Genomic DNA, 54808 nt, shown 5'->3' on the forward strand with positions numbered 1-54808 from the left:
GCCCTGCGACGGCACGCGCCCGACGACGCGGCCGTGTCCTGGCAGGAGGCGCTGGCGGCCGCCGAGCCGGCCGGCGCGAGCGCGGCCGAGCGGTTCGAGCTGGCCGTCGGGCTGGCGGAGAGCCGTTACGCCGCCGGCCGGTTCGACGAGGGCTACGAGGCGGTCGAGCAGGCGCTCGCCATGGCCGGCGACGACCTGGACAAAGCCGTCAGAGCCGCCGACATCGCGATGGGACACGGCATCTGGGTGCCCTTCCGGTACGGCGTCGAGGTGGCGGCCGTCCGCGACGCGGCGGACCGGGCCGCGCGTGAGCTGCCGCCGTCCACGCCCGCCTGGGCGACGGCGCAGGCCGTCAGGTCCGTCGTGCTCGCCCAGACCGGCCGCGAGGACGAGGTCGGCGCGGTCTCGTCGCGGGCCGTGGCGGCGGCCGAGCGCCTGGACGACCCCGCCCTGCTGCGGCGCGTGCTGCACCTGCGGCTCATCGCGCTGCAGGGACAGGACTTCGTCGAGCAGCGCGCCGGGACCGCCCGCCGCCTGCTGGCCGAGCCGGACCTGTCGCCCCAGCTCAGGGTGATCGCACAGCTCCACCTCGTTTCCCACCACGTGGAGCACGGCAGGGTGCGGCAGGCTCGCGACCTGCTGGCGGAGATCGGCACGCTGCTGCGCGACCTGCACAATCCCACGCTGGCGCTGCAGGCGGCGGTGGCGCACGTGGGGCTCGACCTGTTCCAGGGCGTCCCCGACCCGGCCCGGCACTTCGAGCCCGTCAGGGCGCTGTTGTCGTTCGCCGACCTGGCCTACTTCGAGCTCAGCGTGCTCGCCGGACGGGCCGAGACGATCATCCAGGAGGACCGCCTGGGCGAGGAGGCGGCCTGGATCGGGGAGATGGCCCGGCACACCGGCCTGGCGGGGCCCGCCTACGCCCTGGCGTACGCGCTGGCGGAGCTGGGCGAGCCCGAGCGCGCCCGGCGGATCCTGCGCGAGACGCCCATGCCGCCGCGCGACTACCACTGGGCGATGGCCGCCATGTGCCGGCTGCACGCGGCGATCCGGCTCGGCGAGGCGGACGTCGTCCGGGAGGTCTACGACGCGTTCCGTCCGTTCGCCGGGCTGCTGCACGTGAACGGCGCGTGCACCACCGTCGACGGCGCGTACGACGGCCACCTGGGCGAGGCGCTGCTGGCGCTCGGTGACCGCGAGGGGGCCAGGGCCCACCTGACCGAGGCGGTGCGCCAGCTGGAGCGGGCCGGCGCCGCCTACTGGCTGACAAGGGCCCGCCAAGCCCTCGCCAAGTGCACGTAGAGACGCGGCGCGCACGCTGTTCCCGACACGTGAGGGAACAGACTGATGATCACACCAGAACACCTGACCGGCTTCCTGATGATGCACGCCGGTTTCCGCGCCGAGTTCGGCCGCCTGGCCGAGGCGTGCGGCGACCCGCGTGACGACGCGCACGAGGAACTGCTGGAGGAGCAGCTCGCGCTCGTGCTGGACATGCTGCACGCCCACCACTCGCACGAGGACGCCACCCTGTGGCCCAAGCTCACCGGCCGCGCCCCGCAGGCGGCCGACGCGCTGGCCGAGCTGGAGTCCGAGCACTCCCTGCTGGACCCGCTGATCGAGGCCGCCGCCGACCGCGGGGTGCCCCTGGCCGGGCGCGCGGCGACCCTGCGGCGGCTGCACGAGCTCGTCAACGAGCACCTCGACCACGAGGAGCGGGTCGCCGTGCCGCTCATGCTCGCCCACCTCACCCCCGCCGACGTCGAGGCCGACCGGCGCCGGGCGATGGACGACTTCGGCCGCCGCCGGGTCCCCGTCATCCTCGGCTGGCTGGCCTCCGGCGCCGACGCCCGCCTGCTCGCGGCGTCGTACGCGGACCTGCCGGTCGTGGCCCGGCTGATGTTCCGCCTGTTCTGGTGGCCGGCCTACCGGCGGCGTTTCACCCGCCTGTACGGCACCACCCCCGCCGACATGATCCTGGAGCCGTGATGACCGCATCCGCACCGACCTTCTCGCCGCGCCGGGCGGCCGAGGTCTTCGGCCGCGCCCTGGTCTGCGAGTACGCCTCGCTCACCCGCGACGGCCGTCCCGTCACCTGGCCCGTCACGCCGTACGCCGGCGCGGGCGGCACGATCGACGTCAGCACCGGGCTCACCTACCCGGACAAGGCCGAGCGCGCCCGCCGGGACCCGCGCGTCGCGCTGCTGTGCTCCGGCGCGGAGGGCGGCGGGCCGGACCGGGCGCCCGTCGTCCTGGTGCAGGGCCGGGCGACCGTGCGCGACGCGGACCTGCAGGCCGGCACCGATCGGTACGTCCGCGAGTCGCTGGCCAAGACCGGCGCCGGGTTCGCCGGGATGCCGTGGTTCCTGGTGAAGCGGCTGGGCTGGTACTTCGCCCGCATCTGGGTGGAGGTCACCCCCGAGCGGATCGTCTGGTGGCCCGAGGGCGACCTGTCCAGGACGCCCGGGATCTGGACGGGCCCCCCGGACGTCGCCGCGCCCGCCTCCGATCCCGCACCCACCGGCGCCCGGCTGCCGGGCCGGTCGGCCCCGCCGGCGGACTGGCGGCCGTTCGCCGGCCGCGCCGCCCACCTGGGCGAGCCCGTCGTCACCATGGTGGCCGACGGCATGCCGCTGGCCGTGCGCACCCGCTCGGCCGTACGGACCGAGGCGGGCTTCGACCTGCGGCTGCCCGCGGGCGTCCAGGCGGCCGACGGGCCGGTGTGCCTGACCTTCCACCGGCACGGCCCGGCCATGGAGTGGCAGGAGAACGTCGTGCTGGTCGGGCGGGCCACCGGCGCGGGCGATCGGCTGAGCGTGCGGGTCGAACGGGCGCTCAACGACTGGAGCCTCGCCGGCAGCCGCCGCGAGCGCAGCCGCTCGTTCCTCGGCCAGGGCAGGCTGCTGAGGAAGCGCCTGGAGGCCGAGGCCGCCCGCCGCGGCCAGCCCGTGCCCCGCGTCCGCCGCCCGCGCGACTGACGCAGCCCGCCGGACCAGGTCCGGCGCGGCGCCGCTACGGGGTGAGGATGCTGATGCCCAGCATGCGGGCGCCCGTCTCGGTGCGCGGGCGATGCGTGCTGCCCGGCGCGAACACGACGTAACTGCCCGGCCCGAGCCGCTGCCCCCGGTCGATGAACTCGCCCGAGATCACGTAGTAGCGTTCCTCGCCGTCGTGCACGTCCACCTCGGGCCATTCGGTGCCCGGGGCGAAGTCGTACATCCAGCCGCGGGCCCGGTCGGTGGCGGGCAGCCGCCGCCGGACGATCCCGGGGACGACCTCGACGGGTTCGACCTCGTCAACATGCAGGATCTGGACGTCGTTCGCATCTTGCGTCATGACCCCATCGTCGCGGCGGACGTCGACCCCGCCCAGTGTCTGGATTGACGTCTGCGGGTATTTTCCTGCCATGAGTGTTCAGCGAGTGGTGGCGCTGGTCCTGCCGCCGCAGTCCACGTTCGAGCTGGCGTGCGCGGCGGAGGTCTTCGGCGTGCGCCGGCCGGGTCTGCCCGCCCGCTACTCGTTCCAGGTGTGCGCCGAACGTCCGGGCACCGTGCCGACCCTGGCCGGGTACGACATGGCGGTCGGGGCGGGCCTGTCGGCGCTGGAGGCCGCCGACACGGTGGTGATCCCCGGATGGCACCGCCGCGACGATCCGGCGCCGCCCGCCGTGATCGACGCGATCCGGCGGGCCCACCGGCGGGGCGCGCGGATCGTCACGATCTGCTCGGGAACCTTCCTGCTCGCCGAGACCGGGCTGCTCGATCAGCGCAGGGCCACCACCCACTGGCGGCTCGCCGCCGAGCTCGCGGACCGCTTTCCCGGCGTACAGGTCGAACCCGACACGCTGTACATCGACCTGGGCGACCTCGCCACCAGCGCCGGCACCGCCGCCGGCATCGACCTGTGCCTGCACCTGGCCCGCGCCGACCACGGCGCGGCCTACGCCGCGCACATCGCCCGCCACATGGTCATGCCCCCGCACCGCGAGGGCGGTCAGCTGCAGTACGGCACCGCGCCCTCCGGCGACCGCCGGCCGGAGTCGCTGGCGCCGCTCCTCGACTGGGCCGCCGAACGGCTGGACGAGCCCCTCACCCTCGACGATCTCGCCGCGCGGGCCGGGGTCTCCCCGCGGACCCTCGCCCGCAGGTTCGCCGGCCAGCTCGGCGTCAGCCCCGGCCGATGGCTGCTCCAGCAGCGCGTCACGGCGGCGCGGGCCCTGCTGGAGGAGACCGACCTCCCCGTGGAGACGATCGCGGCCAGGGTCGGCCTGTCCTCGGCCGCCAACCTCCGCAGACGTTTCCACTCCCTGGTGCACACCTCGCCCGCCGCCTACCGCCGCTCGTTCGGCCATCACGACGGCGACCTCTCCTCGCGACCGTCCCCTGTCAGGGGCGGGGTTCGCCCTCCCACGCCACCGGCGTGACCTCGCCGGTCGGGAAGGGGACCAGGTCGTCGACCTCGTCAGGGACGAACCGGAGGAACGCTGCTGTCATGATCCGGCCTTCCGACCTATCCCCGCGATCGGCCGGATCACCGTCCCTGCGCCTGCCCGGTGACACGCTCGACGGCCTGGACGGCGACGCCGGGCTGGTCGACGTAGATGTAGTGCCCGCTGTCCGCGGCCGTGCTCAGCCTGCTGCGGCCGGACAACGCGAGCCACCTGCGCTGGCCCGCCGCCCACGCCCGCTCCAGGCGCGGCCCGTACTCGGGCAGGGCCTCCAGGTACGGCTTGCCGTGTCTGACGACCTCGACCGGGATGTCACCGGCGGAGCGGACCGCGCCGTCGGCGATGACCAGCTTCTCCGGGTTCTGCCCCTGGAAGATCGCCAGGTTCTGCGCGCGCAGCTCGGCCGCCGGGCCCTTGGCGGACTCGGGGATCGCCTTCTCGATGTCGTTCATCATGGTGGGCGGGGTGGCGTCCAGCAGGACCAGCCCCTTGACCCTGTCCTGGTGGTCGGGGGCGTACCGGGCGGCGATCAGCCCGCCCAGCGAGTGACCGGCCAGGACGACCGGGGCCTTCCCGGCGACGCGGTCGAGCACACCGGTCAGGATCCTGCCGCTGCCGGCCAGGTCCTGCGGGCCCTCCGGCTGGTCGCTCGCGCCCGCGCCGAGCCGGTCGTAGGAGCAGACCCGGTGCTTGCCGCTCAACGTCTTCTGCAGGGACGCCATCTTGTCCAGCCCGTCGCCGCCGCCGTGCATCAGGACGACGACCGGCCCGCCCTCGACCGGCTCGCCCGAGCAGGACACGTTCACCGACCGGCCGGCCACGGTGATCTTCTCGGTGCCGGAGATCGGCGCGGCCCCGGACGTCGGCGTGGAGGCGGCGAAGGGGTCCCACTTCTCCATCGCGTCACCGTCGCAGCCGGCCACCCCCGCGCCGAGACCGATGCAGCACAGCGCGGCCGCGACGGGTGTCCTGATCCTGGCGAGCATGAGGTCCTCCAGTGAGCCGGCCGCCGCGAGGGCGACGCGCACGGCGGGGGTGCGAACGGGAAAGGCCGACGGAACGCCGTGGCCGCCCGGCAACGCTACGGACCGGACGGTGCCGGGATCGTCACCGCGGAGTGGACATTTCCCGGTAGCTCGCACGGGGGACAAAGCGGGCTTCTCGCCGCCCGCACGACCGTGGTCCCGCTACGCTCGCCCGGTGATCGATCTGGGGCGGGCCACGAAGGTGTGGCGGCGGTGCGACGTCGTGGTCCGGGACTTGCCGTTCGGGCTGCTGGTGGCCGTCGCGTCGCTCCTGCCGGGCCTGCACGACAAGGGCACGCAGGTGGGCGACCTGCCCGCCCGCCCCTTCGACGCGGTCGCCCTGGTGGCGATCGCCCTGGAGTGCCTGCCGCTCGCCGTCCGGCGGCGGTGGCCGGCGGTGTGCCTCGCGCTGGTGTCGGCCGGCTTCGTCCTCGACCAGCTGCGGGGCTACCACCTGTTCGCGAGCAACGTGCTGCCCGTCGCGCTCATCAGCGCGGGCGCCCATCTGGAGCGGTTCCGGCGCGCCGCCGTGATCCTCCTCTCCCTGGCGTACGTGCCGCTGGCCCTCGCGCTCGACCGGCTCGGCGCGGACGAGCGGGTGGAGGGATACGTGGTGTTCTACCTGGCGCTGGCCCTCACCTGGGGCATCGGGGCCTGGCTGCGTTCCACCCGCGCCGCCGAGGAGGAACGCCGCCGCCACGTGGCCGAGGCCACCCGCGCCGCCGAACGCACCCGGATCGCCCGCGAGCTGCACGACGTCGTGACGCATCACGTGACGGCGATGGTGGTGCAGGCCGAGGCCGCCCGCTACCTGACCGCCGTCCCCGAACGTCTCGACGCGACGCTGAACGCCGTCACCGACACCGGCCGGCGGGCCATCGCCGACCTCCGGCACATGCTCGACCTGCTCAAGGCCGATCACGACCCCGACGGCCTGCCGTCCGCCGCCGACCTGCACACCCTCGTGGAGCGGACCCGCCGGGCGGGACAGCCGGTGGAGTTCGCCGAGGAGGGCAGCCGGGCGGAATCGGCGGGCAGCGCCGAGTTCGTCACCTATAGGGTCGTCCAGGAGGCGCTGACGAACGCCCTGAAACACGCCCACGGCAGCCCGACCGCGGTCCAGGTGCGCTACGGCGAGAAGGAGATCAGCGTGGTGGTCAGCACCCACGGCACCGGCTCCCGGGCCGCCGCCCCCGGCGGGAGCGGGCGGGGTCTGGCCGGGCTCCGCGAGCGGGTGGACGCCCTGGGCGGCGAGTTCAGCGCCGGCCGGCAGGCGGGCGGCGCCTTCGTGGTGCGGGCCAGCGTCCCCGCGGGCGGCCCGGCGTGAGCGCGCCGATCCGGGTGCTGGTCTGCGACGACCAGGCGCTGATCCGCACCGGCTTCGCGACGATCATCGACGCCCAGCCCGACCTGGAGGTCGTGGGGGAGTGCGGCGACGGCCGCGCCGCCGTGGACCTCGCCCGCCGGCTGCGCCCCGACCTCGTCGTCATGGACGTGCGCATGCCGGTGCTCGGCGGCATCGAGGCCACCCGGCTGCTGGCCGGCGCGGGGGTCGACAACCCGGTCAAGGTGCTCGTGGTGACCACGTTCAACCTCGACGAGTACGTCTACGAGGCGCTGCGCGCGGGGGCCAGCGGGTTCCTGCTCAAGGACGCCCCGCCGGCGCAGCTCCTGCACGGCATCCGCACCGTCGCCTCGGGCGCCGCGCTGCTGGCCCCCGAGGTGACGCGCCGGCTGGTCGGCCGGTACGCGGCCCGCATCCGTCCCGCCCGGCCGCCGTCCGGGGAGACCGCGCTGACCCCGCGTGAGCTGGAGGTGCTGCGTCTCATCGCCGACGGCCGGTCCAACAGCGAGATCGCCGCCACGCTGGTGATCAGCCAGGAGACCGTCAAGACGTACGTGTCACGCATCCTGGCCAAACTCGGCCTGCGGGACCGCGTGCAGGCGGTGGTCTACGCCTACCGCCGGGGCCTGGCGACCTGATGCCTCACAGCGGCGCGGAGTCGAGGGGGATCGGGCGGAACATCTCCGGCTCGTCCTCGGGGGTCAGGGCCGTCGGCCCGAAGATCCAGTCGACGAACGCGTAGTCATGGACGTCGCGCTCCCGCAGCAGGGCGTTGCGCTGCAGTCTCCGGAGGCCCTCCAGGTGCCACAACGCGCCCCACGCCCGGGCCGTGCCGACCACCCGGCGGCAGTGCTCGGGCCGTACCGCCTCGTAGGCGGCCAGCGCCCGGTCCCAGTCGACGCCCACGCCGTCCGTGCGGCGGCCCTCGGCGCGCTGCGCGGCGACGTGCTCGCCGAGCACCCAGCCGTCCTCGATCGCCATGATCGCGCCCTGCGCCATGTACTGCAGCGGCGGGTGCGCGGCGTCGCCGAGCAGCGCGATCCGTCCGGTGACCCAGGTCATGATCGGGTCGCGGTCGAACATCCGCCACCACCGGTCGCGCCACATCAGCGGCAGGCCCTGCTGGACCTGGTCGCAGGTGCCCTCGAACGCCGCGTCCAGCTCGTCGGGGGTGCCCCAGTCGTCCTGGCCGGCCAGCGCCTTCGGCGACTCGAAGACGGCGACCTGGTTGAACGTCTCCGCGCCCCGCAGCGGGTACTGCACGAAGTGGCAACGCGGCCCGACGTACACGACGACGTCCTTGTCGTGCACGTCGTTGCCGGCGACCTGCTCGAACGGCACCGCGCAGCGGTAGGCGACATATCCGGAGTTCACCGGCTCGTCCCGGACCAGCAGTTCGCGGGCGATCGAGTGCAGGCCGTCGGCGGCGATCACCACGTCCGCCTCGTCCACGACGCCGTCGGCGAAACGCACGCGGGCGCCGCCGTCGACGTTCTCGTACCACGTGCAGCGGGCGTCGGTGAGCAGCTCGACGCCCGCCCGCTCGCAGGCGCGGAGCAGGATGCCGTGCAGGTCGCTGCGGTGGATCACCAGGTAGGGGTGGCCGTAGCGGCGTTCGACGTCGCGCAGGTCGAGCCGGGTCAGCTCGGCGGCGTCCAGGGCGTCCTTCATGACCATGGTCTCGGGCAGCACGCCGAGCGCGGACGCCTCGGCCAGCAGGCCGTAACGGTCCAGGATGCGGGTGCAGTTCGGGGCGAGCTGCAGGCCCGCGCCGACCTCGCCGAACGCCGAGGCCTGCTCGTACACCCGGACCCGCAGGCCCTGGCGGACCAGGGCGAGCGCGGCGGACAGGCCGCCGATGCCGCCCCCGACGACGATCACGTCGGCACGGGTGGAGGGGAGGGTGCCCATCAGATCTTCCTTCTCGTCACAGCCACGGAGGCAGGGTCGGTGCGGCTCCGCCGCCGGCGGCGGTCACGCCGCCCGCCGGGCGCCCGGCCAGGTAGGCGGTCACGTCGGGCAGCGACCCCTCGACGTCGGGCACCGCGCCGGGGCCGCGCTTGGCGCGGATGTCCTCCCGCAGCTCCCGCAGGAAGCCGTCGGGAAGGTCGGCGAAGGTGAGCCCGGTCGCCAGGTCCACCGCGTGCACCATGACCTCCCGGCCGCGCATCCAGGGGATCTCGCTGGCCGGCACGGTCCGTCCCTGCGCGGTCACCACCTCGGCCCGCCACGCCTTCTCCGGCAGTGCCGTCATGGCGGTGGCCAGGATCGCGGCCGACTCGGTGAACCACCGGGCCAGCTCGCCGGCGTCCAGCAGGGAGCCCCGCTCGATCCCGGCGGCGCGGGCCTGCGGCGAGGCGTACATCGGGGTCGGCTCGCCGGTGCGCGCCCAGCGGACCAGGTTGCCGATCGCCTCGGCGTTCGCCGCCAGGTGCGCCACGACGTGCTTGCGCGTCCAGCCGGGCAGGGCCGACGCGGCGTCGTACTCCCGCTCGGACAGACCGGCGATCGCCGACGCGCACAGTCCGGTCCCCGTCTCGACCCACGCGAGCGCGGTGGCGAGGTCGCGCGCCATCACGCGCCCTCGCCGACGACGCGGTTCTCCAGCCTGCCCAGCCCCTCGATCTCGGTCACGACGAGCTCGCCGCCGCGCAGGAAGACCGGTGGCTTGCGGGCGTGGCCGACGCCGCCCGGCGTGCCGGTCGCGATCACGTCGCCCGGGTTGAGCCGGATCATCGTCGAGACGTAGCGGACCAGGTGGACCGGGTCGAAGAGCAGGTCGCCGGTGTTGTCCGACTGCATCACCCGGCCGTCGACCTCGCATCGGACGTCGAGCGCCGGCCGCGGGCCGGTCTCGTCCGCGGTGACCAGGAACGGGCCGATCGGGGTGGTGGAGTCCCAGTTCTTGCCCTGCAGCCACTCACGAGTCCGGAACTGCCAGTCCCGGCAGGTGACGTCGTTGAGCACGGTGAACCCCGCGATCGCGGCGATCGCCTGCGCCTCGTCGGCCCGCCGCACCGGCCGGCCGATGACCACGGCGAGCTCGGCCTCCCAGTCGAACTGGTCGGTCTCCACCGGACGCCGGATGTCGTCCGAGGCGCCGATCAGGGTGTCGGCGAACTTGGCGAACAGCGTCGGGTGTTCGGGCAGGTCGCGGCCCATCTCCTTGATGTGGTTCTGGTAGTTCAGCCCCACGCAGACGACCTTGCTCGGCCGCGGCACGACCGGCGCGAGGTCGGCGCCGGCGAGCGGGTGACGCGGGCCGTCGGCCGCCGCGGCGCCCTCCAGGCCGCCGGGCGCGGCCAGCACCGCGCCGACGTCGGCCGGGCCCACCTCGACGAGCTCGTCGCCCTCGACGCGGACGGCGGCGGTGCGGTGGTCGTCCAGACGGACGGTGGCGAGCTTCATCGGCTGTTCTCCTCGGTGTGGCTGCGGTACAGGCCGAGCCTGGTGAAGATCGGGGCGTCGCCGAACTGGAACAGGTCGAGCGCGCCGGAGTCGGAGTCGGAGGCCGACGCCTCCGAGCGGATCGACAGCGGTTGCCAGGACGGCACGACGAACAGGTCGCCGCGGCTCACCCGCCAGGACCGGTCGCCGACGGTGACCCGGCCGGACCCGTCGAAGACCTGGTAGACCGACGAGCCGGTCTCCCGGTACGGCGCGGTCTCCACGCCCGTCGTGATCCGGTGGAACTGCGCCCGGATCGTCGGGAGCACGTCGCCGGCGGTCGTCGGGTCGACGTAGCGGACCAGGGCGTGGCCGGGCTCGACCGGGCCCGCGTGCCCCTCCCGCTCCAGCGCGAGCTGGTCGGCCAGCGCGGCGTCGGTGTCGGTCCAGCGGTAGCAGAGCAACGGCGTGCCCTCGTGCCGGCGCAGCTGGGAGACCGGGGCCAGGCCGGGGTGCCCCCAGAGCCGTTCGGCGCGCGAACGGTCGGGGGTGGCGTGCTCCTCCTCGGTGAGGGTGTCCCGGCCGAAGTCGAAGAACTGCGCCTCGACGCCGTACTGGAACGGGATGTCGAGCCCGTCGATCCAGGCCATGGGCGTGTCGGCCGCGTTGTGGTGGGCGTGCCAGTGCAGGCCGGGCTGGGGGAGGAAGTCGCCGCGGCGCATCGGCACCGGGTCGCGCTCGACCACGGTCCACACGCCCTCGCCCTCGACGACGAAGCGGAAGGCGTTCTGGCTGTGCCGGTGCTCGGGCGCGTTCTCGCCCGGCATCAGGTACTGGATCGCGGCCCACAGGGTCGGCGTCGCGTACGGCTTGCCGCCCAGGCTGGGGTTGGCCAGCGCGATCGCCCGGCGCTCGCCGCCGCGGCCTACCGGGACCAGTTCACCGGCGCGGCCGGCGAGGTCGAGCAGCGTGCCCCACTCCCACCGGTGCGGCTGCGCGCTGGAGCGTGGGTGCGGCGGCATCAGGTCGCCGATCTCCGTCCACAACGGGACGAGCAGCGCCTTCTCGAAGCCTCGGTAGAGGTCCTCCAGCTCGGGGCTGAGCGAGGGCTGGTCCGGCCGGTCCACGGCGGCGATCTTGACCGGCGAGCCGCCGGCGTTCACGTGGGGCATGGCCCCGACTATCCGCGCAGGCGACCGGGCTGGAAAAGAGGATTCTGCACAGTGGAATTCATGTGTCAGGATCGGTTCCATGGCGAAGCCCATGAAGACCCCGCCGGCCTACGCGCCCACCAGCGTCGACCATGCCCTGCGGCTCGCGCAGATCCTCCAGCTCGACGGGGTGGTCACCGTCTCGGCCGCCGGCGAACGGCTGGGCGTGGCCCGCTCCACGGCCCACCGGCTGCTGACCGCGCTGGTGTACCGCGATTTCGCGGTGCAGAACGACGACCGCAGCTACCGGGTGGGCCCGGTCCTCGCGCTGGCCGAGCGTGCGCAGTCCGACGTCGGCGCGCTGCGGGCGGCGGCGCTCGGCGAGATGCGGGCGCTGGTGGACCGGATCGACGAGACGGTGAACCTCAGCATCCGCACCGGCCGCAACGTGCGCTTCATCGCCTCGGTCGAGTGCGGGCAGGCCCTGCGGGTGGGCAGCCGGGAAGGGATGGTCTTCCCGGCCCACCAGGCCACCGGCGGCCTGGTGGCGCTGGCGGCCCTCTCGGACGAGGAGCTGGCGCAGCTCTACGCCGCCGACGACCGGGGTGACCCGGCCGAGGAGCTGCCCGACCTGGCACGGCTGCGGCGGGACCTGCGGTCCGTACGGCACAGCGGGGTCGCGCTCAACCTGGAGCGCACCGAGCGGGGCGTGGTCGCGGTGGGATGCCCGGTGAAGGGCCGCGACGGCGCGACCGGCGCGGCGCTGTCGATCTCGATGCCCAGCGTCCGCTACTCCCCGAAGGAGATCAAACCCCTCGTCGCCGCGCTCACGGCCGCGGCCGACGCGATCAGCCGCGCCCTCTGAGCCGCCCGCCCGCACGGCGTGTCCCTTCGCGGGCCCGTTCACCGGAGGAGGTCGCGCCGGGTGAGCGTGCTGCCGAGCGCGGCCGCCGCCGCGCGCACCGCGGCCACGTGCCCCTCGGGCCGGAACCGGCCGGTGGGGCCGGCCACGCTGATCGCGGCGAGCGGCTCGTCGGCGCGCCCCAGCACCGGCGCGGCGACGCACACCAGCCCGACGGCCGACTCCTCCGCCTCGAACGCGACCCCGGTCTCGGTGACGCGCCGCAACTGGCCGCGCAGGATGCTCGGCGCGACGACGGTGTGCGGCGTACGTCGTTCCAGCGGCCCGGTCAGCACCTCGCGCCGCAGGTCGGGCCCGGCGTAGGCGAGCAGCGCCTTGCCGATCGCGGTGCAGTGGAGCGGCATCCGGCCGCCGGTGCGCGAGGGCGCCCTGGCCTGGCGGTGGCCGCCGATCTTGGCGACGTAGACGACGTCGTGCCCCTCGCGCACGCCGAGGTGCACGGTCTCGTGGGTGCGTTCGTAGAGGTCCTGGAGGAACGGCATCGCCAGTTCGAGCAGGCTGCGTTCGAGCGAGGCGAGCATGCCGAGCTCGAACAGGCCGCGGCTGAGCCGGTAGCCGCCGTCGGCGCGGTCGAGCAGGCGGTTGGCGACCAGATCGCCCGACAACCGGTGGACGGTCGCCTTGTGCAGGCCGGTACGCCGCACCAGCTCGGCGAGGCTGACGACCCGGTCGTCGGGCCGGAAGGCGCGCAGGATCGTCACCGCCTTGCCCAGCACGGTGTCGAGGTCGGCCCGATCGGTCACCCGCACAGCGTATCGCTGAACGAGACGATGTGCTGGTTGGGGCGGCATCCTGCCTGCACAGTGGGGGGATGAACGAAACCAACGGGCCCGCCGCCGCGAGCCCGTCCGACATCGCCGCCGCGGTCGAGCGGCTGGCCGGGGCCGCCGGGTCCGGCGTGCCGTGCGCCCCCGTGCGGGATCTGATCGGCCGCGACGACCTGGCCGCCGCGTACGCCGTCCAGGCCGCGCTGGCCGCCGCCCGCCTGGCCGGCGGCGCGCGGGTCACCGGACGCAAGATCGGCCTGACGTCGGAGGCGGTGCAACGCCAGCTCGGCGTCGACCAGCCCGACCTGGGCGTGCTGTTCGAGGACATGGCCTACGCCGACGGCGACGCGATCCCGGTCGGCCGGATCCTCCAGCCGCGGGCCGAGGCGGAGATCGCGTTCGTGCTCGGTGCCGACCTGGACGACGGCCCGCTCGACGCCCCCCAGGTCCGCGCCGCGATCGAGTACGCCGTCGCCGCGCTGGAGATCTGCGGCAGCCGGATCGCCGGGTGGGACATCTCCTTCGGCGACACGGTCGCCGACAACGCCTCCTCGGGCGCCTACGTCCTCGGGACGGAACGCCGCACCCTCGACGAGTTCGACCCGGTGGCCGTCGTGATGTCGATGGGCATCGGCGGCGAGCAGGTCTCCACCGGCACCGGCGCGGCCTGCCTGGGCGACCCGATCGAGGCGGTCGTGTGGCTGGCCCGCATGGCCCGCGACCTCGGCGAGCCGCTGCGCGCGGGCCAGGTCGTCCTGTCCGGCGCACTCGGCCCGATGCGGCCGGTCGCCGCCGGCGACACCGTCACCGCCACCCTGTCCGGCCTCGGCACGGTGACGGTCCGCTTCACCGAAGGAGCAGCAGCATGAGCAGGACGAAGGTCGCGATCATCGGCTCGGGCAACATCGGCACCGACCTGATGATCAAGGTGTTGCGCGGCGCGCGTCATCTGGAGATGGGCGCCATGGTCGGCATCGACCCCGCGTCCGACGGTCTGGCCCGCGCCGCCCGGATGGGCGTCCCGACGACGGCCGAGGGCGTCGACGGCCTGATCGCGCTGCCGGGCTTCGACGAGATCGGGATCGTCTTCGACGCCACCTCGGCCAAGGCGCACGAGGTGAACGCCGCCAAGCTGCTCCCGCTCGGCAGGCGGCTGATCGACCTGACCCCGGCGGCGATCGGCCCCTACGTCGTCCCCGCCGTCAACCTCGACGAGCACCTCGACGCGCCCGACGTGAACATGGTCACCTGCGGCGGCCAGGCCACGATCCCGATCGTCGCCGCCGTCAGCCGGGTGGCGCCCGTCGAGTACGCCGAGATCGTCGCGTCCATCGCCTCGAAGTCGGCCGGGCCGGGCACCCGGGCCAACATCGACGAGTTCACCGAGACCACCTCGGCCGCCATCGAGCAGATCGGCGGGGCGCGCCGCGGCAAGGCGATCATCATCCTCAACCCCGCCGACCCGCCGCTGATCATGCGGGACACCGTCCTGTGCCTCGTCGCGGCGCCCGATCCGGCCACGCACGAGGAGATCCGCCGGTCGGTCGAGAAGATGGTCGCTGACGTCGCGGCCTACGTCCCCGGCTACCGGCTCAAGCAGCAGGTGCAGATCACCGAGGTGCCCGCCGACCAGCCGGTGGAGACGCTCCTCGCCGCCGGCGCGGCGCGGCCCACCCACCAGGTGTCGGTCTTCCTCGAGGTCGAGGGCGCCGCGCACTACCTCCCGGCCTACGCCGGCAACCTCGACATCATGACCTCCGCCGGCCTGCGGGTCGCGGAACGCATCGCCGCACGGAAGGCGGGCCTTCGATGAGCACCCCGATCTTCGTCCAGGACGTCACCCTGCGCGACGGCATGCACGCCGTCCGCCACCGCATCGGCCTGGAGGACGTCAAGCGCATCGTCACGGCGCTGGACCGGGCCGGCGTCGACGCGATCGAGGTCGCGCACGGCGACGGCCTGGCCGGCGGCTCGCTCAACTACGGTCCCGGCTCGCACACGGACTGGGCGTGGATCGAGGCGGCGGCCTCGGTGCTGGAGAACGCCCGCCTGACCACGCTGCTGCTGCCGGGCGTCGGCACCGTCCACGAGCTGAGGCGCGCCTACGACCTCGGCGTGCGGTCCGTCCGGGTCGCCACGCACTGCACCGAGGCCGACATCTCCGCCCAGCACATCGCCGCGGCCCGCGAGATCGGCATGGACGTGTCCGGGTTCCTGATGCTCTCCCACATGGCCCCGCCCGAGGAACTGGCCCGGCAGGCCAAGCTCATGGAGTCCTACGGCGCGCACTGCGTCTACGTCACCGACTCCGGCGGCCGGCTCACCATGAACGACGTGGCCGCGCGGGTCCGCGCGTACCGCGACGTGCTCGACGCCGGGACCGAGATCGGCATCCACGCCCACGAGAACCTCTCGCTGTCGGTCGCCAACTCCGTCGTCGCGGTCGAGAACGGCGTCTACCGGGTCGACGCGTCGCTGGCCGGTCACGGCGCGGGCGCGGGCAACTGCCCCCTGGAGGCGTTCGTCGCGGTCGCCGACCTGTCGGGCTTCGAGCACCGGTGTGACCTGTTCCAGCTCCAGGACGCCGCGGACGACATCGTCCGCCCGCTGCAGGACCGTCCGGTGCGGGTCGACCGGGAGACGCTCACCCTGGGGTACGCCGGCGTCTACTCGTCGTTCCTGCGGCACGCGGAGGCCGCCGCCGCGCGGTACGGCGTCGACGTGCGCGGCATCCTGATGGAGTGCGGCCGCCGCCGGCTGGTCGGCGGCCAGGAGGACATGATCGTCGACATCGCCCTCACGCTCGCCGCCGGGCGCGAGCAGCAGTCCGCCTGACCGTCAGCCGCCGGGCCCGCCCCGGCGGCCGGCGATCAGCGACTCGCCGATCCCCGCCAGGGCGTCGGCGAGCTGCTCCATGAACTCCTGGATCGGTTTGCCGTCCCCGGACTGGAGCGAGACGAAGGCGCCGTCGAATCCGGCCATGCCGAAGTGGGCGAGGGCGTCCGCGACCTCGGCGGCCTCGTTGCTCATCACCAGCACCAGCAGCAGGCGGAGGAACTCCTCGCGGTGCACGAAGACCTCGCCGGTCCTGCGCAGGTACCAGCCCAGGCGCTCGCGGGGGGCTCGCCCGCCCCGACCACCTGCGCAACTACGTGGACGGCCTGCCGAAGGGCGCCCCGCTGCCCAGGTGGGTGAAGCCGGAGTCGCTGCCGGGGATCCAGGTGCCGACCCTGCTGGTCCACGGCCGCGACGACCGTGTCGTGTCGTTCGAGACCTCCCTGTACCTGCTGGCCAACATCCCGGACAGCCGGTTGGTGCTGCTCAACCGCTGCGGGCACTGGGCGATGATCGAGCACGCCGACGAGTTCAACCGGCTGGTTGCCGACTTCATCGCGAACAACTGACCCCCGGGGGCGCGGGCCGCTACTTGCCCGCGCCCAGGGTGAGGCCGGCGATGATGCGGCGGGCCAGCACGAGGTAGAGCGCCAGCATGGGCAGCACGACGATCGCGACGCCCGCGATCAGCCCGCCGTACTCCGACTGGTAGGTGGCCGCGCCGTAGAAGGTGAACAGGGCGCGGGCCAGGGTGAAGCCCTCGTTCTGCTGGATGAACACGATGGCCAGCAGGGTCTCGTTCCACAGGCCGATGGCGTTGAGTATCAGCGCGGTGACCAGGCCGCCGCGGGCCAGCGGCAGCGTGATCGAGACGAACGTGCGCAGCGGCGACGCGCCGTCGAGGGCCGCCGCCTCCTCCGTCTCCTCAGGCAGGGTGCGGAAGAAGCCGGTCAGCAGGAACACCGTGAACGGCACCGACAGGGCCACGTAGAGCAGGTAGAGGCCGAACAGGCTGTCGGTCAGCCCGAGGTCGGCCAGGCCGACGAAGAGCGGGATGATCACGGTCTGCACCGGGACGCCCATGCCGAGCGCGAGGAACCCGGTCAGCGGCCCCGAGCCGCGCACGCCGAACCGGCTGAGCGCGTAGGCGGCGGGCGCGGAGACCACCACGATCGACACCGAGGCCGCCGCCACCAGCACGACCGTGACCAGGAAGGCGTGCCCGAACTCGGCCTGGTTCCAGGCGTAGAGGTAGTTGCGGAACGGGTTCCCCCGCGCGAACCAGGTGCGCGGCAGGCCGAACGGGTCGCGGAAGATCTCCAGCGGGGTCTTGAACGACGCCGCGACCAGCCAGTACAGCAGCAGCACGTTGAGCCCGGTGAACAGCCAGACGGCCGTCCTGCCGACGGTCCTGAGCATCAGAATTCGAGCCTTTCCCTGCGCATCACCCTGCGCAGCGCGGTCACCAGCACGCTCACCAGGACGATCATCACGACCGCGCAGGCGCAGGCGGCGCCGTACTCCGGCGTGCCCCGGGTGCCGAAGGAGCGGTCGTAGACGTAGACGGCCAGCGTCCAGGTCCTGCTGGGCGGCGAGTAGGTGCCGGGGCCGGCGAGCACGAACACCATCTCGAAGATCTTCACCGCGCCGATCGTCCAGAGCACGCCGGCGATGCCCACCACGTCCCAGGTCAGCGGCAGGGTGACGGCGCGGAACTGCTGCCAGGGGGAGGCCCCGCACAGTTCGGCGTCCTCGTACAGGTAGGGCGGGATGCGGTCCACGGCGGCCATCATGATGGTGATGTAGAAGCCCGCGCTCGCCCACACCAGCGCCCCCATCACCACCCAGGTGACGTTCTCCGGCCGCAGGAACCGGGCCGCGGGCAGGCCGAACGACTCCAGCAGGAAGTTGGCCGGCCCCTGCCGCCCAGGGTGGTACGTGAACACGAACCCGAAGAACATGCCCAGCGCGACCGGCGCGACGATGTTGGGGAAGAACAGGATCGCCCGGATCGTCTTCGAGGCCCGCATGCCGCGCAGCACCATCGTGAACAGGAACGCGAACACGAACGTGCCGGCCCCGCCGACCACGATGTAACCGAGCGTGTTGACGAAGGCGTCGCGGAACGACTCGCTGCCCAGCAGCCTGCCGTACTGCTCCAGGCCGACGAAGGTGACCGGCCCCGCGCCCGACCAGCGGGTGAAGCCGAGCACGACGGTCACCACGGCCGGGCCGACGAGGAAGACGACGTAGAGCGCGACGGCGGGCAGCGTGAACGGCCAGAACAGCCGCCGCCGGTGGCGCAGGTGGGGGGTGACGGCGGCGGGCAGGGCGCGCCTGCCCGCGGCCAGGGTCTGTGCCATCAGCCCTGTGTCCTCCAGAACGCGGCGGTCGCCGTGGCCAGCTCGTCCACGAACGCGGCGGGCGTCAGCCTGCCCTTGAGCAGGGCGTCGTCGGCCGGGTAGAACACCTGCTCGGCGAACTTGCCGCCGGCGACGCCGTCCAGCCCGTCCATGAACAGGGTGTGCTTCTTCGCCGGGTCCTCCAGGGCGGCCTTGAGGTCGGCGAGGTCGGACGGGACCGGCAGGTCGGTCCGCGGGGTGAGGCTGTCGGCGACCGCGGGCAGACCGGCGAGCAGGTCGCGGGTGAGGAAGTAGGCGATGAACGCCTTGGCCGCCTCGGGATGCCTGGCCTTGGCGGTGACGCCGAACGCCACCTGCTGCACCTCGATGACGTCGTGGGTGGCGCCGTCCGGCATGGGGAACTGGAAGGAGCCGTAGTCGATGTCCTGGCCGCCGCCCTGCTTGGCCAGGTACTCGCGGGTCTCGGCCGGCCCCCAGCTGCCATGAACAGGTAGGAGGCGTCGCCGTCGGCCCAGCGCTGCTGGATCTGCGGGAACTTGCCGGCGTCCCACCCGTCGACCAGGTGGCCGGCGATCCTGGCGGTGTGCTCGGCGGCCCGCAGGAAGCCCGGATCGGTCTTCCAGAGCCGCCCGGTGCGGTCCTGGGCGGCTTCGGCCAGCCTGCCGGAGCCGACGTACCGGGCGGCGAGCTGGTCGAAGTACCAGGCGGCGTAGTAGCCGATGTCGCCGTCGAGCGCGACGGACCGGTCGCCGAACAGCGCGTACAGGTCGTCCATGCTCCTGGGCGGCCTGAGGTCCGGGAGCTTCTTGCGGTCGTACCACCAGGCGTTGCCCATGACGATGTACGGCACCGCGAACGGCCTGCCCGCCGCGTCCCTGATCGCCGGGCTGTCCCGGTAGACGGCGGGCAGCACGTCGCGGACCATGCCGTCGCCGGTCCTCATCGCCAGCACGTCGTCGAGAGGACGGGTGCCGCCGGCCGCGGTGATCGCCGCCCTGATGTTGGTGAGGTCCTGGTCGAACAGGTCCGGGACGGTCTCGGTGTTGAGCGCGGGCAGCAGGTTCTGCCGCAGGTAGGCGCGGCCCAGCCACTGGACGGTGACCTTGACGCCGGTCTTCCTGGTGAAGCAGTCGGCGGCGTACCGCAGGACCTTGCCCTGCGGCTCGTCCTTGGTCCACATCGACCAGTAGGTCAGCTCCTTGTCCGTGACCGGCTTGGTGCCGGGCTCCGGGCAGGCGGTGGTGAAGTACGCGGCCGCGGTGGGCAGGGAGAACTCCTCCCCGGCGGGGGCGGCCGGGCCGCCGCAGGCGGTCAGCGCCAGCGCGAGGAGCGCGATGGACGTCCTTCTCATCTGTGCTCCTAGAAGACTTCCAGCTCGGCGAGTTGCATGTGGTAGGGGGCGGTGCGATGGGCGGTCCCGACGACCCTGACGTGCCGGGCCGTGACGGGCGCGAAGGAGAAGGTCTGCGCCGACGCGTCCGGCCGCGGGTAGCCGGTCCTGCCGGCGACCGTCGTCCAAGTGGAGCCGTCGGCCGAGACCTGGATCGTGAAGTCCACGGGGAAGCCGTCGCCGGTGCTCTCGCCGTCCGACCTGGCGTAGAGGTCCACCCGGGAGATCCTGCTCGGGCCGCCGAGGTCGACGGCCGCCCATTCGGTACGCCCGGCCACGCCCGGCTGGCTGCTCCAGCCCATCGAGTACCAGAGCGCCGAGCGGGAGCCGTCGGTGAGGTCGGCCCGCAGCCACCCCTCGTCGAGGTACTCGACCGAGCTGGACGCGGCGACCGGGCGGCCCGCCGCGAGGTTGCCGCCGGCGACCTCGATCTCGGCCAGTTGCATGTGGTAGTGGCCGAGCTGGTCGGTGCTGAGGTTCGTGCCGGTCACCCGGACGTGGCGGACGTCGGCGGTCGCGAAGGGGAACGTCTGCGCCCCCGCGCCGGGCCTGGGGAAGCCGGTCCTGGTGGCGACCGTCGTCCAGGACGATCCGTCGGCCGAGACCTGGACCGTGAAGTCCACGGGGAAGCCGAGGCCGGTGTTCGCGCCGTCGGAGCGGGGATACAGGTCCACCCTGCTCAGCGGCCTGACGCCGCCGAGATCGAGTTGCAGCCATTCGCTGTGGTTCGTGCCCATGTTCGCGGCCGAGCTGCTCCAGCCGACGCCGGTACGGGTGCCGTCCACGGCGGCGGCGGTGGTCCAGCCGTCGCCCTCGTAGGAGCTGGACGCCGTGACGGTGCGCCCCTCGGCCGGGTCGGTCTCCGGGTTGACCCGTACGTTGTCGAAACGGGCACTCGCGCCGCCGGTCACCAGGGCCAGCCCGCCCACCGGGTAGGCGTCGTCGGCGACGGTGAGGAGCTTCCTCGCCCCGGCGAACACGGTGAGGGTCCCGCCGCGGGCGGCCACCCGCAGCCTGGTCCACTGGCCGGGGACGTACCCCGGCACGGCGGCGGAGCCGAGCTGGACGCCGCTGCGGTAGACGAACACCTGGCCGTTGTCGCGCAGCGCGACCAGGTAACCGGTGTCCATGTCGGTGGCGTTGAGGTTGCGGACCATGAGACCGGCCCAGTTGGTGCTGCCGCCGCTCGGGTTCACCCCCGTGATCCGCACGTCCGCGCCGGCCACCACGTCGCGGTAGGCCCGGCCCTCCAGGGCGGCGGTGACGCCCCAGTTGGCGGAGGCGTCGGACTGGACGTACTCCCCGCCCGCCACCGACCAGGCGCCCGCGCTGTGCCGCCAGCTCGTCTCGCCCGCGCTGAAGTCGTCGGCGTAGGGGAAGCGCAGGTCGGGGCCCGGCGAGACGAGCGCGTCGAGGATCTGCCGGTGCCGGTTGTCGACCTCGGCGCCGCTCTGCTCGTAGGAGATCGAGTCGGTGACCAGGGTGCCCGCGATGGCCCGCGCGGTGACCGGCTTGGTCCTGGCCAGCAGGTTCAGCAGCTCCACGTCCTCCAGGCCGTCGAGCTGGGCCTCGCTGCGCACGCTGTCGTAGATGTCGTAGGCCGCCTTGTTCGGCCTGACCAGCCAGTTGTCGCCGGTCTGCCAGTCGTCGAAGGTGTCGGAGGGCCGGTTGAGGTCGCTGAAGTCCCACCAGAAGTTCCAGCCCCAGTGCAGGTAGCCGGTCCCGCCGATCTTCCAGGTGAGCCAGGGGGTGAGCCGGGTGGAGGCCAGGCGGTAGGAGATGAAGCGGTTCATCCGCCTGTCCTGCGGGACGATGCAGTTGTAGAGCCACAGGTCCGCGCCGCTCAGGCGACGGCGCTGGTAGTAGGCGACGTTCGCGTCGTACAGGCCGGTGTACGGCGTCGCGGTCGTGAGGTCCTCCTCCATCGTGGGCAGCACGGCCAGATGGGCCTCGTTGGTCAGCGGGCGGGGGAAGTACTGGCGGTACCTGGCGTAGAGCCACTTGGCCGCCCTGACCTGGTTGGCGGTGGACGGCTCGTCCAGCGCGCTCATGTAGAACAGGTCCGTCCAGCCCTTGGCGTCCAGGTGGGCCTTGAGGGCGGGGAGGAGCTGGCTGAGGTAGGCGTTGGTCTCGGCCGTGTCGGGGTCGGCCAGGACCCGCTGGACGACGCCGCCCACCTTCTTGATCATGTCCAGCTTGACGACGTCGCCCGGCAGGCCCTCCAGCAGGTGGGGGGTGTAGATGTACTGCATCGCCCCCGCGTCGGCGAAGGTCTGCACGAACCTGTCGAACGTCGTCCAGCCGAAGGTGTACGTGCCCGAGGCGTCCACGGTCGTGTCGGGGATGAGCAGGGCCTGGAAGTCGGCGAAGATCACGTTGTTGCGGTGCCTGGCGTGGTTGGCCGCGATGTTCTGGATCACCCGCCACCAGCCGGCGTCGTACATCTGCACGCCGTACTGCGCGGGAATGGCCCTGATCGTGCCGTTGTAGTCCCAGCCCGCCGAGGCGAACCAGTTGTTCATCTTGAAGGTCGACCGGTCGGCGGGCGGGATCGTGATGTCGTAGACCGTGACGGTGACGTCGAGCGCGACGTCGCCGCCGTCGCTCCTGACGGTGGCGGTGCCCGCGTACGTGCCGGGCGGCTGTGCGGCGGGCACCCGCACGCTGTAGTGGTAGGGCAGCGTGACGTTCGCCGCCACCGACTGCGGGGTGTTCTCCACCAGCGCGTCGTAGTAGGCGGTGCCGCCGTCCGGCGGGTTCTGGTAGACGCCGATCTTGGAGACGTGCGGGTGGTTGTACTCGCGTCTGACGGTGACGGCGGAGGCCGGGATCACGGCGCCGCCCGGACCGTTCAGCGCGCCGGCCGTGACCCGCACGCCGGTGGCGGAGGCGGACGGCCTGACCAGGATCTGGGCGGCCTCGCTCTCGCCGCGGGCCGCCCGCAACGCGATCGAGGCCGGGGCGCCGGACGGGCGGGTGGTGGAGGAGAACGCGCGGTCGGCGGCGCTCTGCACCCAGACCGACAGAGCGGCCGCCCGGGCGGGCACGGCCACGAAAAAGGAAGCGAAGAGGACGGATAACGCGACGAGCGGGACGGGTTTGACGGCCACTGGACGGCTCCTCACTGAGGTCCCCGAAACCTGGCGGTAAAACGTTTCAAAATCCGCTGACTGGACGATAGATGTGCGCATAGATGTCGTCAATCCCTCGTATTCGATCTGTTGCACGCAAATTTCAGGGCATTGACAAGGGGCCCCTACGATCCCTACCGTTCGCCGCAGATCGCCTTAAAACGTTCTGCGCGAAGGGGCCATGTCCGGATGAAGCTCACCATCGCTGACGCCGGGCCCGTCAGCCCGCTGCCCATCCTGCGGCCTCCCGCCGTGGCGATCACCGACTTCGGGCACCCGCCCTCGCTGCTCCCGTACGGCAAGCGCGACTCCTACGGCCGAGACCCCGCCGAGCGGGAGGTGCCCTCCGTCACCCTGGAGAACGAGCACCTGCGGGCGGTGTTCCTGCCCGGCCTGGGCGGGCGGCTGTGGTCGCTGGTCGACCTCGCCACCGGCCGGGAGCTGCTGCACCGCAACCCGGTGATCCAGCCGGCCAACCTCGCACTGCGGGACGCGTGGTTCGCGGGCGGCGTGGAATGGAACCTCGGCACCACCGGGCACTGGCCGTTGACCTGCGATCCGCTGCACGCGGGGTGGGTGGCGGCGCCGTACCCCGTCCTGCGGCTGTACGAGTACGAACGGATGCGCGGCCTGGTGGTCCAGATCGACGCGAGCCTTCCGCCCGGCTCGCCGGCGCTGGTCGTGTCCGTCACCATCCGCAATCCGCGCCCGGAGAGCGTGCCGGTCTACTGGTGGTCCAACATCGCCGTGCCGCAGACGCCGCGCACCCGCGTCCTGGCCCCCGCCGACCGGGCCGAGCACTTCGGCTACGCCCAGCGGCTGACCACCGTGCCGTACCCGGGCGAACCCGACGCCGGCTACCCGGGGCGCTGGCGTTCGGCCGCCGACTACTTCTTCCACATCACGTCGGAGGTCCCCTGGATCGCCGCCGTCGACGACGACGGTTACGGCCTGCTGCACACCTCGACGTCCCGGCTGAAGGGGCGCAAGCTGTTCGGCTGGGGCGTCTCCCCCGGCGGGACCCACTGGCAGAGCTGGCTCTCGGGCGCCGGGGCGCCGTACCTGGAGATCCAGGCCGGCCTGGCCCGTACCCAGCTGGAACACCTCCCGCTCCCCGGCGGGACCGCCTGGACCTGGACCGAGACCTACAGCCCTCTCACCCTGCGCCGCCCGCACGCCCCCTACGAGGACGCGCGCGCGGCGGTCGACGTGATCGCCAGGACGCTACCCCGGGAATCGGCGCAACTCGGGCCGTGGACTGACCACCCCGTCACCGAGGTGATCCACCGGGGCTCAGGATGGGGCGCGCTGGAACGCAGGGCGGGCGGCCTGCCGGAGTCGACGGCCACCCCGTTCGCCGACGACACCCTCGGGCCGGAACAGACGCCGTGGCTGACCCTCCTGGAGAAGGGGGAGCTGCCCGGCGAGGAGGCGGTGTGCGTGGTCGGCCCCCGCTGGCTGGACCTGCTCCGCCCGGCCCGCGACTGGCACGGCCGCTACCACCTGGGCCTCAACCTGTGGGCCGCCGGCGACCGGACGGAAGCGCTCGACGCCTGGCGCCAGGCCCTGGCCGGACGGCGTCACCCCCTGCTGCTGCGGGCGCTGGCCGAGGCCCACCGGATCGACGGCGACGACGCCGCCGCGGCCGTCCTCCTGCTGGAGGCGCACGCCCTGGCGCCCGCCGTGCGCCCGCTCACCGTCGAGACGCTCGCCGCCCTGGTCGCCGCCGGCCGCCCGGCGCGGGCCCTCGACCTCGTCGACCGCCTTCCGTCCGGGGACCGCGCGCACGGCCGCGTCCGCCTGCTGGAGGCCCAGGCCGCCGTGGCCGCCGGCGACCGCGTACGCGCCGGACGCATCCTGGCGGCCGGCCTCACCGTCCCCGACCTGCGCGAAGGCGAGGACGCCCTGCACGACCTGTGGTTCGCCCACCACGGCACCGATCACCCCCTCCCGCCCGCGTACGACTTCCGCATGGACTGATGCCGCCGATCACCCGCCCCCGGGCAGGAGCAGGCCGACGGGGAGCGGGATCCGGTTAGGGACACACCTTTCTGTACGGCAGTGTGGGTACGATCGTCCGCCACTGGGCCGCGCTCAGCCCGCCCGCCTTCGCGCACACCGCCGCCGCCAACGCCTCCCCGCCCACGGCGTACCGCCTGACGACGCCGTTGCCGTCCACGGTCAGCACCGCCGACCCGTCGGCGGTGAACGCCACGTCGAGCGGCTGCCCGATCTCCGGGTCCTGCCCGCCGCCCTGGTCGAGCAGCGTGCCCAGGTCCGTGCCCGACATCACGTCGACCAGCCGCACCCTGCCGCCCACCTGGAGGGTGGCGAGCAGGTCCTCGCGCGGCGAGTAGGCGGCGGGGTCGCCGAACCCGCGCGCGGTGGCGAGCCTGCGGCGCGTGGCCACGTCCCAGACCGTCATCCGTCGCCGCGCGTCGAGCACCACGACCGCCCTGCCGGAGCGGGTGAAATACGCGCGCACCCCCTCGGCGTCCCTGCCGCCGCCGCCGAACGCCGGCCCCGACGCCTTGCCGCCGGCCGTCTCCAGCAGGTGCAGGCGGTCGCCCGCCACCACCAGCGTCCGCCCGTCGGAGGAGAAGGCCGCGTACTTCGCCGCGCCCGCCTCGGCCGACCACACGCGCCGCCTGGTCTGCCGGTCCCACAGCTCGACCCCGCCCTTCTCGGTGACCACGGCCAGCCTGGCGCCGTCGGGAGAGAAGGCCGCCTGGACGGCCGACGTGCGCAGCGTGCCCTGGACGGCGGCCGAGGCGGTGTCCACGATCCGCACGCCGGGCCCGAACGTGGCGACGAAACGGGAGTCCGGGCTGAATACCGCGTTCTCCGCCGCCGGCAACGCGCCGGCGTTCCTCCCGCCGACGGCCGACAGCTCGCCGTCGCGGACCACGAGCCGCCCGTCGCCGCTCAGCGCCGCCGTGCTCACAACGTGATCGTCGTCCTCGGTGCTCAGGTCGGCCACGTCCACCGAGAAGACCTGGTCGCCCAGCAGGTAGCGGAACGTGCTGCCGTCGAAGGCCCCCTGCGTCGCCTCATCGTCCCCCCGTACCTGGACCGTGGTGAGCAGTTGCGTGTCCGACCTGCGCCAGAACTGGACGGACCGCGAGGTCACCGTCGCGACGAGGCGGGCGCCGAACACGGCCGCGCCGCCGTTCCAGGTGCCCTGGGTGCCGGCGCCGTCCTTGTCGCCGATGAAGTCTTTCGCCCCGGTCCTCAGGTTGGTCAGCTCCAGTTGGCGACCGCGCCGTGCGGCCCGCCAGACCCCGTCCCGGCTGAACGTGCCGGCGGGGGCGGGCCCGAGCGCCTTGGCGGCGCCGGTCCGCAGGTCCCAGCGGGTACGCCGGTCAGCCTCCTCGAGCAGGACGGAGCCGTCCCGCTCGAACACCACGTCGACCCACTCGGTCGTGAAGTCCTTGGCAGTGGGGAAGGCGTGGTCGCTGATCGGCCTGCCGCTGACGAGGTCCACCGCGGTGGCGCGCCTGGCCGTCACGGTCACCAGCACCTTGCCCGACGGGCTCAGCGTCACGCTGTCCAGCGGTTCGGCCGGCCGGGTGCCGAGCGTCCGCAGGAGCCGGCCGTTCCGCACGTCCCACACGCGCGTCGCGGTGGAATCGGCGCTGATCAGGGTGCGGCCGTCGGCGCCGAGCGTCCGTACCGTGTCGCCCGCGGTCGACGGGTCGCGGAACATCGCGGTCTCGCGTTGTGCCAGCGAGGCCACCAGGGCCGCCCTGGTGGCCGGCGTGCGGTCCAGCCGCCAGGCCGCCAGGCTCGCCAGCATCGCCCGATGCGGGTCGCTCCCGCGCGTCGCGGTCGCCGTCCCCGCCAGCCTGGCCGCCTCCGACCTGGTCAGCTGCCCGGCGATCTGCTCGGCCCGGTCGTCGGCCACCGCGCTCTGCTGTACGGCCAGCCCGCCGGCCACCAGCGCGATCACCAGCAGCCCGCCCAGGCTCAGCGAGGTCAGCCGGGCCCGCTTGGCCCTGTGCCTGGCTAGGCCGGCCGCCGCGGACAGGAAATCGCGTTCGACGGGCGACAGGGTGATGTCGCGGCGGGCGGTGGCCGCCCACTCCAGAGCGTTCTCCAGGCTGCTGCCCTGGAACAGGTCGCCGTCCCGGCGTCCCGCCACCTCCCAGCGTCGCGCCGCGGCGAGGATCTGCCGGTGTACGGCCAGGCCGTCGCGGTTGGTCTCGATCCACCGGCGGTACCGCGGCCAGGCCTGGGGCAGCGCCGGCCTGGCCAGCCGTACGCCGCTGTCCTGCCTGGCCAGGAGGTAGCCGAACACGGCGAGGATCCTCCGCACGGCGGCCACCTCGTGCGGCGCCCGCCCCTCGACGAACTCGGCCAGGTCGGCGTGCCGGGCCGACAGCTCGCCCGCCTCGTCCACCGTCACCAGGCGCAGGAACACCTCGGGGACCAGCTCGCGCTCGGCCGGATCGAGCATCGTGTACGCCTGCTCGGCCAGCGTGCCGAGCGCGGGATCGTGCCCCTGCGCGCCGATCCCGGCGGCCCGGTGGCCGCCCTGGGCGAGCAGGCGGGCGGTGTCGAGGTCGCCGTCGCCGCTGACCAGCGCCAGCAGCAGCTCGCGGGCGGTCGGCCGCTGGGCCGGCTCCTTGGCCAGCGCCGAGGAGACCAGCCGGCGCAGCGTCCTGGGCAGCGCGGACAGGTCGGGGGTGGCGGACAACACCTGGTGCATGACGCTTCCCAGGTTCTCGGCGTGGAACGGATCACGGCCGGTGGCGGCGAAGACGACGACGGCTCCCCAGGCGAACACGTCCGCCGAGGCGTCCGCCCGCTGGCCGATGAACACCTCGGGGGCCATGTAGGTGGGCGTGCCGCTCACCACGCCGGTCGCGGTGAGCGACATCTCGGCGGTCCTGGCGATGCCGAAGTCGATCACGCGGGGACCGTCCGGGCCCAGCAGCACGTTGTCGGGCTTGAGGTCGCGGTGGATCACCCCGGCGTCGTGGATGGCGGTCAGCGCCGTCGCGATGGCGGTGGCCAGGCGGTGCAGGTCGTCGCCCGCGAAGGTCCTGCCCGCCGTGCGCAGGCTCGGGCCCTCCACGTACTCGCTGACGATGTAGGGGCGCGGGCCCTCCAGCCTGGCCTCGATGATCGGCGCGGTGCAGAACGAGGCCACCCGCTGGGCGGCCGCCGCCTCCCGGCCGAGCTGGGCCACCTGATCGCCGTGCAGCACCTTGATCGCCACCCGGCGGCCGTCCTCGGCGTAGGCCTCGTACACCACGCCCTGGCCGCCGGCGCCGAGCCGTCCGGCCAGCCAGTAACGACCGAGCCGCTGAGGGTCTCCTTCGATCAACACGCTGGGTTTGATGCGCTCATCACGGATGAAGTTCCGACCAAAATGCCTATTTGCGCATCATTAAAAGTGTCGAACCCTTCTTGATCCGGACGCATCCAACCCTGACATGAACAAGATTCAGAAGCTTGCCGCCCTGGCCGTGCTCCCCGTTGCCGCAACTCTCGTGGCCGTCCCCGCGCGGGCGGCGGAGCGTCCGAGTTGTCCCGTCCCCTCCAAGGCAGAGGCGCGGCGCTCGTCAGCGGGCAAGGTCGACAAGCCCGCGAGGGGCGCGGCAGCGATCAAGGGGGTCCGCGTCGGCCGCCTCCCGAAGGGCTTCACGTACGGGCAGGTCGTCGTCAACAAGCACGACGGCATCGTCGAGTACGGCTACCAGTGGTCGGACGACCGCGACGACGTGAGCCGCCGGCACCGGGCGCTGTGGGTCAGGGTGGCGTGCTGGCCGAAGGCGACCTCGTTGGCGCAGCTCAAGAACGCGCCGTTCGACATCGGGACCTTCTCCGGTGACACGAGCACCACGAAGATCGGCGATCGCCAGGTGCTCCGCCAGGAGGGTGACGGCGCGCTGGGGGCCGGTGTGTACACGGGCTGGGTCGAGCGCGCGGGCGTCGTCGTCACCGTGATGGCGAGCCCGCCTCTCGTGCCGGGGCTGGCGGGGATCATCAAGGGCATCCGGCTCTGATCCTGCTCCTCGAAGGATCCGTCCTCACCCCTGAACGCCGATGAGCCCGGACGACGAGCCGATGTGACAGGGGCGCAACGCCGTTCGCGAAGCCGACCGGCTGTGACGCTCTGGATCGGACCGCGCACCGATCAGGTTTCCGCGCCGCGCCCGTCTGTACATGTGAGATCGACTCACAGGAGGCCGGCAGAATGCGCAAACTGATCTTCGCCATGAACGCGACCCTGGACGGCTACATCGCCGCGCCCGGCGGCGACCTCGGCTGGAGCGGCGGGGAGGGACCGGACGCGTCGCCGGGCGACGAGCTGTTCCAGTGGTGGTCCGACCGGGTGGACGTGACGAGCCTGGCGCTGTACGGGCGCAAGCTGTGGGAGACGATGAGCTCCCACTGGCCGACCGCCGACGAGCAGCCGGGTGCCACACCGGCGGAGATCGCGTTCGCCCGCCGCTGGCGGGACATGCCGAAGGTGGTGTTCTCGTCGACGATCGACAAGGTCGACTGGAACACCCGCCTGGTCACCGGCGACGCGGTCGCCGAGATCGCCCGGCTCAGGGCCGAGGACGGCGGCCCGATGGACATCGGCGGTGCGACGCTCGCCGGGGCGGCCATGCGGGCCGGGCTGATCGACGAGTACGCGATCGTCACCCACCCGGTCCTGGTGGGCGGCGGCACGCCGTTCTTCGCCGCGCTGGACAGCTGGGTGAACCTGAACCTGGTCGAGACGCGGACATTTCCCGGCGGCGTGCTGCTGACCCGATACGAGAGGAGGCGATGAGCACGGGCCGCGTGCTCGGCTCGTAAGGTCGGCTCGCGATCCTTCCTGGCGCGCTCACCGTGACCCTCGGCGAGCGTTCGAGTGCGCCGTGGACCGCCTCGCCTGCCCGCGCGCTGGACTCGTCGACGAGGGGGACTCGTCTGATCACAGCGTCGCGGGCAGGCCCAGCCATGGCTTGTCGGTGGCGTCGAATCCGGTGAGCTCGGCGATCTTCCCGTCCACGATGTGCAGGACCGCGATGTTGAACAGACGATGTTCCGGGTCGTCGGGGGTGCGGCGGTACAGCACGGCGGCAGGCATGAGGTTGACCGTCGTGGGGATGCAGCGCCAGTCGTCGTAGCCACGCTGGAAGAGCCCACCGGAGACCCAGCCGTCCACCGCGTCCTTGGCCGTGACGACCAAGGTGCCCGGATCGGGCAGCATCGCGAAGCGCAGGTCGTGGCGCAGCAGGGCCATCAGCCCGTCGAGGTCGTTGCGTTCATGGGCGTCCATGTACGACTTCACCACGCCGCGCTCGTCATGCGACAGCTCGTGCGTGGCAGGGCTGCGCCAGTCGAGGCGGCGGCCGGGCAGCTGCTCGCGCATCGTCACGCGCGCCCGCTGCAGTGCGCTGGTCACCGAGGCGACGGTCAGCTCCAGGGCGTCGGCGGCCTTCGACGCCGGCCAGCCGAGGACGTCGCGCAGGATGAACACCGCCCGCTGCCGCGGCGGCAGATGCTGGACGGCGACGATGAACGCCAGCTCGATCGTCTCCCGCGCCACCACCGATTCCTGCGGGTCCTCCGGGAGCATCCGGTCCGGGTAGGGCTGCAGGTAGTGCACTTCCGAGCCCGCGCCCGGCAGTTCGGCAGGCACGGGTATGCGGTCGTTGCGCTTCTCCAGGAAGTCCAGGCAGGCGTTCGTCGCGATCCGGTACAGCCAGGTCCGCGGCGCAGCGTGGCCCTTGAACGACTCCCGCTTGTTCCACGCCCGCAGGAACGTCTCCTGCGTCAGGTCCTGGGCGTCCTCGTAGTTCGCGAGCATCCGGTAGCAGTGCACCTGGAGCTCATGCCGGTAGCGCTCCGTGATGAGCGCGAACTGTGCTGCGTCGTTCGAGTGGGCCGCCGCGATGAACGCGGCCCCGTCGTCGCCTGGCAGTCTGGCGTCGGTCATGGTCGTCAATCCTTCCGCGGGTGGCAAGGGGCCATCACAACTGACGACGTGGCGGAGGATTTCTGAGCGGTGAAGCCGCTCACACCGGGCCGTTCGCCAGGCGGGACGGGGCGGGGCGATCCAGAGGACGGCGTTCCAGGTCGTCCCTGCGCAGCCGGCTCGGCCGGGCCGTGCCGTCCAGGCGGGTGGACACGATGCCGCTGTGCCGCAGGACGTTGACGTGATGGGACACCGTCGAGACCTTCACCGGCAGGTCGAGCGCGGTGCAGGTGGACTCCTCCACCTGGTCGAGCTGCCGTCGGGAACCCAGAAGGACGAAGTCACACGCGGTGGGTCCCGTCAAGGATCACGGAAGGTGACGGGGGAGGGGCGGCGCGTCCGAGGGCGGGGGCGTGGACGGCTCATCAGGCACGGCCGGCCACCGGCCGGCGGGGGCGGTGAGGACCGTGGACAGTGCCTGTCGTCCGATCGTGACCGTGTGCCGATCGCGGGCCCTTCGCCGGTGCTGTGGCCGGCCGGACGTGGTCCGGTGCGCGGACCTCCCTTCTTCGCCGCCCGTGGATGGAGTCGCCAGGCCGGGCTGAGGCGAGGGCGTGGAGGTCGGCTCCGTGCTCCGGACGCCCGCCTCCCCGAGGAGAACCGGCGCGGACTCGGCCGAATCCGTCGAACACCAGCGAACGGCGTGGCATCCCCTCATCAGCCCAGGCTCGCCCGCATACTGGGGCTACCCCCCTCCCGTCGTCAATCGCTTCACTTGCCCGCCGAGAGGGAGATCATGAGGGTTGTAGCGACATTCGGCCTGCTCGCGGCCCTTGTCGCAAGTCCCAGCACGATCGCGGCGGCCGCCCCCGTCCTGCCGATGCCCGACCCTCCGGTGGAGGAGGGCGACAGTGCCGATGACCAGACCGACCCGGAGGGAGCGGCGGACCGGCCCGCGGCGCCGGCGGGCATCGGTAACTGGACGGGGGTCAAGATCAGGCCGCGTCGCCCGCGTCAGGACAGTTACGTTCGCGTACTCGTCCGCTGCCCCGCCAAGGCCACCGACGCCATCGTGGCCGCCAAACCCTTCAACCCGCCAGGCTCGAGGCGGTTCCGCACCCAGCTGGGCGTCGGGATGAGGGACAACCGGGGCTTCGACAAAATGTACCTCGCCTACGACGCGCTCCTCGGCCGGCGCAAGGTCACGCTGAAATGCGTGAAGGTCACCATGCTGGAGCAGCGGCGCAGGAGAGTGGTCGAGCTGGTCAGCCGATCCCACACCTACGTATTCGTCCGAAGGTTCGAGCCCGGCAAATTCTGACCGGTTGTCCTCCTTCGGGCGCCACAGGACGCCCCGAAGCGCGATGGCCCATGCGTCCCTCGCCGGCACCACCGGGTTCGCGGTCGTCGCCCTGATGAACGCGGCGAGCTTCGCCCTGGCGGCCGCCTGACTGATGCTCTCGGGACGCCGCGCGCCCGCACCGCCGCCCCGGAATCCGGGCGGTTACCGGCAGGTGCTCGCCGACCGGCCGTTCGTCACCCTGGTGGCGGCCGAGCAGGCATACACCCTGATCCACCTCATCCTCCCCGTCGCCCTGCCGGTGTACGCGGTCACGGTGCTCGGCGTCCCGCCGGCCCTGCTGGGCGTCCTCTACGCGATCAACACGGTCCTCGTGGCGGCGGGCCAGCTCCCGGTCCGGAGGTGGCAGCGGCACGCCCGCCGTACGCACGCCATGGCCCTGAGCGGCCTGATCATGATGGCGGCGTGCGCCGCCTACGCCGCGACCGCGCTGCTCCCCGCCGGACTCGCGCGCGTCGGCGGGCTGCTTGTCGCCACGCTCGTCCTCACCTGCGGCGAGCTCATGCACACCGTGCCCAGTTGGGCCCTCGCGGCCGCCATCGCACCACCGGCCATGCGGGGCCGCTACCTGGCGATCTACCAGCAGACCTGGGCGCTCGCGGCCGTCCTCGCGCCCGCCGGCTTCTCGGCCCTGCTCGGTACGGCGCCACCGCTGCTGTGGCTGACGCCGGCAGCCCTCGTGGGGCCGGCCGCACTCGTGCTGCTCCGCCTGGCGCGCCGCCTGCCGCCCGAAGCCGTGGCCCCACCCCGAGCTTGAGCCGCCCCTGGGCAGAGTCCCCGTCAGGAACCGCCGCCTCCGCCGTCACCCGAGCCGCCGCCGTCCCAGCCGCCGCCCCCGCCGTCCCAGGTGCCGCTTCCGCTGTCGTCCGGGGTCCAGCCGACGGAGCCGCACTGGGCGCTCGGGCTGCTGGGTTCGGCCGGGTAGAGGTGACCGTCCGGGATGGACCGCTTGCTGAGCTCGGCCGACAGGTGCGGGTCGCCGAGGTGGCTCAGTCCGTACAGCGCGAGCGGCACGGCCACCGCGTCGGTCCCGGCCCCGTACGGGTGTGCCCGGCGTGCCTTCTCCAACTGGTGGCGGCCCGCGCGGCCGAGCCGGACCGGCCGGTTCCTGACGTACAGGGACCGGACCTTCCTGGCCGCCAGCCAGCTGCCGCCGAACCCGAACAGGGCAGCCACGCTCAGCGGCGGCGACTGCGCGACGATCATGTAGATCACGTCGGCCCCGGCGGCGACGACCGCGACCGTGGGGATCAGCTTCAGGACCTCACGGCAGACGCGGAAGCCGGGCACGCTCCGAGAGTCGACGAGCAGGCCCAGATCGGCGAGCCGGCCCCTGATCCCGGCGACCTCCGCACTCTCCGCCAGGCGGCGCTTGACCAGGACGACCGGCGGGCTCCTGCGCTCGGCGAGGATCGCGACAAGCCGCTCCTCCACGGGGTATCCCGCCGTCACGGCCGTGGCGACGCGATGGATCTTCCCGCCTCGGGAGACGCGGATCTCCCCTTCCCTGGCCAGCAGCCCGAGCGCGGTGTCCGCCACCCGTACCGGACCGCCCGCGAGATAGGCGAGCTCGTAGTGGCCGAGGTCGACGTCGCGCAGCCCGCCGAGCCTCAGGCGGGCGCGGACGTGCGCCACCTCTGCGGCGATGACCGTGCCGACGGTGACCGCCCCGAGGAGCACCGCCAGCCATACGAGGATCACATCCATGCCCACCTCCCGTGTTGTTGATCAACGTGTGAGGTGGACACGAAGGTTCCGGGGAGCGCCACTGCGCCGATTTCCGTGGACCCCGCCGTAAGAGGCGTGCGGCGGCAATCAGGCGACCCCCGGCCCTCGCGGCGAGGCCGGCCGGGCCCGTCCGGGCGCCGGCCGGCCGTGCGAGCCGCGGTCAGGGGTTGTCGTAACCGATCCACTGGATGTACCAGCCGAACTGCTGGGCGGTGCCCGGGGACAGCGCCGACGCGTCACGCCACTGCACGTAGACGCGGAACTTGGTGGCGGTGGCGTCGTAGACGGCGCTGGGGCCGACCAGGTTCCACTGGTTGCCGCCGGTGCTGCTGATGGAGGTCACGTAGACGGGACGCCCGGAGAAGCGCGCGGAGGTGGTGTCGACGTCGATGTAGATGCCGTTGGAGCCGTAGGCCTGCCAGCCCTGTCCAGGGGAGGTCTGACCGGCGGCGATGCGGGCGGTGGGCATGGGGGGGATCCTTCCGTCCGAGGAGTCTGTCACGCTCAGTATTCGATCCACCACCCAAAGTGTCGAGGTCAGGGATGTTTGTCCCACCGGGCACATGAATCGAGCCGAAAGTGGGTCTGGTCAGGCGTCAGGAACCGTGCGCAGACCGGCTGTCCCGGTGCGTCACCTGCCGCTGCCTGGTTCGGGTGGGAGGAGGTCGAGTGCGCGGGCCCTGCGCAGCGCCGTGACGCGGTCGTGCACGCCGAGCTTGCGGTACAGGTTCTCCTTGTGCTTGTTCACCGTCGCCTCCTTGACGGTGAGCCGGCGGCCGATGGCGTACGCGGTCAGCCCCTCGCTCAGCAACATCAGGACCGCCATCTCGCGCAGGGTGATCCCGTGCTCGGCCGGGTCCGCGAGCGCGGGCAGGCGGAAGACGGCCCTCTCGTGCGCTTCGACCGTGTCGAGGAGCGAACGCGCGAGAGCGGCGTATTCCAGGTCCCGGTCGCTGTAGCCGGTGCCGTCGCGGCTCATGATGACGCCGCGGATCTGCCCCGGCCGGGCGTCCAGGGGGAGGGCGAGCTGGCGGTCGATGCCGATCGCCTCCCGGCCGGCGTGGTAGGCCTCGCTCTTCCACCAGTCGCCGTCGGCGACGTCGTCCATGGCCAGCGGGGTGCGGTCGCCGGTCCGGGCGTAGTGGCGGAGCAGCGGGTGGGCGCGCATGTGGGAGTGGATGAGGGCGTCCAGCGGCGCCTGGTGCAGCCAGTCGGGCGAGCCGGTCAGCGCGTGCCCGGTGCCCGCCGTCCAGTCCAGGTCGATGAGCACCGCCAGATCTCCCGGCAGGTCCTTCGTCAGCCGTTCCATCAGCAGCGGCCAGACGCGTACGGGCGTTCTCGTCGTGAGGATGTCCATCGCCAGGTCGTGAATGCGTCGGCCATCGTCCCTGAACAATGACGTCATGGGCGCATTGTGCATGAACGGCTACCATCCGGCACGGCGAATCGGAAGTACGTACTTCTTCGTATTCATCGACCCGGCCGGCCGGCGGGACAGTTCTGTCTACGGATATGCGGGCGCGACTGGAGTGCGGCCGATTTCCGCCTTATCGTTACCGGGTGATGACGTTCCGTATCACTCTGGCTCCAGGCGGTGCGACCCAGAAGGAGTGACAGATGCCGTTCGACGACCACCAGCGGGAGAGCTCGCGGCGGATCGACCACCAGCGGGAGATGGTCCGGCGCTCCACCGACGATTCGTCGCGCCGACGTGATCGCGACGAGTGGCGGGCCCGCCGCGGCGGTGGCGACGAGCTGAGCCTGGGGACGCAGATCATCCTCGCCGTCGTCGCCCTCGCCGTCTTCTTCCTGGTGGTGTACCCGCAGTTGCCCCACCACTGAGATGTCCGGCTCTGACCAGACGGCGGAGGGTGGACGCATGCCGGCACAGGACGACTCGGGGTTCGGCCGGGCGCTGGCCCTGTACCGGGCGGGGCGGACCGCCGAGGCCAGGGACGTGCTCCTGGAGGTGGTCGCCGGGTTCCCCGGCGATCGGGTCTGCCGGTACTCGCTCGGCGTGTGCCTGAACGAGCTGGGCGAGTGGCGCGAGGCGGAACGGCACCTGGGCGCGGTGGTGGCGGCCGAACCCGCGCACCACCTGGCCGCCTACGAGCTGGGCGTGGCGCTCCAGGAGCAGGGCAGGCCCGCCGAGGCCGCGGTCGCCTTCCGCCAGTCACTGGCCGGGGACGTGGTGAAGGACGTGCGCAGCCGCCTGGCGGCCTGCCGGGCGGACGACGGCCCCGCGACGGGCGACCCGCCGCCCCAGGCCCCCACCCCGGCCCCGCCGCCCCCGGTGCCCGCCGCGCCGCGTCAGGTCGTGGTCCCGGACGATCCCGAGCACGCCGCCGCCCTGGAGTACACCCGCACCGTGGCGGCGGGGGTCACGCCGTACCGGACCATGGCCGACGACCTGGACGAACGGGCCGTCTACGACGTCGGCCAGGAAGTGTGGTCCACCAGGACGCAGACCCGGCACCTCGCGCTCACGCCGCTGGTGGCCACGGCGCTGGCGTTGTCCGTCTCCGTGCTGCGGGTGCCGCTGCTCGTCGTGGCGCTCGGGCTGTACGCCGTGGCGGCCTGGGTCGCCGCCGTCGTCTCCGCCCGGGTGACGTCGTACGTCTTCCACCAGCGCCGCGTCGACGTGGCCCAAGGCGTCAGGGACCGGAGCAAGCAGGTGATCCTGTACGCCTCGATCACCCAGGTCCGTTACGTGCGCACCCTGTCCTCCTACCTGACGAACACCGCCTCGCTGGAGCTGACCTACATGCTCGGGACGGAGAAGGAGTCGATCGTCCTGGCCGGGCTCGGCAGGCCGGGCCAGGTCGACAAGCTCTACCAGGAACTGCAGGGGCCGGTCGTGCGCGAGCGCCGCGCCATGAAGAAGATCCTCTTCTAGGGCCGGCGGATGCGCTTCTTCGCCCGCGCCAACCTGGTGATCGCCGTGCTGGTCGCGGCGGCGCTGGTCGTCCCCCGGATCGGGCTCGACGGGCCGGCCGTTCCCGGGATCGGCCTGCCCAGGCTGCCGTTCCTGGAGGCCGACGAGCCGATCAGGAAGAACGCGTCCGGGCCGCCGCCCTGGACGATCCACGGGTACGGCTGGCGGTTCACGGTGGAGCGGACCGCTCGGACGGTCAGCAGGTGGATGGGGAGGACCAGACCGTCGATCGTCGTCACCGCGTACGTGACCCGGGAGGAGCGGCAGTTCGCCTCCCGGATGATCTACCGCATCAGCGACCGGGCGAGCGGCAGCGAGCTCGGGTCGGTGCCGTTCCAGGGCGGCGGGGACGGCGACCCGCCGCTCGGTCAGCGCAGCAAGCTCGTGTTCACGGTGTGGGACACCTCGCCGAGGGCGTCCCGTCTCACCGTCACCCTGCACGATTTCCATTGGCCGGACAGGCGTGACCTGGTCCTCGGCGAGGTCCGGGTCCCGGCGTCCTGAGCGGGCCGGGAGGCCGAGATGATCGTCGACGTGGTGCGTGCCGCGATCTCCGTGATGCAGGTCGTCCAGGCGGTCCCGCCCCGGCCGCCGGGTTCGGGACTGCGCAGGAAGCTGATCGCCGCGCTCGTGGAGCAGGCCGGCGAGCTGCGGCCGGAGCCCGCCGAGCAGCCGCTGGCCGAGGCGTTCGCGACCTGGATCGAGCTGGCGGCCAGGCGGGAGGCCGACCCCGCGGCGGTCGGGCCCCGGCCGTACGCGCACGCGGCGGCCATCCTGGCCGCCGAGCTGGACCTCGCCCTGGCGGCCGGCACGCCGCCGCCCGGCGCGGGCGACACCGTCGCACGGGCCGGCCTGTTCACCCGGTCATGACGGACCTCCTGCCGCAGGCCCTGCGGGACGCCCTGCACCAGGCCGCGGACGTGCTGCGCGGCGTCGACGACGCGGCCCACAGGGCCGACGACGCCCTCCAGCACGTGGTCAACGTCTTCACGGTGCCCAACTTCCTGATGAACACCGACTTCGACAGGCTCGGCGGCAGCGCCCACGGCCTGGGCTCCACCGGCCCGTTCACGTTCTCGCCGCTGAACCAGGCGATCAGCGGCTACGGCCTGTTCGCCGGCGCGCGCGACACCTGGAACGGCGGGGTGAAGCTCGGCACGGGGCTGGGCGGCGACAACGGCGAGCAGGTGCTCGACGGAGCCGCCACCGCCGCGACCGGGCTCGCCGGGGCCTACTCCGCCACGCTCGGGCTGCTGGACGTCACCACCCCGGCCGGCGCGCTGGTCGGCGCCGCGCTGGCGGGCTACGGCGTGGGCACCACGGCGATCAAGGGCATCGAGGCGGCCACCGGCCACGACCTCGCCCACGACCTCGGCGACCTCCTCTTCCGGGCGACCCACGGGAGCGCCGACGAGGCCGCGTTCACCCTGCCGTCCGACGTCGCGCCGCCGCTGCACGCGCTGCCGGACCTGGCCGGGCCGGCCACGGAACACCGTCACGAACCCTCGGCCCCGCTGCCGCCGCACGGGATCGTCGCGTTCCAGGGCGGATGGTGGTACGAACCGGGCAGCGCCTGGCACGCGATCTCCTCGACCCCGGTCCCCGGCGCGATCACGCACACCGAGGGCGGCTACCGGGACGCGGCCGGCGCCTGGCATCACGTGTCGGCGAGCGACCCGCCCGGCACCGCGGGATCGGGATGGCGCGGACCGGAGGGCACCTGGCATCCCGTCGGTCCGGACGGCCACGCGATCCCGGGCGCGCAGAGCGTGGTCGACCTGGACTGGACGCAGGACGCCGCCGGTTCCTGGCATCCCGTCCCGCCCGCCGCGCCGCCCTCGGCCGACGCCGGTGGCGGCCCGCCGGGGGTCGAGCTGAACGCGGCCTGGTTCCTGGGGCACGACGGCGCCTGGCATCCGCTCCCGGTGCACGACGGGACGGCCGGCGACGGCGGCCAGACCGGGACGACGGAGCTGGTCTCGGCCGCCTACCAGTCGCCGGACGGCGGCTGGCACCCGCTGCCCGGGTCCCAGCCCGAGACCGGGGCCGCGGCGTCCGGCGACACCGGCCATGCCCATGGCGGTCCGGGAGCGGCGCAGCAGGCCCAGGCCGGAGCGATCCAGCAACACGACGAACCGGCGCAGGCCGCCGCCGTCCAGCCGGACCCCGGCGGGGGCGTCCCGGTGACCGGCGAACCGGCGCCGCAGGGCGACGGCGGCGCCGAGTCGGCGGCCGGGCATGTGTCGGGGTTCTGAACGACGCCGGCACGCCGCGCGCCGGGGTTCACGCGGGCGGGGTGTAGCCGCGGGAACGGACGAAGTCCAGGGTGAGCTCGGTGAAGGCGCGGGCGGCCGCGCTGCGGTAGGCGCCCTCGCGGTGCAGGAGGGTGACGGTGCGGCTGGGCAGCGGCGGATCCAGGGGGACGGGGGTGAGGTGCGGGTGACCGTGGGCGATGGCGTCGGGCAGGACGGTGGCCAGCGGGGTGCGGCGCACGATCTCGGTGAGGGCCTGGATGGAGTTGGCCTCGACCGCGATGCGGGGTGCGGCCAGGTGGCGGGTGAAGTAGGCGTCGATGTGGCCTCGGGTGGCGAAGTCGCCGCTGAGCAGGGCGAGCCGCTCGCCCCTGAGCGCGCGCACCGGTAGCGGGGCGGGCAGCGTCCGGGCGCGCGGGGTGCCGGTGACGAGGCTGAGGGTCTCGGTGAACAGCGCGGTGGGGGTGACGCCGGGCAGGTGGGGGCCGGCGAAGGCGATGCCGAGGTCGAGCTCGTCGGCGAGCAGGGCCGCCTCGACGCGGTCCTGGGTCGTCTCGGTCAGGGTGAGGTCGACGGCCGGGTGGCGCACGTGCAGCTCGGCGGTGAGCGGGCCGATCAGGTAGGCGGTGAAGGTGGGGGTGACGCCCAGCCGCAGGTGGCCGCGGGACAGGTCCTGGACGTCGTGGACGGCGCGTTCGGCGGCGGCCAGGTCACGAAGCGCGCGCCGGGCGTGGTCGGTGTAGACGGTCCCGGCGTCGGTGAGCCGTACCGTGCGGCCGGTGCGGTCCAGCAGTTGCACGCCCAGGGTCCGCTCCAGCTGCCTGATCTGCTGGGAGAGCGTGGGCTGCGAGATGTGCAGCTCCTCGGCGGCGCGGGTGAAGTTGCCGTGTTCGGCCACGGCGAGCAGGTAGCGCAGGTGACGCAGTTCGAGAGCGGCCATGGACAAACTATAGATGGAGCCAATGGTTTCCAGGCTGAACGCCTCTTGGACACTATAGGCCCAGGTCATGCATGCTGGATGTCAGCAGCCCGCAAGGGCCGGCCACCGCCGAAGGGAGTGACCATGCAGGACCTCGCCGAGGGCGTCGCCCGTTTCCAGCGGGACGTCTTCCCGGCCAAGGCGGAGCTCTTCGCCCGTCTGGCCACGCAGCACACACCGCACACGCTGTTCATCGGATGCTCCGACGCCCGCGTCGTCCCCGAGCTGATCACCGGCACCGAGCCGGGTGACCTGTTCGTCATCCGCACCGCCGGCAACCTGGTGCCCGCCTACCGTCCCGAAGCCGACGGGGTGGCCGCGAGCATCGAGTACGCGGTCGCCGCCCTGGGCGTGCGGGACGTCGTCGTCTGCGGCCACTCGGCCTGCGGCGCGATGACCGCGCTCGCCGAGGGGCACGACCTCAGCGGCGCCCCGACCGTCGCCGCCTGGCTGCGGCACGCGGACGCCTCCCGCGCCCGCACCGCCGCCCACGGTGACGTGCCGGCCCTGGTGCGCCAGAACGTGCTCGCCCAGCTGGCGAACCTGGCCACCCACCCCTCGGTCGCCCGCGCGCTGGCGGCGGGGAAGGTCGCCCTGCACGGCTGGGTCTACGACATCCCGACCGGCCGCGTCGAGGACCTGACCGCCGCGGGCACCGCGCTCACGGCCTGACCCCGGCCCCGGGGTTCCCGCTCGCGACCGCCCGCGGGGAACCGGCATCCATCCCGACATCACCTGAAGAGAAGGACGTACCGACAAATGGTGCACGCACAGTTCGACCCCGCCGCCCGCCAGGCCCTGGCCGCCGCCGCCGTCGAGGCCAAGATCCGGAAGAACCTGTCCTGGCAGCGGATCGCCGACGCCGCCGGCCTGTCGGTGGCCTTCACCACCGCCGCCGTCCTCGGCCAGCACCCGCTGCCGGAGAGCTCCGCCCAGGCCGTGGCCGAGCTGCTGGACCTCGACGAGGACGCGGCGACGCTGCTGCAGACCATCCCGGTCCGCGGCTCGATGCCGGACCGGATCCCGACCGACCCGACCATGTACCGCTTCTACGAGATGCTCCAGGTCTACGGGACGACCCTCAAGGCCCTGATCCACGAGCAGTTCGGCGACGGCATCATCTCCGCGATCAACTTCCGGCTCGACGTGCAGAAGGTCGCCGACCCCGAGGGCGGCGAGCGCGCCGTCATCACCCTGGACGGCAAGTACCTGCCGACCAAGCCCTTCTGACCAAGCCCTTCTGACCGGGCCCTTCTGACCGGGCCCGCTTCCCGTCCCCGCGGCGCCGCCCTTCCGGCGGCCCGCCCGACCACTTCCGGAGGACCTTCATGGACTTCGTGCAGCGCACCATCGACCTCGCCCGCCAGAACGTCGCCGAGGGCGGCCGCCCGTTCGCGACCGTCATCGTCAGGGACGGCGAGCTGCTGGCCGAGAGCGCCAACAAGGTCGCCCAGACCGGCGACCCGACCGCCCACGCGGAGATCCTCGCCATCCGCGAGGCCTGCACCAGGCTCGGCACCGAGCACCTGACCGACGCCACCATCCACGTGCTCGCCCACCCCTGCCCGATGTGCCTGGGCGCGCTGTACTACTGCTCCCCGGCCGAGGTCGTCTTCCTCACCACCCGCGACGCCTACGAGCCCCACTACGTGGACGACCGCAAGTACTTCGAGCTGAACACCTTCTACGACGAGTTCGCCAAGCCCTGGCAGCAGCGCCGGCTGCCGATGCGCCACGAGCCGCGCGCGGACGCCGTCGAGGTGTACCGGTTCTGGCAGGAGCGCAACGGCGGCGAGCGCCGCGTCGCCGGCGCCCCCACCACCGCGTAGGGCGGCGGAGCGGACCTCAGCCCGGCTCGCCGCTCCCGCCGAGCGGGAGCGGGCCGAGGTCGGCGGCGGTCCTGGCCAGCGCGCGGACGGCGGGACTGTCGGCGGTGGACGACCAGACCAGGGCGAACCGGAGAGCCGGGGCGTCGTGGAGCGGCACGAAGACGACGCCGGGCGGCCGGTTGTAGCGGGCGGCGATCTCGCCCAGCGGATGGACGCACTGCCCGGCGGCGACCAGGGCGAGGATCTCGTGGAACGTGCGCGCGACGGGCCCGCGGGGGATGCGGCGGCCCAGCGGCGTGCGGGTGGGGACCATGGAGGCGACCCAGTACTCCGGGGCGGCGGGGCCCAGGTCGACGACATGCTCGTCGGCCAGGTCCTCCAGCGACGCGCCGCCCCGCCCGGCGAGCGGATGCCCGGCCGACACCGCCAGCACCCGGCCGGTGACGAGCACGGTGGGGCCGACGGTCAGGTCGGGTTCGGCCACCGGCAACCACAACACGTGTGCGTCGGCGTCCCCGGCGCGCAGGGCGGCGAACGGGTCGCCGCCGGTGACCTCGCTGAACCGGACGTCGGCGCCGGGGTGACGGGCGCGGAAGGCGTCGACGAGCGGGCGCAGCTCGTAGCCGGCATGGCCGAACACGCCCAGGCGCAGGGTGCGGCCCGCGCCGACCCCCGCGGCCTCGGCCCGGGCGAGCCCCTCCTGGAGCAGGTCGTAGGCCTGCCGCAGATCCTCCCGCAGGCGGCGGCCGACCGGGGTCAGGGCCACGCGCCGGCTGGTGCGGTCGAACAGCGCCACGCCGATGCGCCGTTCCTGCCTGCTGATGGCCTGGCTGACCCGCGCCTGCGAGACGCGCAGCCGCCCGGCGGTACGGCCGAAGTGCAGTTCCTCGGCGAGCGTCAGGAAGATCTCGATGTCCCTCAGCTCCACGGATAACCCCCATGTTATGGATTGCCCCACGAACCCTACCTTGTTCGGCCTCCGACCGGCCTCGATGCTGGACGCACCACCTGAGCGAGGGGGAGATCCACATGAGCGACATGCAAGCCGTAGCCGACCGCGTCGAGATCGAGGCGCTGCGCGGCGAACTCACCGACGCGGTGATGACCCGCGACTACGACCGCGCCGAATCCCTGTTCACGTCCGGCGGCGTCATGCGGTGGCCGCACATCGGCAAGGAGTTCGTCGGCCGGGAGGCGATCCGCGCCGGGATCGAGTGGGGGCAGGGCCTCTGGGAGTTCTTCGTGCAGAACGTCCATCCGGGCGTCATCCGGATCGACGGCGACACCGCGACCGGCCGGGCCTATATATACGAGTTCGGGCGGATGCGCGACGGCGGCTCCCACGCGAACCACGCCCTCTACCACGACCGCTACCAGCGCACCGGCGACGGCTGGAAGTTCGCCGAACGCGTCTACGAGGTCAGGTACCTCGACGACAGCCCGCTGCCGGGCTCGGCCCCCGCCGGGGACCAGGAGCGACCGGCATGACGAGCAGCCTTCGCGACCTGACCGGCGACTACGTCCTCGACCCGGCCCGCACCCGGATCGGCTTCGTCGCCCGGCACACCGTCGGCCCCGCCGTACGCGGGTGGTTCGACCGGTTCGCGGGATCCGGCCGCCTGGACGGCGACGACCTGTCCAGGTCGAGCGTCGAGCTCACCGTCCAGGCGGGCAGCGTCCAGACCCGCAACCCGCAGCGCGACCGGTACCTGCGCGGCAAGTACCTCAAGGACGCCGACCACCCGGTCATCACCTTCACCTCGAGCCGGGTGGAGCGGACCGGCGAGACGGCCTTCCAGGTCACCGGGGACCTGAGCATCCGCGGCGTGAGCAACCCGATCACGCTGGAGCTGGAGCTGGCCGGCGACGGGGACGGCCGCCCGCTGCGGCTCAGGGGCGGCGTCACGATCGACCGCACGGACTGGGGCGTGAAGTGGAACGCCGCCGCCGGACTGGTCGCCAGGAAGGTGGCGCTGGAGCTCGACCTCGCCGCGGTCCGGCGGCCCTAGCGGCGCGGACGCGCCGAGAGCCCGGTTATCGACCGAGTTCCTGGGCCAGGCCGACGATGATCCCTTCGGGGCCGCGGACGTAGCAGAGCAGGTAACTGTCCTCGAACCGCTCCAGCGTTCCGACGAGCTCGGCGCCGTGCGGGCGCAGGCGGGCGATCACGTCCTCGACGTCGTCGACGGCGAACATGACGCGGCGGATGCCCAGCGTGTTCGCCGGCGGATCCTTCGGCTCGGGGCGGATCGGCTTCGGCGTGTGGAACATGGCCAGCTCGATCCCGCCGGCGCCGCCCGGGATCCGCAACATCGCGACCTCCTGCCGGACGCCGTCGAGCCCGATGACCCGCTCCGCCCAGCGCCCCTCGATCGGCCCCCTGCCCTCCAGCTCCATGCCGAGCTCAAGGAAGAACGCGATCACCGCGTCAAGGTCTTCGACGACGATGAGCACGTTGTCCATCCGCTGGATCGCCATGCCGGGCCTCCTTCGTCAACGCGGCCGCCTGCCGGCCGCCGATGTTCCCAGGACGGAGCCGGCGCCGCGTTCTCGACACGCCGCCGGCGGAATGCCGGTCCCACCTTGTCCCACCGGGCGGGCCGCCCACCAGATGCGGATGTCATCAGGCGGCCCGTGAATCTCCGGCCCCGCCGGTCAGGCGCTCGCCGGCGGGGCGAAGAACGCCCGCACGTCCGCCACCAGCAGATCCGGCACCTCCAGCGCCAGGTACGCGCCGCCGCGGTCGAGCTCGGTCCAGCGCCGGACGTCGGCGTCCCGCTCGGCGAAGCGGCGGATCGTCACGTCGTCCTTGGCCAGCAGCACGGCCGTGGGGACGGTCACCCGCGGCTTGGGGGCGTAGGCGCCCGGGTCGTGGCCGAGCTCGTAGTAGAGGTTGGCGACCGACCCGGCGGTCGCGGTGAACCACATGAGGCTCACGTCGGTCAGCACCCGGTCGCGGGAGAAGGCGTCCTCGGGCAGCTCGGCGCGGGAGTCGGTCCACTCCTTGAACTTCTCCACGATCCAGGCGAGCTGGCCCACGGGCGAGTCGGTCAGCCCGTGGGCGAGGGTCTGCGGGCGGGTCGACCTGATCTGGTTGAACCCCAGGCCCTCCTGCATGAAGGTCTGCATGATGCCCAGGCGGCGCTGCTCGTCGGCGGTGAACTCGCCCTCGTCCGGCGAGGGGAAGGCGACCCAGGCGTTGACATGCACGCCGACCACCCGATCGGGCTCCTGGCGGGCCAGCTCCAGGGCGGGGTCGGCGCCTCCGCCGCCGCCCTGCGCGCCGTACCGGTCGTAGCCGAGCCGGGACATCAGCTCGGCGAAGGCCGCTGATCCGGGTGCGCGCCTGCTCCGACTACGGAGAAGGACACCTCGCCGGAGCGCACGCGATGTTGTCGGCGGGCGTCGACCATCTGGCGATCACCGATCCGCGCTCGGCCGCCTGGCTGCTGCTCGACGCCGCGTCCATGATCTGGTTCGACGGCGACCGCGACATGGCCTGGCGCACCGCCGAGCAGCTCGACGCGCTCCGGGTGCCGCCGGACGACGAGGTCGTCCCGGTGCACCGGCGACACCGGCCAGCCCGCGTGGGCGTGCCAGGCCGCCGGGCTGCTGGACCGGTTCGCGGCGGTCCGGGGCGAGGCGCTGGATCCGGCCACCGCGCACCCGGGCGCGCTCGCCCTGCTCGACCTCGGTCAAGGACGTTCCGAGCAGGCCCTGCTCAGCCTGGAGTCGCTCGTCTACGGGCGCTCCCGCAACCGCATCCAGGCCATGCACCACGTCCCCGACCTGGTCGAGGCCGCGCTGCGCAGCGGCAGGATCGCCCGAGCCGCGGAGACCCTGGGCCGAGCGGGCGCGTACGGAACTGGGCGCCACGGGCTGGAGCGCGCCGCGCCGCACCGGCGCGGACCGCTTCGCGCGGCTCACCCCGCAGGAACGGCAGATCGTGCAGCTGGCCGCCACGGGGCTGTCCAACCGGGACATCGCCGCGCACCTGTTCCTGAGCCCGCGCACGGTGGGCCAGCACCTGTACAAGGCCTTCCCCAAGCTGGGCGTCACCGCCCGGGGCCAGCTCGCCGGCCTCACGCTCGACGATTGAGCCCGGGAGCGCCGCCGGCTCCCGCGGTGGGCGCGCCACCCGGCCGCGGCGCGGTTCGGGCGATCGGCGGTCTTGACCGGCGTCCCCGCACGGGGAAAGATCCAGGACTCGTGACCGAACACACGCTGCGCCCGGTCGGCCGCGTCGAGTCGACACTGACCGATCGCACGGCGGCGCCCCGGCAGCCCGACGAGGGAGCCCCCGACGCCTGGCTGGTCTTCGACGACCGGTACGCCCCCGCCCTCGACGGCCTGGCCCCGGGCACCGACGTCCTGCTGCTCACCTGGCTCGACCGCGCCGACCGCGACACCCTGTCCGTGCACCCGCGTGGCGACGCCGCCCGGCCGCTCACCGGCGTCTTCGCCACCCGCGCACCCGACCGGCCCAACCCGATCGGCCTGCACACCGTGCACATCCTGGCCGTCGAGGGCCGGCGGGTGCACGTCCGCAACCTGGAGGCGCTCGACGCGACCCCGATCCTCGACGTCAAGCCTCTGCTCACGCCCGACCGCTGACCGCCGGCGCCGCCCTACCAGCCGTCCGGGCGATCCGCCGGGCCCTGGTCGCCTGCGGTCGTCCGGCGGGACAGGGGGTGGCCGGGGCGGACGAGACCGGCGTCGTACGACACCACCACCACCTGCGCCCGGCTGCTCAGCCCCAGCTTGGCCATCAGCCGGTTGAGATGCGTCTTGACCGTGCCCTCGCTCACCGACAGCCGCTCGGCGATCTCCTTGTTCGACAACGCGTGCCCGACCAGCCGCAGCACCTCCGTCTCGCGCCCGGTGAGCCGGTCGAGGGAGGGGGAGGGGGAGGGGAGCGGGGCGGGCGGCTCGGTGAACGCCTCGATCAGCCGCCTGGTCGCGGCCGGGGCCAGCAGGATGTCGCCCGCCGCGACCGTGTGGATGGCGGCGATCAGGCGCTCGGGCGGGGTGTCCTTGAGCAGGAATCCGCCGGCGCCCAGGCGCAGCGCGTTGTAGACGTACTCGTCGAGGTCGAACGTGGTCAGGATGAGCACCTTGGGCGGCGGGTCGTGCGCGGCGGCCAGGATGCGCTCGGTCGCCGTCAGGCCGTTGACGCCGGGCATCCTGATGTCCATGAGGATCACGTCGGGCCGCAGCGTGGCGGCCAGGCGCACGGCCTCCTCCCCGTCGGCGGCCTCGCCCACGACCTCCAGGCCCGCGGCGCGCAGCAGCGCGGCCAGACCCGCGCGGATGAGCACCTGGTCGTCGACCACGAGGACTTTGATCTCGCACCTGCTTCACGGTCGTCACGGCGGCCGGTCGTCGGCACCGGGTGCGGGGAGCGGGAAGGTCGCCAGCACCTCGAACCCGCCCCCGGGCAGCGGCCCGGCGGTGATCGACCCCTGGTAGAGCCTGACACGTTCAGTCATGCCGATCAACCCGTGGCCGCCGGAAGGCCCGTCGGCCACCTGGACGGCGGCGCCGTCGTTGCTGACGCGTAACGTCAGCGTGGCCGGACCGTAGCCGATGTGGATCTCGACCCGGCCGGGATCGGCGTGCTTGAGCACGTTCGTCAGCGACTCCTGGACGATGCGGTAGGCGCACAGGTCGAGGCCGGACGGCAGCGGCCGGGCCCGGCCCTCGACGACGAGCTCGGTGCCGACGCCCGCCCCGCGCATGCGCTCGACCAGCGGGTCGAGGGCCAGCAGGCCCGGCGCGGTGGCGTAGAGGCCCTCGTCGTCGTCGTGGGCCTCGATGCGCAGGATCGACAGCAGCCGGCGCATCTCGGTCAGCGCCTCGTGGCTGGTGTCGGCGATGACGCCCAGCGTGGCGTGGGCGGTGGCCGGATCGCTCAGCGCCACGTAGCGCCCCAGCCCGGCCTGTACGGAGATGACCGACATGTGGTGAGCGACGACGTCGTGCAACTCGCGGGCGATGCGCACCCGTTCGCGGGTGACCGCCCGCCGGGCGGCGGCGCCCTGCTCCGCGCGCAGCTGCGCGGCGAGGTCGGCGAGCTGCGCGGTGCGCTCCGACAGCAGCCGCACGCTGGTGCCCGCGCCCACCCCGCAGGCCGCCACGATGCACGACTGCGCGGCGGCCGACCACAGCGCCAGGCCGGGCTGCTGCACCGAGGCGTAGGTCCACTCGACGACGATCAGCACCGAACCGGCCGCGCACCACGCCCACGACCGGTGCGCGGCCACGGAGTAGAGCGCCACCAGCGGCCCGATGCTGTTGAGCCCGAGGTGGTAGCCCAGCACGTGGTAGACCAGCGAGGCGCCCACCGACACCAGCAGCACGGCCACCGGTGTCACCCTGCGCAGCGCCAGCGGCGCGTTGACCAGCACGGTCAAGGTCACCGACAGGGCGTCACCGGGCCGGCCCCGGCCCGGCTCGAACATCTCCCACAGCCAGGTGCCGACGACGAGCGTCAGGGCCACGGCGCCGTCGAGCAGCAGCGGGTGGACCGCGAACACCCGCCGGACGAGGGACGGGGCGGTGAAGGGCACCCGTCACGCTAACCCCGGCGCCACCCCCGGCGCATCGAACCGGGGGTGGACATCGACTGCCGCAGAAGTTGCAGACCCCCGCTACCGGTGCCTGGCCTGGTACCAGCGCGAGCTGCGATGCTGCTGCGGATGACCTGGTTCAGCGTCCAGCACGCCGGGCAGGCCCCCGCGGTCGGCCCGGCGTGCTCGGTCGGCAAGGACGCGCGAGCACGCTCGCGATTGCCGCGCTCCAACGTCTTCTCACGGTTGCTCCTCGGCTGCGGCCCTGGTGGCAGGCATGACGGGATCCCGGCACGTTCCGGGACATGGCGATGCGGAGAGCTGCCAAGACGGTAGGACCCGCGGCCTGCCGGTGGCGTCAGCCCGTGGGTTGAGAAGATCGTCAACTTTGGCGGTACGAGCCCCGCGACCCCGCCCGCCGCCGGGGGCGTGCCGCGCGTCCCGCCCCGGGCTGATTTCCGCATCACCCTCACGAGTGACGAGACCGGGCCGGGCAGCGGCCACGATGGAGCGATGTCGCGAACCTCTCGTCACGAGGAGACAGCCGATGGGGAACGGTGCGGAGGGCTCGGACGGCAGGGCTCGGGCAGCGGGGCCGGGGAGGCGGGCGGCCGGGAGGAGGGCGTGCGGTTCCGGGTGCTCGGGCCGTTCGAGATCCTCGGCGCCCGCGGCCCGATCAGCCTCGGCGGGCCGCGGCAGCGTGCCCTGCTCGCCCGGCTGGTGGCCGCCGCCGGGACGGTCGTCTCCACCGACACGCTGATCGAGGACCTTTACCAGGGCAGGCCGCCGGTGACCGCGGTGGGCTCCGTCCACGTCTACGTGTCGAACCTGCGCCGGGTGCTGGAGCCGGCACGCGCGCCGCGCACGCCGCCCAGGCTGCTGGTGGCCCGCAGGCCCGGCTATCTCCTGGCCACCACGGACGTCGACGCGCTGCGCTTCGGCAAGCTGGTCACGGACGCCGAGCTGCGCCCGCCCGCGGAGGCGCTGCCCCTGCTGGAGGAGGCACTCGGGCTCTGGCGCGGCGTCCCCTACGGCGAGTTCGCCGACGAGCTGTGGGCCGCCGCGGAGGTGAACCGCCTGGGCGAGCTGCGCATGAACGCGATCGAGTCCCGCGCCCATGCGCTGCTGGACGTCGGCCGCCCGCAGCCGGTGATCCACGAGCTGGAGTCCGAGACGGCGGAGCACCCGCTGCGGGAGCGGCTGTGGTGGTTACGCGCCCTGGCTCTCTACCGGTCCGGGCGGCAGGCCGACGCGCTGGCCACGTTACGCAGGGCGCGGAAGGTCATCGCCGACCAGCTCGGCCTCGATCCCGGACCCGAGCTGCGGGAACTGGAGAAGGACATCCTCCGGCAGGCGCAGTCGATCACCCCGCCGCCCGAGCCGGGCCCCGTGCGGCTGTCCCTGGTCCGTCCCGAGGCCGTCGCGCCGGTGGCGGGCGGCGGCGCGGAGGTCGCCGGGGTACCCACGCACACCGGTGAGGCCGCGTCCGCGCGGGCCGATCAGGCCCGGCGCGCGGCGCGAGGACGGCTGATCGGCCGCGAGCGGGGGCTGGCGGAGCTGGCGGCACTGCCCGGCGCGGCGCACCACAACGGCGTCGTGGTCGCCGCGGTCAGCGGCGAGCCCGGCATCGGCAAGACCCGGCTGCTGCAGGCGTTCCGCGACGACTGCGGGGACCTGGGCCATCTGGTGCTGTGGGGCCGCTGCCGCGGAGGGGAGGGCGTGCCGCCGCTGTGGCCGTGGCTCCAGGTGCTGCGCGCGCTGGCCGGGACCGTGCCGCCCGCGGAGCGCCAGGCGCTGAGCGGGCTGCTGGACGACGACTGGCCCACCGGCGCGCCGGCGTCGCCGCACCGCAACCGGGCCGTCGCCCGGTGGCTCGTCGAGGCCGCACGCACCCGTCCCCTGGTGATCGTCCTGGACGACCTGCACTGGGCGGACTCCGCCACGCTCGAACTGCTCAGGGACGTCGCCGTGCTGTCCGAGGCGTACCCGGGCGAGCGCCCGCTGCTGCTGGTCACCGCCTTTCGCGACGCGGCGCACGACGACCGGACGATCACCCCGGGCGCCTCTCCCGGCGACGCCTTCAACCTCTCGGTGGGCGAGGTGCTGTACCAGCTCGCCCGCTACGACCTCGTGCGCATCCGGCTGAGCGGCCTCGACGCCGCAGATGTCGGGACGCTCGCCCGGGAGATGGGCGTCCCGGTGGACGGCTCCACGGCCGAACTGCTGACCCGGCGTACCGGTGGCAACCCGTTCTTCGTCCGCGAGAGCGTCCGGCTGATGGCGCAGGGGCAGGGCCTGGAGGTCGTGCCCGACGCGGTGTCCGACCTGATCCGCCGGCGGCTGGCCATGCTCGGGCCGCGGGCGACGGAGATACTCCAGCCGGCCGCCCTGATCGGCCGCAGCTTCGATCCCGGCCTGGTCGTCGAGGTGTTCCGGGCCTGCGCGTCGTGGCCGGAGCAGACCTACGAGCTGCTCGACTGGGCCGCCCAGGCAGGGCTGGTCACCAGCGGCGACGGGGTCATGACGTTCGTCCACGACCTGGTCAGGGAGACGCTGATCGCCGGCGTCCCGCCGCTGCGCAGGGGCGTGATCCACCGGGAGGTGATGAGGGCCCTGTCCGCCAGGCCGAGCACCGACGTGACCGTCATCGCCCACCACGCCGTGGAGGCCGGGCCGCTGGCGTACCGGGAGACGGCGCACTGGGCCCGCGCGGCGGCCGGGCAGGCGAGCCGGCGCATGGCGCACGAGGAGGCCGCCGCCTGGTGGGGACGGGCCGTCGCCGCTCACGGCGCCTGCGACGGCGACCCCGCCCAGCACGTGGAACTCCTGCTGCACCAGGTGCGCGCCCTGCTGGACGCCGGGGACGCCATGGGCGCGCGCGACCTGCGGGCCCAGGCCCTGCGCGTCGCCCAGCGCGCCGAGGCGGACCCCGCCCTGACCACCCGCGCGCTCACCGCACTGGACGCGCCGGCCATCTGGACGCTGCGCAACCCGTACGAACCGGTGGAACTGCGGCTGGTCGAGCAGTTCGAGGCCACGCTGAGCGCGCTGCCCGCGACCGACAGCGTCGAGCGGGCGCTGCTGCTCGGCGGCCTGGCGCAGGAACTGTACAACGGCAGCGACGACGACCTGCGATGCCTGTCGCTGTCGGCCGAGGCCGTCGCGATGGCCCGCCGGATCGCCGACCCGCATCTGCTCATGCGGGCGCTGAACGCGCGCGCGTTGTCCGTGCCGCAGGCGACCCACATCGCCGAGCTCATGGAGATCGCCGAGGAGCTGCACGGCCTGGCCGCGCGGACCCGGACGCCGGGCTTCGAGCTGCTCGCCCACATGATGGACACCCACTACCGGCTGGAGATGCACGACCTGGCCGGGGCGGACCTGGCGGCCGCCCGCTGCGAGGCGCTGCTCGACGACCTGCAACTGCCGTGGCCGCGCTTCCAGCACACCATGTGGCGGGCCAACCGGCTCACCCTGGCCGGCCGGTTCACCGAGGCCGACGCGGTGTACGGCGAAGCCGAGCGGCAGGCCAAGCGGATCGGCATGTGGTACGCGGGCGCCGTCGCGGTGAACGGCCGCCTCATGCTGTACTACCAGCGCGGCGCCATGGCCGAGGCCGGGCCGCTCATCGACCTGATCAGCGGCATCCACCCCACCGTGGAGCACGACGCCCGGGTGCTGGAGCTGTGCGCCCAGGGGCGCCGGAGCCAGGCCGTGGCCCTGGCCGGGCAGGGGTGGCCCGCCCCGCCGATGGACTGGTCGTGGCTGACCATGACCTGCCTCCAGGGCGCGGCCCAGGCCGCCGCCGGCGACGTGGCGGCCTGCTGGACGACGTACGAGAAGCTGCTGCCCTACGCCGGGCGCATCTCCGGGGGGTCGGCGGTGGCCTGCATCGGGCCGGTCGACCACTTCCTGGCCGTGCTGGAGTCCGTGCTGGACGCCGGCACCGGCGCCGCCGGGGCCTGACGGGCCGCCGGCCTGCCGTCACCGTGTCCCGTCACCGTGTCCCGTCACCGTGTCCCGTCGTCGTGCCAGCGGCCGACCAGGTCGGCGTACAGGGGGACCGGTCGATCAGTTCCAGGTGGGTGCCGGTGAGCACGGTGGTCCCGTCCATCAGCAGGACCTGGCGTGCTCTGGCGGCCGAGCTGATGCGGTGCGCGATCACGACCAGGGTGCCGGGGCGGGCCGCCAGCGCCAGCTCCGCGCGCAGCTCGGCGGCCGGATCGAGGTGGCAGCCCGCCTCGTCCAGGATCAGGACGTCGGCGGGCGAGGCGTGCACGCGGGCCAGGGCGACGAGCTGCCGCTCCCCGGCCGACAGCGCGGACGGCTCCTCGATCTCCCCGTCGATGCCGCCCAGCCGTTCGACGAGCGGTCCGGCGCCGACGGCGGCCGCGGACGCGTGCAGGCGTTCGTCGTCCGGGCTCTCGCCGGGCGGCCACAGGTACGCCAGGTTCTCCCGGACCGTCCCGGCGAAGACGTACGCCTCCTGCGGCACCAGCGCGATCCGGCGCCGCACCAACGCGCCGGGGATCGAGGCCAGGGGGCGTCCGCCGAGCCGCACCCGGCCGCCGGTGGGCCGGAGCAGCCCGGTCATCAGCAGGGCCAGCGTGGACTTGCCGACGCCGCTGGGCCCGACCACCGCGAGATGCCCGCCCTCGCCGATCGTCAGGTCCAGGTCCCGCACGACCGGCGTGGCCCGCGCGGCATAGGCGAACGTCAGGCGTTCGGCCCGCAGCTCGTGGCCGTTCGGGACGGCTGTCGCGGTGGCCGGGGCGGCCGGGTCCACCGGGCCGGGGACGGCGATCGTCTCGGCGATCCGCCGGGTGGTCGCCGCGAGCCCGACCCCCCACCCGCCGAGGGTGTCGAGGATCGTGCGCAGCGCCGGCTCCAGACCGGTGAACAGGTACGTCACCGCCCCCACCACCTCTCCCGCGCTCAGCCGGCCGCCCTCGATCAGGGGACGGGACAGCACGAGCAGGCCGACCAGCGGCGCGTGCGCGCCGAGCAGGACGGCGACCCGCCGGCCCGTGCCCGCCCCGGGCCACGGCGTCGCCCTCGGTCGCCACCTCGACCAGCCCGCGCACCCGGGTGTCCCACGAGCGGCCCGCGGGCGGCTCGTCGGAGCCGAGCAGCGGCCGGCAGGCCGTGGCCAGGTGCAGCACCGTCGCGCCCAGGGCGTACAGGTCCGCCTCGGCCCCCGCGGCCGGCCCGTACATCGGCCCGCGCACCTGCTCGGGCGGCGCGTAGCCGGCGGTGTAGGCCTTGGTGACGGGCGTGCCGGGGACGGCGGCCATCTCCAGGTCGACCAGCCGGCAGGAGCCGTCCGGGCCGACGATGACGTTGTTCGGCGTCAGGTCCCGCAGCACGAAGCCCCGCTCGTGCACGGCGGCGACCAGGCCGGCCAGCGCGCGCACCGCGGTCAGCGCCACGTCCGGCCAGCCGTCCGGGCCGGCGGCCTTCGCCTGCCCCGCCCAGGTGGTCAGCACGGCGCCGTCGAGGTGTTCCTGCGCCAGGAACAGGTTGTCCCCCTGCGTGAACAGGGCGACCTTGCGGCTCGTCACACCGAGCGGCCCGAACAGGTCCAGCATGTCGGCCTCGTGGCGGAGCCGGTCGCGTTCGTCCTGGCCCTGCAGGGTGGCGCTGATGTGCGGGCGCGCCTGCTTGATGACGACCTGGGCGCCGGAGAGCCGGTCCGCCGCCAGGAACACCCCGCCCTTGGCGCCGTGGCGGATCGCCTGACGCACCACGAACCGGCCGGCCAGCTCGACGGCCTCCGGCGCGGTGGTCCGCACCGGCGCCCGACCGGACTCGAACGGGCAGGCGGCCCACTCCGGCGGCGAGTACCAGGCGTTGCGCCGGTCCACCTGGCAGGTGCCGTCGGGGGCGGTCAGCGGCGAGCTGTGGACGCCGTCGTTGTCGAGCACGCTGCGCGCGGAGAACACGCCGTAGCGGTAGTGGACCAGGCTGCCCGGCCGGTAGGCCCGGTCGGACAGGACGGGCGGGCCCGGCAGGCCGTACGTGGCCCGGTGCAGGTCCTCGGCGATCGCCGTCGCCGCCTCGTCGTCCGGGGGGTAGACGGTGATGAACTTGCCGGCCGAGCCCCGATGGACGTTCCTGGACAGCAGCCCGGTCAGGTCGGCGAACGTGGCCGCATACTTGAACGGGCACCGATGCCGCACCAGCACCTCGGCCGCCCGCGCCAGCACGACGGGAGCCGACAGCGGCGTCGCCGACACGTGCAGCTTCCATCCCTGGTCCCGCGTCCCGGCCTGCCGGGGAGCCGCGTACGTCCACGGCGCGCGGTGGCGGACGTCCCACCCGCCCCCGGCGGCCCGTCGCAGGGCGGCCCGCACGAGGTCCTCCAGCACGTGGAGATCCGCGCTCACCTGCTCGTCGGTGCCTGTCGTGCTCATGCTCACGCCACAACCTCATGCCTGATCGGGTTCGGGACGTTCCCGGTGGCCGCCGGGGCCCG

58 protein-coding genes and 1 pseudogene are annotated in these 54808 nt (G+C 73.4%); 32 read left to right on the forward strand and 27 right to left on the reverse strand.

Translation table 11 applies throughout. The annotated features are described in order from the left end of the window. The 3 genes from ABZ444_RS43035 to ABZ444_RS43045 all read left to right on the forward strand — a co-directional run. A partial coding sequence (locus tag ABZ444_RS43035) for a hypothetical protein (protein WP_358009929.1) occupies positions 1-1302 on the forward strand: 1302 nt, incomplete at its 5' end. Positions 1303-1347: 45 nt separating this feature from the next. Next, positions 1348-1989 (forward strand): hemerythrin domain-containing protein, encoded by a 642-nt coding sequence (locus ABZ444_RS43040; protein ID WP_358009931.1) that lies wholly within the window; start codon positions 1348-1350, stop codon positions 1987-1989. Further along, on the forward strand, positions 1989-2978 hold the full coding sequence (locus ABZ444_RS43045) for a hypothetical protein (protein WP_358009933.1): 990 nt from the start codon (positions 1989-1991) through the stop codon (positions 2976-2978). The genes ABZ444_RS43040 and ABZ444_RS43045 overlap by 1 nt, the downstream gene beginning before the upstream one ends. 34 nt (positions 2979-3012) lie before the next feature. Here the strand turns inward: ABZ444_RS43045 and ABZ444_RS43050 are convergent, their stop codons facing one another. Then, complete coding sequence (locus tag ABZ444_RS43050) at positions 3013-3336, reverse strand: cupin domain-containing protein (protein WP_358009935.1); 324 nt, start codon at positions 3334-3336, stop codon at positions 3013-3015. 70 nt (positions 3337-3406) lie between these two features. Here ABZ444_RS43050 and ABZ444_RS43055 point away from each other — a divergent pair, with 70 nt between their 5' ends. Next, complete coding sequence (locus ABZ444_RS43055; protein ID WP_358009937.1) at positions 3407-4423, forward strand: helix-turn-helix domain-containing protein; 1017 nt, start codon at positions 3407-3409, stop codon at positions 4421-4423. 107 nt (positions 4424-4530) lie between these two features. Here ABZ444_RS43055 and ABZ444_RS43060 read toward each other — a convergent pair whose 3' ends face one another. After that, positions 4531-5475 carry an alpha/beta fold hydrolase gene (locus tag ABZ444_RS43060; RefSeq protein WP_358009939.1) on the reverse strand — a complete coding sequence of 315 codons (945 nt, stop codon included), beginning with the start codon at positions 5473-5475 and terminating at the stop codon, positions 4531-4533. A 172-nt stretch (positions 5476-5647) separates the two neighbouring features. On the opposite strand from ABZ444_RS43060, the gene ABZ444_RS43065 reads away from it, so the two are divergent. Together ABZ444_RS43065 and ABZ444_RS43070 are read left to right on the forward strand one after the other, a co-directional pair. Further along, a complete protein-coding gene (locus ABZ444_RS43065; RefSeq protein ID WP_358009941.1) occupies positions 5648-6799 on the forward strand; it encodes a histidine kinase in 1152 nt (383 codons plus the stop codon). After that, positions 6796-7455, forward strand: a complete 660-nt coding sequence (locus ABZ444_RS43070) for a response regulator transcription factor (RefSeq protein ID WP_358009943.1) — start codon at positions 6796-6798, stop codon at positions 7453-7455. Before ABZ444_RS43065 ends, ABZ444_RS43070 begins: the two co-directional genes overlap by 4 nt. 4 nt (positions 7456-7459) lie before the next feature. Here the strand turns inward: ABZ444_RS43070 and ABZ444_RS43075 are convergent, their stop codons facing one another. Genes ABZ444_RS43075 through ABZ444_RS43090 form a run of 4 tightly spaced genes read right to left on the reverse strand, consistent with a single transcriptional unit; the run spans position 7460 to position 11376 of the window. Then, the gene (locus ABZ444_RS43075; protein ID WP_358009945.1) at positions 7460-8728 is read right to left on the reverse strand and encodes an FAD-dependent monooxygenase; all 1269 of its coding nucleotides are present in this window, start codon (positions 8726-8728) and stop codon (positions 7460-7462) included. Positions 8729-8744: 16 nt separating this feature from the next. Further along, positions 8745-9392 (reverse strand): maleylpyruvate isomerase family mycothiol-dependent enzyme, encoded by a 648-nt coding sequence (locus ABZ444_RS43080; protein ID WP_358009947.1) that lies wholly within the window; start codon positions 9390-9392, stop codon positions 8745-8747. After that, a complete protein-coding gene (locus ABZ444_RS43085; RefSeq protein WP_358009949.1) occupies positions 9392-10225 on the reverse strand; it encodes a fumarylacetoacetate hydrolase family protein in 834 nt (277 codons plus the stop codon). Before ABZ444_RS43085 ends, ABZ444_RS43080 begins: the two co-directional genes overlap by 1 nt. Then, positions 10222-11376, reverse strand: a complete 1155-nt coding sequence (locus ABZ444_RS43090; protein ID WP_358009951.1) for a cupin domain-containing protein — start codon at positions 11374-11376, stop codon at positions 10222-10224. Before ABZ444_RS43090 ends, ABZ444_RS43085 begins: the two co-directional genes overlap by 4 nt. Before the next feature lie 79 nt (positions 11377-11455). Here ABZ444_RS43090 and ABZ444_RS43095 point away from each other — a divergent pair, with 79 nt between their 5' ends. Next, the gene (locus tag ABZ444_RS43095; protein WP_358009953.1) at positions 11456-12220 is read left to right on the forward strand and encodes an IclR family transcriptional regulator; all 765 of its coding nucleotides are present in this window, start codon (positions 11456-11458) and stop codon (positions 12218-12220) included. A 38-nt stretch (positions 12221-12258) separates the two neighbouring features. Here the strand turns inward: ABZ444_RS43095 and ABZ444_RS43100 are convergent, their stop codons facing one another. Then, complete coding sequence (locus ABZ444_RS43100; protein ID WP_357984541.1) at positions 12259-13020, reverse strand: IclR family transcriptional regulator; 762 nt, start codon at positions 13018-13020, stop codon at positions 12259-12261. A 68-nt stretch (positions 13021-13088) separates the two neighbouring features. Here ABZ444_RS43100 and ABZ444_RS43105 point away from each other — a divergent pair, with 68 nt between their 5' ends. From ABZ444_RS43105 to dmpG, 3 genes are read left to right on the forward strand one after another with little or no spacing between them, the layout of a single operon-like run. Next, complete coding sequence (locus ABZ444_RS43105; protein ID WP_358009955.1) at positions 13089-13913, forward strand: fumarylacetoacetate hydrolase family protein; 825 nt, start codon at positions 13089-13091, stop codon at positions 13911-13913. Beyond that, the gene (locus ABZ444_RS43110; protein WP_358009957.1) at positions 13910-14857 is read left to right on the forward strand and encodes an acetaldehyde dehydrogenase (acetylating); all 948 of its coding nucleotides are present in this window, start codon (positions 13910-13912) and stop codon (positions 14855-14857) included. Before ABZ444_RS43105 ends, ABZ444_RS43110 begins: the two co-directional genes overlap by 4 nt. Continuing rightward, positions 14854-15879, forward strand: a complete 1026-nt coding sequence (dmpG, locus tag ABZ444_RS43115; RefSeq protein WP_358009958.1) for a 4-hydroxy-2-oxovalerate aldolase — start codon at positions 14854-14856, stop codon at positions 15877-15879. The genes ABZ444_RS43110 and dmpG overlap by 4 nt, the downstream gene beginning before the upstream one ends. 3 nt (positions 15880-15882) lie before the next feature. On the opposite strand, the gene ABZ444_RS43120 is transcribed toward dmpG, so the two are convergent. Beyond that, positions 15883-16116, reverse strand: coding sequence for a hypothetical protein (locus ABZ444_RS43120; protein ID WP_358009960.1), 234 nt, complete (start codon positions 16114-16116; stop codon positions 15883-15885). Between ABZ444_RS43120 and ABZ444_RS43125 the strand changes: the two genes are divergently transcribed. Continuing rightward, positions 16017-16448: an alpha/beta hydrolase gene (locus ABZ444_RS43125; RefSeq protein WP_358010021.1), complete on the forward strand. Its 432-nt coding sequence runs from the start codon at positions 16017-16019 to the stop codon at positions 16446-16448. The two genes, ABZ444_RS43120 and ABZ444_RS43125, sit on opposite strands and share 100 nt — an antisense overlap. 19 nt (positions 16449-16467) lie before the next feature. Here ABZ444_RS43125 and ABZ444_RS43130 read toward each other — a convergent pair whose 3' ends face one another. The 4 genes from ABZ444_RS43130 to ABZ444_RS43145 all read right to left on the reverse strand — a co-directional run bounded on the left by ABZ444_RS43130 (position 16468) and on the right by ABZ444_RS43145 (position 22742). Further along, positions 16468-17298: a carbohydrate ABC transporter permease gene (locus ABZ444_RS43130; RefSeq protein ID WP_358009962.1), complete on the reverse strand. Its 831-nt coding sequence runs from the start codon at positions 17296-17298 to the stop codon at positions 16468-16470. Further along, entirely contained in the window at positions 17298-18242 is a 945-nt protein-coding gene (locus ABZ444_RS43135; RefSeq protein ID WP_358009964.1) for a sugar ABC transporter permease, read from the reverse strand. The genes ABZ444_RS43130 and ABZ444_RS43135 overlap by 1 nt, the downstream gene beginning before the upstream one ends. A 64-nt stretch (positions 18243-18306) precedes the next feature. Continuing rightward, the gene (locus ABZ444_RS43140) at positions 18307-19593 is read right to left on the reverse strand and encodes an extracellular solute-binding protein (protein ID WP_358009966.1); all 1287 of its coding nucleotides are present in this window, start codon (positions 19591-19593) and stop codon (positions 18307-18309) included. Positions 19594-19601: 8 nt separating this feature from the next. Beyond that, the gene (locus ABZ444_RS43145; protein ID WP_358009968.1) at positions 19602-22742 is read right to left on the reverse strand and encodes a discoidin domain-containing protein; all 3141 of its coding nucleotides are present in this window, start codon (positions 22740-22742) and stop codon (positions 19602-19604) included. Positions 22743-22952: 210 nt separating this feature from the next. Between ABZ444_RS43145 and ABZ444_RS43150 the strand changes: the two genes are divergently transcribed. Continuing rightward, positions 22953-24743: a DUF5107 domain-containing protein gene (locus tag ABZ444_RS43150; protein ID WP_358009970.1), complete on the forward strand. Its 1791-nt coding sequence runs from the start codon at positions 22953-22955 to the stop codon at positions 24741-24743. A gap of 55 nt (positions 24744-24798) precedes the next feature. Here the strand turns inward: ABZ444_RS43150 and ABZ444_RS43155 are convergent, their stop codons facing one another. Beyond that, positions 24799-28095, reverse strand: coding sequence for a serine/threonine-protein kinase (locus ABZ444_RS43155; RefSeq protein ID WP_358009972.1), 3297 nt, complete (start codon positions 28093-28095; stop codon positions 24799-24801). A gap of 106 nt (positions 28096-28201) precedes the next feature. Between ABZ444_RS43155 and ABZ444_RS43160 the strand changes: the two genes are divergently transcribed. Further along, positions 28202-28774, forward strand: a complete 573-nt coding sequence (locus ABZ444_RS43160; protein WP_358009974.1) for a hypothetical protein — start codon at positions 28202-28204, stop codon at positions 28772-28774. Between the two features lie 191 nt (positions 28775-28965). Next, the gene (locus ABZ444_RS43165) at positions 28966-29550 is read left to right on the forward strand and encodes a dihydrofolate reductase family protein (RefSeq protein ID WP_358009976.1); all 585 of its coding nucleotides are present in this window, start codon (positions 28966-28968) and stop codon (positions 29548-29550) included. Positions 29551-29694: 144 nt separating this feature from the next. Here the strand turns inward: ABZ444_RS43165 and ABZ444_RS43170 are convergent, their stop codons facing one another. After that, a complete protein-coding gene (locus ABZ444_RS43170) occupies positions 29695-30702 on the reverse strand; it encodes an RNA polymerase subunit sigma-70 (protein ID WP_358009978.1) in 1008 nt (335 codons plus the stop codon). Between the two features lie 79 nt (positions 30703-30781). Continuing rightward, on the reverse strand, positions 30782-31045 hold the full coding sequence (locus ABZ444_RS43175) for a helix-turn-helix domain-containing protein (protein ID WP_358009980.1): 264 nt from the start codon (positions 31043-31045) through the stop codon (positions 30782-30784). 432 nt (positions 31046-31477) lie between these two features. Here ABZ444_RS43175 and ABZ444_RS43180 point away from each other — a divergent pair, with 432 nt between their 5' ends. From ABZ444_RS43180 to ABZ444_RS43190, 3 genes are read left to right on the forward strand one after another with little or no spacing between them, the layout of a single operon-like run. Further along, the gene (locus ABZ444_RS43180) at positions 31478-32002 is read left to right on the forward strand and encodes a hypothetical protein (protein WP_358009981.1); all 525 of its coding nucleotides are present in this window, start codon (positions 31478-31480) and stop codon (positions 32000-32002) included. 4 nt (positions 32003-32006) lie between these two features. After that, positions 32007-32132: a hypothetical protein gene (locus ABZ444_RS43185; RefSeq protein ID WP_358009983.1), complete on the forward strand. Its 126-nt coding sequence runs from the start codon at positions 32007-32009 to the stop codon at positions 32130-32132. A gap of 3 nt (positions 32133-32135) precedes the next feature. Then, the gene (locus ABZ444_RS43190; RefSeq protein ID WP_358009985.1) at positions 32136-32798 is read left to right on the forward strand and encodes an MFS transporter; all 663 of its coding nucleotides are present in this window, start codon (positions 32136-32138) and stop codon (positions 32796-32798) included. A 23-nt stretch (positions 32799-32821) separates the two neighbouring features. On the opposite strand, the gene ABZ444_RS43195 is transcribed toward ABZ444_RS43190, so the two are convergent. The 3 genes from ABZ444_RS43195 to ABZ444_RS43205 form a co-directional block, all read right to left on the reverse strand. After that, complete coding sequence (locus tag ABZ444_RS43195) at positions 32822-33748, reverse strand: TIGR04222 domain-containing membrane protein (protein ID WP_358009987.1); 927 nt, start codon at positions 33746-33748, stop codon at positions 32822-32824. A gap of 181 nt (positions 33749-33929) precedes the next feature. Beyond that, positions 33930-34238, reverse strand: a complete 309-nt coding sequence (locus ABZ444_RS43200; protein ID WP_358009989.1) for a hypothetical protein — start codon at positions 34236-34238, stop codon at positions 33930-33932. A 162-nt stretch (positions 34239-34400) separates the two neighbouring features. After that, complete coding sequence (locus ABZ444_RS43205; protein ID WP_358009991.1) at positions 34401-35174, reverse strand: helix-turn-helix domain-containing protein; 774 nt, start codon at positions 35172-35174, stop codon at positions 34401-34403. A gap of 212 nt (positions 35175-35386) precedes the next feature. On the opposite strand from ABZ444_RS43205, the gene ABZ444_RS43210 reads away from it, so the two are divergent. The 5 genes from ABZ444_RS43210 to ABZ444_RS43230 are packed head-to-tail and all read left to right on the forward strand — an operon-like array spanning position 35387 to position 38959. Then, positions 35387-35611 carry a hypothetical protein gene (locus ABZ444_RS43210; RefSeq protein WP_358009993.1) on the forward strand — a complete coding sequence of 75 codons (225 nt, stop codon included), beginning with the start codon at positions 35387-35389 and terminating at the stop codon, positions 35609-35611. Between the two features lie 37 nt (positions 35612-35648). Beyond that, on the forward strand, positions 35649-36665 hold the full coding sequence (locus tag ABZ444_RS43215) for a tetratricopeptide repeat protein (RefSeq protein ID WP_358009994.1): 1017 nt from the start codon (positions 35649-35651) through the stop codon (positions 36663-36665). A 9-nt stretch (positions 36666-36674) separates the two neighbouring features. Further along, positions 36675-37208: a hypothetical protein gene (locus ABZ444_RS43220; protein ID WP_358009996.1), complete on the forward strand. Its 534-nt coding sequence runs from the start codon at positions 36675-36677 to the stop codon at positions 37206-37208. Positions 37209-37226: 18 nt separating this feature from the next. After that, entirely contained in the window at positions 37227-37574 is a 348-nt protein-coding gene (locus tag ABZ444_RS43225; protein ID WP_358009998.1) for a hypothetical protein, read from the forward strand. Further along, on the forward strand, positions 37571-38959 hold the full coding sequence (locus ABZ444_RS43230; protein ID WP_358010000.1) for a hypothetical protein: 1389 nt from the start codon (positions 37571-37573) through the stop codon (positions 38957-38959). The genes ABZ444_RS43225 and ABZ444_RS43230 overlap by 4 nt, the downstream gene beginning before the upstream one ends. A 28-nt stretch (positions 38960-38987) precedes the next feature. Here the strand turns inward: ABZ444_RS43230 and cynR are convergent, their stop codons facing one another. Next, positions 38988-39896: a transcriptional regulator CynR gene (gene cynR, locus ABZ444_RS43235; protein WP_358010001.1), complete on the reverse strand. Its 909-nt coding sequence runs from the start codon at positions 39894-39896 to the stop codon at positions 38988-38990. A gap of 123 nt (positions 39897-40019) precedes the next feature. Here cynR and ABZ444_RS43240 point away from each other — a divergent pair, with 123 nt between their 5' ends. The 3 genes from ABZ444_RS43240 to ABZ444_RS43250 all read left to right on the forward strand — a co-directional run bounded on the left by ABZ444_RS43240 (position 40020) and on the right by ABZ444_RS43250 (position 41764). Continuing rightward, positions 40020-40607 carry a carbonic anhydrase gene (locus ABZ444_RS43240; RefSeq protein WP_358010002.1) on the forward strand — a complete coding sequence of 196 codons (588 nt, stop codon included), beginning with the start codon at positions 40020-40022 and terminating at the stop codon, positions 40605-40607. An 87-nt stretch (positions 40608-40694) separates the two neighbouring features. Then, positions 40695-41165, forward strand: a complete 471-nt coding sequence (gene cynS / locus ABZ444_RS43245; protein WP_358010003.1) for a cyanase — start codon at positions 40695-40697, stop codon at positions 41163-41165. 98 nt (positions 41166-41263) lie between these two features. Then, a complete protein-coding gene (locus ABZ444_RS43250) occupies positions 41264-41764 on the forward strand; it encodes a nucleoside deaminase (protein WP_358010004.1) in 501 nt (166 codons plus the stop codon). A gap of 16 nt (positions 41765-41780) precedes the next feature. Here the strand turns inward: ABZ444_RS43250 and ABZ444_RS43255 are convergent, their stop codons facing one another. After that, a complete protein-coding gene (locus ABZ444_RS43255; RefSeq protein WP_358010005.1) occupies positions 41781-42692 on the reverse strand; it encodes a LysR substrate-binding domain-containing protein in 912 nt (303 codons plus the stop codon). Positions 42693-42793: 101 nt separating this feature from the next. On the opposite strand from ABZ444_RS43255, the gene ABZ444_RS43260 reads away from it, so the two are divergent. Together ABZ444_RS43260 and ABZ444_RS43265 are read left to right on the forward strand one after the other, a co-directional pair. Next, on the forward strand, positions 42794-43252 hold the full coding sequence (locus ABZ444_RS43260; protein WP_358010006.1) for a nuclear transport factor 2 family protein: 459 nt from the start codon (positions 42794-42796) through the stop codon (positions 43250-43252). Then, positions 43249-43773 carry a YceI family protein gene (locus ABZ444_RS43265; protein ID WP_358010007.1) on the forward strand — a complete coding sequence of 175 codons (525 nt, stop codon included), beginning with the start codon at positions 43249-43251 and terminating at the stop codon, positions 43771-43773. Before ABZ444_RS43260 ends, ABZ444_RS43265 begins: the two co-directional genes overlap by 4 nt. Before the next feature lie 25 nt (positions 43774-43798). On the opposite strand, the gene ABZ444_RS43270 is transcribed toward ABZ444_RS43265, so the two are convergent. From ABZ444_RS43270 to ABZ444_RS43280, 3 genes are all read right to left on the reverse strand, one after another. Further along, the gene (locus ABZ444_RS43270; protein WP_358010008.1) at positions 43799-44242 is read right to left on the reverse strand and encodes a VOC family protein; all 444 of its coding nucleotides are present in this window, start codon (positions 44240-44242) and stop codon (positions 43799-43801) included. A gap of 177 nt (positions 44243-44419) precedes the next feature. Beyond that, positions 44420-45076 carry a hypothetical protein gene (locus tag ABZ444_RS43275; protein ID WP_358010009.1) on the reverse strand — a complete coding sequence of 219 codons (657 nt, stop codon included), beginning with the start codon at positions 45074-45076 and terminating at the stop codon, positions 44420-44422. Beyond that, a complete protein-coding gene (locus ABZ444_RS43280; protein WP_358010010.1) occupies positions 45076-45423 on the reverse strand; it encodes a hypothetical protein in 348 nt (115 codons plus the stop codon). Before ABZ444_RS43280 ends, ABZ444_RS43275 begins: the two co-directional genes overlap by 1 nt. Positions 45424-45710: 287 nt before the next feature. Here ABZ444_RS43280 and ABZ444_RS43285 point away from each other — a divergent pair, with 287 nt between their 5' ends. Both ABZ444_RS43285 and tsaA read left to right on the forward strand, forming a co-directional pair. Further along, on the forward strand, positions 45711-45863 hold the full coding sequence (locus ABZ444_RS43285; RefSeq protein ID WP_358010011.1) for a helix-turn-helix transcriptional regulator: 153 nt from the start codon (positions 45711-45713) through the stop codon (positions 45861-45863). Positions 45864-45973: 110 nt separating this feature from the next. Next, a complete protein-coding gene (gene tsaA, locus ABZ444_RS43290) occupies positions 45974-46378 on the forward strand; it encodes a tRNA (N6-threonylcarbamoyladenosine(37)-N6)-methyltransferase TrmO (RefSeq protein ID WP_358010012.1) in 405 nt (134 codons plus the stop codon). 14 nt (positions 46379-46392) lie between these two features. On the opposite strand, the gene ABZ444_RS43295 is transcribed toward tsaA, so the two are convergent. After that, on the reverse strand, positions 46393-47097 hold the full coding sequence (locus ABZ444_RS43295; RefSeq protein WP_358010013.1) for a response regulator transcription factor: 705 nt from the start codon (positions 47095-47097) through the stop codon (positions 46393-46395). Between the two features lie 33 nt (positions 47098-47130). Beyond that, positions 47131-48333 carry a histidine kinase gene (locus ABZ444_RS43300; RefSeq protein WP_358010014.1) on the reverse strand — a complete coding sequence of 401 codons (1203 nt, stop codon included), beginning with the start codon at positions 48331-48333 and terminating at the stop codon, positions 47131-47133. A gap of 513 nt (positions 48334-48846) precedes the next feature. On the opposite strand from ABZ444_RS43300, the gene ABZ444_RS43305 reads away from it, so the two are divergent. After that, a complete protein-coding gene (locus ABZ444_RS43305; protein ID WP_358010015.1) occupies positions 48847-52299 on the forward strand; it encodes a BTAD domain-containing putative transcriptional regulator in 3453 nt (1150 codons plus the stop codon). A gap of 31 nt (positions 52300-52330) precedes the next feature. Here ABZ444_RS43305 and ABZ444_RS43310 read toward each other — a convergent pair whose 3' ends face one another. Beyond that, positions 52331-53305 carry an ABC transporter ATP-binding protein gene (locus ABZ444_RS43310; RefSeq protein WP_358010016.1) on the reverse strand — a complete coding sequence of 325 codons (975 nt, stop codon included), beginning with the start codon at positions 53303-53305 and terminating at the stop codon, positions 52331-52333. A gap of 116 nt (positions 53306-53421) precedes the next feature. Between ABZ444_RS43310 and ABZ444_RS43315 the strand changes: the two genes are divergently transcribed. Next, positions 53422-53580: a hypothetical protein gene (locus ABZ444_RS43315; RefSeq protein ID WP_358010017.1), complete on the forward strand. Its 159-nt coding sequence runs from the start codon at positions 53422-53424 to the stop codon at positions 53578-53580. On the opposite strand, the pseudogene ABZ444_RS43320 reads toward ABZ444_RS43315, so the two are convergent. Continuing rightward, positions 53511-54125 (reverse strand): annotated as a pseudogene (locus ABZ444_RS43320) (hypothetical protein); the annotation flags it as partial. The gene ABZ444_RS43315 and the pseudogene ABZ444_RS43320 overlap by 70 nt on opposite strands. On the opposite strand from ABZ444_RS43320, the gene ABZ444_RS43325 reads away from it, so the two are divergent. Continuing rightward, the gene (locus tag ABZ444_RS43325) at positions 54115-54282 is read left to right on the forward strand and encodes a hypothetical protein (RefSeq protein WP_358010018.1); all 168 of its coding nucleotides are present in this window, start codon (positions 54115-54117) and stop codon (positions 54280-54282) included. The pseudogene ABZ444_RS43320 and the gene ABZ444_RS43325 sit on opposite strands and share 11 nt — an antisense overlap. The last annotated feature ends 526 nt before the right edge of the window (positions 54283-54808 follow it).

The sequence above is a fragment of the Nonomuraea sp. NPDC005730 genome, assembly GCF_040630865.1.
Classification (GTDB): Bacteria; Actinomycetota; Actinomycetes; order Streptosporangiales; family Streptosporangiaceae; genus Nonomuraea.

Bases quoted from the DNA above. Each gene is read 5' to 3' on its own strand.
- ABZ444_RS43040 (WP_358009931.1), top strand. From the start codon at position 1,348: ATGATCACACCAGAACACCTGACCGGCTTCCTGATGATGCACGCCGGT.
- ABZ444_RS43045 (WP_358009933.1), top strand. From the start codon at position 1,989: ATGACCGCATCCGCACCGACCTTCTCGCCGCGCCGGGCGGCCGAGGTC.
- ABZ444_RS43050 (WP_358009935.1), bottom strand. From the start codon at position 3,336: ATGACGCAAGATGCGAACGACGTCCAGATCCTGCATGTTGACGAGGTC.
- ABZ444_RS43055 (WP_358009937.1), top strand. From the start codon at position 3,407: ATGAGTGTTCAGCGAGTGGTGGCGCTGGTCCTGCCGCCGCAGTCCACG.
- ABZ444_RS43075 (WP_358009945.1), bottom strand. From the start codon at position 8,728: ATGGGCACCCTCCCCTCCACCCGTGCCGACGTGATCGTCGTCGGGGGC.
- ABZ444_RS43080 (WP_358009947.1), bottom strand. From the start codon at position 9,392: ATGGCGCGCGACCTCGCCACCGCGCTCGCGTGGGTCGAGACGGGGACC.
- ABZ444_RS43085 (WP_358009949.1), bottom strand. From the start codon at position 10,225: ATGAAGCTCGCCACCGTCCGTCTGGACGACCACCGCACCGCCGCCGTC.
- ABZ444_RS43090 (WP_358009951.1), bottom strand. From the start codon at position 11,376: ATGCCCCACGTGAACGCCGGCGGCTCGCCGGTCAAGATCGCCGCCGTG.
- ABZ444_RS43095 (WP_358009953.1), top strand. From the start codon at position 11,456: ATGGCGAAGCCCATGAAGACCCCGCCGGCCTACGCGCCCACCAGCGTC.
- ABZ444_RS43105 (WP_358009955.1), top strand. From the start codon at position 13,089: ATGAACGAAACCAACGGGCCCGCCGCCGCGAGCCCGTCCGACATCGCC.
- ABZ444_RS43110 (WP_358009957.1), top strand. From the start codon at position 13,910: ATGAGCAGGACGAAGGTCGCGATCATCGGCTCGGGCAACATCGGCACC.
- dmpG (WP_358009958.1), top strand. From the start codon at position 14,854: ATGAGCACCCCGATCTTCGTCCAGGACGTCACCCTGCGCGACGGCATG.
- ABZ444_RS43130 (WP_358009962.1), bottom strand. From the start codon at position 17,298: ATGCTCAGGACCGTCGGCAGGACGGCCGTCTGGCTGTTCACCGGGCTC.
- ABZ444_RS43135 (WP_358009964.1), bottom strand. From the start codon at position 18,242: ATGGCACAGACCCTGGCCGCGGGCAGGCGCGCCCTGCCCGCCGCCGTC.
- ABZ444_RS43140 (WP_358009966.1), bottom strand. From the start codon at position 19,593: ATGAGAAGGACGTCCATCGCGCTCCTCGCGCTGGCGCTGACCGCCTGC.
- ABZ444_RS43150 (WP_358009970.1), top strand. From the start codon at position 22,953: ATGAAGCTCACCATCGCTGACGCCGGGCCCGTCAGCCCGCTGCCCATC.
- ABZ444_RS43160 (WP_358009974.1), top strand. From the start codon at position 28,202: ATGAACAAGATTCAGAAGCTTGCCGCCCTGGCCGTGCTCCCCGTTGCC.
- ABZ444_RS43165 (WP_358009976.1), top strand. From the start codon at position 28,966: ATGCGCAAACTGATCTTCGCCATGAACGCGACCCTGGACGGCTACATC.
- ABZ444_RS43170 (WP_358009978.1), bottom strand. From the start codon at position 30,702: ATGACCGACGCCAGACTGCCAGGCGACGACGGGGCCGCGTTCATCGCG.
- ABZ444_RS43180 (WP_358009981.1), top strand. From the start codon at position 31,478: ATGAGGGTTGTAGCGACATTCGGCCTGCTCGCGGCCCTTGTCGCAAGT.
- ABZ444_RS43190 (WP_358009985.1), top strand. From the start codon at position 32,136: ATGCTCTCGGGACGCCGCGCGCCCGCACCGCCGCCCCGGAATCCGGGC.
- ABZ444_RS43195 (WP_358009987.1), bottom strand. From the start codon at position 33,748: ATGGATGTGATCCTCGTATGGCTGGCGGTGCTCCTCGGGGCGGTCACC.
- ABZ444_RS43200 (WP_358009989.1), bottom strand. From the start codon at position 34,238: ATGCCCACCGCCCGCATCGCCGCCGGTCAGACCTCCCCTGGACAGGGC.
- ABZ444_RS43205 (WP_358009991.1), bottom strand. From the start codon at position 35,174: ATGACGTCATTGTTCAGGGACGATGGCCGACGCATTCACGACCTGGCG.
- ABZ444_RS43210 (WP_358009993.1), top strand. From the start codon at position 35,387: ATGCCGTTCGACGACCACCAGCGGGAGAGCTCGCGGCGGATCGACCAC.
- ABZ444_RS43215 (WP_358009994.1), top strand. From the start codon at position 35,649: ATGCCGGCACAGGACGACTCGGGGTTCGGCCGGGCGCTGGCCCTGTAC.
- ABZ444_RS43220 (WP_358009996.1), top strand. From the start codon at position 36,675: ATGCGCTTCTTCGCCCGCGCCAACCTGGTGATCGCCGTGCTGGTCGCG.
- ABZ444_RS43225 (WP_358009998.1), top strand. From the start codon at position 37,227: ATGATCGTCGACGTGGTGCGTGCCGCGATCTCCGTGATGCAGGTCGTC.
- ABZ444_RS43230 (WP_358010000.1), top strand. From the start codon at position 37,571: ATGACGGACCTCCTGCCGCAGGCCCTGCGGGACGCCCTGCACCAGGCC.
- cynR (WP_358010001.1), bottom strand. From the start codon at position 39,896: ATGGCCGCTCTCGAACTGCGTCACCTGCGCTACCTGCTCGCCGTGGCC.
- ABZ444_RS43240 (WP_358010002.1), top strand. From the start codon at position 40,020: ATGCAGGACCTCGCCGAGGGCGTCGCCCGTTTCCAGCGGGACGTCTTC.
- cynS (WP_358010003.1), top strand. From the start codon at position 40,695: ATGGTGCACGCACAGTTCGACCCCGCCGCCCGCCAGGCCCTGGCCGCC.
- ABZ444_RS43250 (WP_358010004.1), top strand. From the start codon at position 41,264: ATGGACTTCGTGCAGCGCACCATCGACCTCGCCCGCCAGAACGTCGCC.
- ABZ444_RS43260 (WP_358010006.1), top strand. From the start codon at position 42,794: ATGAGCGACATGCAAGCCGTAGCCGACCGCGTCGAGATCGAGGCGCTG.
- ABZ444_RS43265 (WP_358010007.1), top strand. From the start codon at position 43,249: ATGACGAGCAGCCTTCGCGACCTGACCGGCGACTACGTCCTCGACCCG.
- ABZ444_RS43270 (WP_358010008.1), bottom strand. From the start codon at position 44,242: ATGGCGATCCAGCGGATGGACAACGTGCTCATCGTCGTCGAAGACCTT.
- ABZ444_RS43275 (WP_358010009.1), bottom strand. From the start codon at position 45,076: ATGTCCCGGCTCGGCTACGACCGGTACGGCGCGCAGGGCGGCGGCGGA.
- ABZ444_RS43305 (WP_358010015.1), top strand. From the start codon at position 48,847: ATGTCGCGAACCTCTCGTCACGAGGAGACAGCCGATGGGGAACGGTGC.